Below are 48,371 nucleotides of genomic sequence, written 5' to 3' on the forward strand. Positions count from 1 at the left end.
AAGACCACGTGAAATAGCCTGATCAATCCCTGCACGAACACGATAAAAGCCTTCGGCAGAGCGATCACCGATAATAAAATCTTTATCGTATGAATCACAATCTGACGTCAACAGATCTGCCGCATTAGCATCAGTACGAGCAATAACCAAGGTTGTCGTTCCAGCAACGTCAGCCGCTAAACGTGCCGCCACTAATTTTTGTACCGCTTCTTGAGTGGGAACTAACACCTTGCCGCCCATATGACCACATTTTTTCACTGACGCTAATTGGTCTTCAAAGTGAACCCCAGCAGCCCCCGCTTCAATCATGTTACGCATTAATTCATAAGCATTTAGCACGCCGCCAAATCCAGCCTCTGCATCGGCAACAATCGGCAAGAAATAATCAACACCATCAGCAGGTGAACCACCGTTAGACCATTGAATTTGATCCGCCCGTCGAAAAGAATTATTGATCCGCTTCACCACCGCAGGCACAGAATCTACTGGATATAGTGACTGATCAGGGTACATTGCTGATGCGGTATTATTATCAGCGGCCACTTGCCAACCTGATAAATAAATCGCCTCAATACCGGCTTTTGCCTGTTGTACTGCTTGCCCACCCGTTAAAGCACCTAAACAATTAACATAGCCTTTTTTAGCACTACCATTAACCAATTCCCATAATTTATCAGCACCACGTTGAGCAATAGTATGCTCAGGAATAAATGAACCACGAAGATTAACGACTTCTTCTGCGGTGTAAGTACGCTTAACGTGTTTCCAGCGTGGATTTTCAGCCCAATCTTGTTCTAGGGCAGCAATTTGTTGTTGGCGAGTTAATGTCATAATAATATCCCTCTAGTCAATTGGCGGTAATCCGTTATTACACTAAGTAGTCATAACCTTTTAAGGTTAAAAAGTTGTCTAACTCATCACTGGTTGCTAAGTGCGACATTAAATAAGTGGCTTCATCAAAACGCCCCGCTTCAATGCGCTCTTGGCCTAACTCTTGCTGTAAGACTTGCATTTCTTCAGTCAACATTTGCGCAAATAAGGCTTTAGTCACCACTTGACCATTGGATAAAGTTTTTCCATGTTTTATCCATTGCCAAATTGAGGCACGTGCAATTTCTGCCGTTGCCGCATCTTCCATCAAGCCATAAATAGGCACACAACCATTACCTGAGATCCACGCTTCAATGTATTGCACAGCCACGCGAATATTATGCCGCATCCCCGCTTCGGTTCGTTCGCCATCACAAGGGGCTAATAATTCAGCCGCAGTAATTGGCGCGTCCTCTTCACGGCTGACATTTAATTGATTGATACGCTGATCGAGCACTTCATCAAAAATAGCGCGCGCAGTATCCGCAAGCCCTGGATGAGCAACCCAAGTACCATCGTGGCCATTATTCGCTTCCAGCGCTTTATCCGTTTGAATTTTATTTAATACCCATGCTTGTTGCTTGGGATCTTTCGCTGGAATAAAGGCAGCCATCCCCCCCATCGCTAATGCACCACGACGATGACAAGTACGGACTAATAACCGTGAATATGCGTTAAGAAATGGTTTTTCCATGGTCACCACTTGGCGATCAGGCAAAATACGCTCAGGGAAATTACGTAAGGTTTTTATATAACTAAAGATATAATCCCAACGGCCACAATTAAGACCAACGATATGCTCTTTAAGATTAAATAATATCTCATCCATCTCAAACGCAGCGGGTAAGGTTTCAATCAATACCGTTGCTTTAATGGTGCCGCGTGTTAAACCAAATTCATCTTCAGTGAAACTAAACACATCACTCCACCACGCCGCTTCCCTAAAACTTTGCAGTTTAGGTAAATAGAAATAAGGGCCACTGCCTTTGGCTAATAATGCTTGGTGGTTCAAATAAAAATACAATGCAAAATCAAGTAATGCACCGGGGATTGGCAGTCCATTCCAGAGTATATTTTTTTCTAATAAATGCAGACCACGGACGCGACAAATCAATACCGCCGGATCATCATTAAGTTGATACTGCTTGCCCGTTTGAGGATGGGTATAACTGATGGTGCCATTAACTGCATCACGCAAATTTTGATGCCCATCAAGAATCGCATTCCATGATGGCGAAAAAGAATCTTCAAAATCTGCCATAAATACTTTTACGTTAGCATTTAATGCATTGATAACCATTTTACGATCAACGGGGCCGGTAATTTCGACACGACGATCTTGTAAATCATGGGGAATATTTTGTATTTTCCACTCTGATTCTCTAATAGCGTGAGTCTCAGGTAAAAAATCGGGGAGTTGACCACGATCAATCGCTAATTGCTGCAATTCACGGGCCTCTAACAATAACGGTACTCGCTCAGCAAATCGTTCAACTAACCGTGCAATAAAGGATAATGCATCTGCAGTTAAAATCTGTTGTTGCTGTTCCGTCAGAGGTTGCTGCAGTAATAACTGAGAATGAGCATTGGCTTGAATGGCTGTGTCTGTCATATTGCACCTCCAGCATGTAACTTAATCACTACTTTTATCAATAACAAAAGCAATGACTCCCTGTTGAATTATTCTAAGCACTTATTTACGTTGCCGTAACCTGCGTCAGAATGCAAATAACACTGATTTCACCCAGCCTAAAGCAAAAAATAAAAATAAAAATATTCAATGAGTTACAAATAAAGCATACCTGTGCAATATACTTAATTCATAAAAATCTTAGCAATTAACTCGGAATTTAGGTTTTTGCGTAAACAATACTTTTTTATAGCTAGTTACGTAATTTAATTACAAAGCATGGCGCAATAGCGATTATTTAAAAAAGTGTTTTAAACAAACAGCTGAATTTATATTAAATATAACCGTATGATTAATATAATTATTAGTTTCAATGAAAGCCAAAAATAAAATAAGCGAAAGTCATAAGAACTAAAATAAATATTCGCTTAGTTTGTAGAGAGAAATAAATTTAACCAACAAAACAGTAAGTTATAGATAACTCACTCGATAATATAATATTTTAGTTATTATTAGAAAGTTGCTATTTTCAACTAAAAACAGCCCCAAATAGCTATAGTAGAATGCAACCTCAATAAAAAAGCCTGAACAACGATAATAACGCCAAAAATAATAGTGCGCGTTATTCATCATTACTTCAGGCATTTTATGTCGTTATCATAATAAAAGAAGGCTTACAATAAACTTTTAACAATATCGCCTAACTTATCAAACGTTGCTATACGGCTTGATGTTGGTCGCCATACTAAGCCAATTTCACGGTAAGCATCTTGGCCGGGCGGTTCAATAACCACTAAATTTTGATTTTCTAAAATTCCATGATTTATTGCCATTTGTGGAATAAACGTCGTTCCCAAGCCATTGGCAACCATTTGTACCACAGTATGTAAACTCGTTGCCGTAAAGGGATTAATTTTCTCTTTCGCCGTCAATTGACATGCAGATACAGCATGTTCAGTTAAGCAATGTTCTTTTTCTAATAAGAACACGGATTTATCGGGTAAATCAGCATAATGCAATGGCATCGTCACAGAATCTGCTTGGTGCTTACTGATCACCATCTTAAACGCATCCCGCCCAACCACTTTACTTGCCATTCCATTAATATCGACGGGTAACGCTAAAATTAACACATCCATTTCGCCATGTTGCAGCGCGGCTAATAAATTGGTAGTGGTATCTTCCCGCAATAATAAATTCAATTTAGGGTATAACGCATTCACCTGTTGCACTAAGCCACACAGCAAAAATGGGGCAATAGTAGGAATACAGCCAACCCGTAATGGGCCTTCCATACCATCACCACAACAACGAGAAAGCTCTACCAAGTCGCGACTGCACGCCAATAATTCACGTGCTCTATCAACTACCTGCTCACCCATAGACGTAAAAACCAAGGTTTTCGCTTTGGTATCACGCTCAACAAGATGACAATCGAGTAAGTCTTCAAGATTTTGAATACCAGAACTTAATGTCGACTGGCTCACAAAACACCGTTTAGCTGCTTCGCCAAAATGATATGTTTCCGATAGAGTAACTAAATAATGTAGCTGTTTAAGTGATGGAAATTTATTCATCGTATTTTTCGATTACTTTAATCTGTTTATTCCGCTTTTTTCAATTTAACAGTTTAGCTATAGTTTGTCTCGTCCAAGTATGGAGCCCGCCTAAAAAGGTTGGCAACCCCCAATATTTAAGGAGCACCAAAATGGTACTAGTAGGTCGTCAAGCACCAGATTTTACTGCTGCAGCGGTTCTAGGTAACGGCGAAATCGTTGATACTTTCAACTTTGCAGAATTTACTAAAGGTAAAAAAGCAGTAGTTTTCTTTTACCCACTAGACTTTACTTTCGTATGCCCATCAGAGCTTATTGCTTTTGATAAACGCTTTGAAGATTTCCAAGCGAAAGGCGTAGAAATTATTGGTGTTTCAATTGATTCACAGTTCTCACACAACGCATGGCGTAACACTGCTATTGAAGATGGCGGTATCGGTCAAGTTAAATACCCGCTAGTTGCTGATATTAAGCACGAAATCTGTAAAGCTTACGATGTTGAGCATCCAGAAGCTGGTGTTGCTTTCCGTGGTTCTTTCCTTATCGATGAAGACGGCATGGTTCGTCACCAAGTAATTAACGATCTACCACTAGGTCGTAATATCGACGAAATGCTACGTATGGTTGATGCGTTGAACTTCCACCAGAAGCATGGCGAAGTATGTCCAGCTCAGTGGGAAGAAGGTAAAGCAGGTATGGACGCATCACCAAAAGGTGTAGCGGACTACCTATCTGAGCACACTGCAGATCTAGGTAAGTAATTACCTGCTAACACCACGCTCACGGTGTTATAAATCGCATTAGTGCTACATAGAGCCAAAGTCAGCTCAAATAAAAATAGAATGAGGCCCGGAATATACCGGGCCCTTTTTTTATCTCGTGTTTACCACGTTATTTCATTTTCAACCAACCGCACATAATCAATCACCGCTATTCGCCCCCTCTGCAATAATCTTCTACACTGAATACCCTCTTAAATACCATACTGTTAATAATCAATGACTATTCAACTTGAAGTTTGTATCGATAATCTTGAATCGCTTCATAATGCGCAACAAGCAGGCGCAACCCGTATCGAACTGTGCTCATCGTTAGCATTGGGTGGACTCACACCTAGCGCTGGGTTTATGTCTGCCGCAGCTAAATATGCCACCATTCCTGTTTATGCGATGATTCGCCCGCGCCAAGGTGATTTTTTATTCAGCAGTGAAGATGTTGAAGTCATGCTGGCAGATATTTTTGCGGCTAAACAAGCAGGATTACAAGGTGTGGTTGTCGGTGTATTAACCGCACAGGGCTTAGTGGATAACACTATTCTTACGAGTCTCGTTAAACAAGCTCAGGGAATGGGGATCACCTTTCATCGCGCCATCGATCAATGTGTTGAGCCTATGGCTGCACTTGATACGATTATGGCGGCTGGCTGTGAACGCATTCTCACTTCAGGTTTACAAGCCAATGCTTATGACGGTATTGGTATGATTAACCAAATGCATCAATACTGCGGTAATCGCTTAAAAATTATGGCAGGTGCGGGCGTCAATAGTCATAACGTCCGTGACATCATTGCTCGAACAGGCATCAACGAGATCCACCTTTCGGGTAAAACCACCCGCCCAAGTCATATGATTACAGTAGCGAAACAAGCACATATGGGTAGCGCAGACATTGACGATTTCGCGATTCCAATCACAGGTGTCGAAAATATAGCGGCAGTGGTGGCTCAACTTAAGCTGTGATAATCATTACCACCACCAACAAAAACGGGACGTATCATCTTAATTTAAGATCATCACGTCCCTTTTATTTTTACGATATCGCTTAATTTTAGTGTCGTTACAACATAAGCAATGTTCGTTGCTAAAGCATATTTTTAATATCTTCAGGATTTGTGTGGCGAATATCTTTGCCTTGTACAAAATAGATAATATATTCACAAATATTTTGGCAGCGATCCCCTACCCGCTCAATCGAACGCGCAGCCCACATTACCTTCATCACATTTGGTATTGAATTAGGATCTTCCATCATATAAGTCATTAATTGCCGTATGATCGCTTCATATTCACGATCAATACGATCATCTTCTTGATACACTTCAATCGCCGCTTTTACATCCATTCGTGCAAATGCATCTAAGGTTTCATGCAACATTCGCACCGCGTGCTGACCTAACGATTCCAGTGAAACTAATAAGTTATATTGCTTATTGGTGAAATTTTCTGACGCCACTTTAGCAATACTTTCAGCAACATCACCAATCCGCTCTAAATCAGTAATGGTTTTAATAATCGCAATCACTAACCGTAAATCACTGGCTGTCGGCTGACGTTTAGCAATGATACGCGTGCAAGCTTCATCAATAGCCACTTCCATCGCATTGACTTTATGATCGTCTTTAATCACCCGTTTGGCTAATTCTTCATTTTGTTTATGTAATGCTTTTAAGCTATCTGCTAACTGCTGTTCAACCAAGCCGCCCATGGCTAACACATGGGTGCGAATGCTTTCTAATTCATGGTTAAACTGACCAGAAATATGACGGCCAAGGCTAATTGTATTTAACATGCTGTCGGTCCTTAACCATAACGCCCGGTAATGTAATCCTCAGTGCGTTTTTCTTTGGGAGTGGTAAATATATCATTGGTACTGGTATATTCCACTAGCTCACCCATATGCATAAAAGCAGTTTGATCGGAAACTCGCGCCGCTTGCTGCATATTATGAGTGACGATGATAACGGTATATTTGGCTTTAAGCTCATTAATCAACTCTTCAATGGTCAAGGTTGATATCGGATCCAAGGCTGATGTCGGCTCATCTAATAATAAAATTTCAGGTTCGATGGCTATTGCTCTAGCAATGACTAATCGTTGTTGCTGACCGCCTGACAAACCAAATGCATTCTCATGCAACCGCCCTTTTACTTCATCCCACAATGCCGCTGAGCGCAATGAGCTTTCAACCGCATCATCAAGCACGCGGCGATCGTTGATCCCTTGCAATCGCAGTCCGTAAACAACATTTTCATAAATAGATTTAGGAAAAGGATTAGGCCGTTGAAATACCATTCCGACTTGACGCCGCAGCGCTGCAACATCAACATTTTTATCGTACACATTCTGACCATGAAGCATGACTTTACCATCAATATGACAGCCATCAATCAGATCATTCATTCGATTAATACAGCTTAACAAGGTTGATTTACCACAACCTGAAGGTCCGATAAATGCTGTCACCTGACCTTTAGCAATTCGCATATTGATATCAAACAATGCTTGCGTTTGACCATAGTGCAGATTCAAACCTTCAATGGATAAGGCCGTTTTATCTTCGGCTAATAGCGATAAATCTAATGGCTCAAATAACCCCAGTGGCGGGTGGTCAGTAAAGAGCGAACGATCGTTATACATAGTTGTTCTCATCTTATTGATACTTAGGGTTATTGCTCTAAAGCGCGGAATTTTTCCCGAAGGTGATTACGAATCGCAATAGCCGTTAAGTTTAAACTGATAATAACGGTGACTAATAGAAACGAGGTTGCGTACACTAATGGGCGCGCAGCTTCAACATTAGGGCTTTGAAAAGCAACATCATACACATGATAACCTAAGTGCATGAATTTTCTATCTAAGTGAACATATGGGAAATGCATATCTAGCGGCAATGTCGGTGCCATTTTCACCACCCCCACCAGCATTAATGGTGCAACTTCTCCTGCCGCCCGAGCAACAGCAAGAATCAATCCAGTCATGATTGCAGGGCTCGCCATTGGCAATACAATGCGCCATAAGGTTTCAGCCTGTGTTGCCCCTAGCGCCAATGAGCCATTACGTACCGAGCTAGGAATACGGGCTAACCCTTCTTCAGTTGACACAATCACTACTGGTAAGGTCATGATAGCAAGTGTTAATGCTGACCATAAAATACCCGGCGTGCCAAAAGTTGGAGTCGGCAATTGCGCAGAGAAGAACACATCATCAATAGTGCCGCCAACCATATACACAAAGAAGCCTAATCCAAACACACCATACACAATTGAGGGTACGCCCGCGAGATTGATCACTGCAATGCGAATTAAATTAGTAAACCGATTATTACTGGCATATTCATGTAAATATACCGCCGCAAGCACGCCTAGTGGCGTCACCATGATACTCATTAATAGCACCATAAACACCGTACCAAAAATGGCAGGGAAAACGCCACCTTCAGTATTGGCCTCTCGTGGTGCTTCGGCTAAAAACTTATAAACTTGATGGCCCCAATGCTGTACTTTTTCAAGCCATGACAAATTATTGGGTTGCCACATATCCAGCACTTGCATCATCGGAATAGTGACATTAGCGCCACTTTGATCACGTAACACTAACGCGTCGTGATCTAATTGCCCCTGTAATGCAAATAATCGATTCTCAATATTTTTGTAAATCGTATTGTAATTCGCTTGCTCACGATCAATTCGCTGCCCATCCGCCACCGTGAGTTTACCGCGTAATTCTAAACGGCGTTTTTCAATACGTAACCGTTCTAAATTCCAGTTAATATTGGCAATTTCATTGTTTTGTAATGAGCGTAATTCCGAACGGACTTTATTGGCTTGTGCTAACGCTACCGAAAGTTGAGATAACGGTTGAGGTTCACCGCCTTCAATCACACTGACGGGATAACCATAAAACTTACCATTACTTTCACGATCAACCACCGCAATATTATTGGCGATTTGTTGATGAATGATTTGAGTACTTAATACAGTTAAGAAATCAAGTGCACCCTGACCGCGATTCCTGGTTTTAATTAAATACCGTGGCACACTGTCTTTAGTAAATTGACTAACGTCAACCCCAGCATCGGCAAGTTGATCTACCGGCACCATAGTACGTTGATAAAGTTCACCAATAACGACTTGCGGTTTGCCATTGAGATTAACATCAAACTGATACACAGGGGCCGGCCAAAAATAGCTCAAGCCTTTATAGCCAATCAATAACAATAAACCAAGTACAGCAACCAAGCTCAAGCTGACGGCACCCGCGGTTAACCAAATCCATGGTGAACCAGATTTAAACCATTTAATCATTGCTGTATCACTTATTATAACGAACTGTATTTTGCACGTAGTCGTTGACGAACAACTTCAGCAATCGTATTAAAGACAAAGGTAAATACAAACAGCACAAAGGCGGCAAGGAATAACACTCGATAATGCGAGCTACCCACTTCTGATTCGGGCATTTCAATAGCGATGGTCGCAGCTAAAGTACGTAACCCTTGCAGTAAGTTCCAATCCATAACAGGGGTGTTGCCCGTCGCCATTAATACAATCATGGTTTCACCAACTGCACGTCCAAGTCCCATCATGATCGCAGAAAAAATACCGGGGCTGGCAGTGAGTAACACCACTTTGGTTAAGGTCTGCCATTGGGTTGCCCCTAAAGCTAGTGAGCCTTTAGTTAAATGCGCAGGCACCGAGAAAATAGCATCTTCTGCAATAGTAAAAATCGTCGGAATGACGGCAAATCCCATTGCAATACCGACAATAAGCGCATTACGCTGATCATAACCAATCCCTAAATGGTTGTTTAAATAGCCTTGTAAATCACCATTAAAAAACTGCGTTTCAATCCACGGACTTAAACCAAAACAACCATAAGTTACCGCCACAATAACCGGAATTAACAAAGCGATATGGAAACCATTAGGAATACGTGAGCGCCATTGCCCAGGCAGCATTGACCAACTCCACCCAACCACAATAATGGCTAACGGTAAAAATACGATTCCTAGTGCTATTCCCGCCAGATATTGTTCAACAATAGGCGCTAACCATACCCCTGCTAAAAATCCCAAAATAACAGTAGGTAATGCTTCCATCAATTCAACTGTCGGTTTGATCACTCTTCTGACTTTATTTGACATAAAGTAAGCGGTATAAATCGCGCCAGCTAATGCTAATGGAATCGCAAAAAACATCGAATAAACCGCCGCTTTTAGCGTACCAAACACTATAGGCACTAAGCTTAATTTCGGCTCAAATTCATCACTAGCAGAAGTGGATTGCCATACATAATCAGGCTCAGCATAGCCCTCATACCATACTTTTTGTAATAACGATGATAACCCAATATCAGGATGCGCATTTTTAACTTGGTAGCTCTGCCATTGCCCATTATCGAGTGTTACTAATAAATTCGCTTTGGGAGAAATGGCAATATCTGTTGGAACCTTCGTGAAGACTTTATCTTTGTATATGACTTTGCGTTCAGCAGTGTAATAAGCCGATGTCGTGCCATCTTTCTGAATCGCAAAAAAGCCTTTACGGTAATATTCCGGCACTATTTTAACTAATGGACTGGCAGAGAAATGAAAAGTTCTAACACTGATTAACTGACGCTGCCCTTGCTTCACCACTTCAAACCATTGCGAAATCGTATTATCAGAATTGGTGATCAATAATGAATTTGCGCCAGACAACAGGGTAATCGATACTGGCTTACTGTTACCTGTAACAATATTTTCAATTTTACGCAGAAAAGCCGTGTTAGCGGTTAACTTATATAAATATAAATTTGACCCACTCAGCACATACAATGTTTTACCATCTGGGGTTAATTGAAAATCATCAATTTTAGCGGGAGTATTAGTGATCTCAAACCGCTGCTGTTGCCATCCATTTGCCCGCTGCACCACATTTTCAGGCAGCAATAAACTCAATCCATAAAGGTGGTTGGTCGCCGTTTTTCCGACTACGATAGTACGATCATCACGCCCAGAAATGGCTAATTGAGTAATGGCCTCTCCTGCGGGAGCTAGCGCTAATGGCGTTTGACCAAAAGGATATTCAATGCTGGGTTGTAAGTGCTTATTCGCCGCTGCAAACGTAAGCGAAAATTCAGGTTTAACAATCTTAACCTGCCCTTGTGCCGTACCATAAGCCACCATACCGTCACGAGGCAAACTTAGACCGTATGCAGTTGGATTATTGATAATAGTCTGCTGTTTTAGCACCTGTGCTTGTTGCGTTGATGACTGAAGATCAACAAAAATAACCTTGCCATCGCGACTAAAGCGATAAGCAATGTTATTACTATCATCCACCCCTAACAACGCTGTTTTGCTGGTTACTGGTAATGATAAGTGCTGTTTAGGATTAACAGCAACAGATGAGAAAATAGGCACAATCACATACAACAAATAAAAGAAAATCAGCATCAAGGTGATCAGCACAAAAATACCACCCGCTGTAACGCCAACGCGAGTTAATTTATCTTTACCTCGACGAAAACGATTTTCTTTCCTTAGTAATGTGCTGGCGTTTGCCATTATGACCTCTAACCTATTTATACGCTCAAAAGTGTATTGCTATTTAATGACAGATTTATGACAACGCCCCTGGTAACGATGATTTGAGTTGGCTAAACCTCGTTTTACAGCCATGCTTAAAAAACCACCATCAAATAATCACCACCATCAAATAATCACCACCATCATGTTATAACGACAAGGACTGACGTAATGAAACAACTGATTGTGACCATTATTGGTAAAGATAAGCCCGGACTTGTAGAACAACTCTCTGATACCATTTACTTCAACCATGCGAATTGGTTAAGTAGTTCACTTAGCCAACTTGGCGGGCAGTTTGCGGGAATAGTACAAATAGACGTTGCGGATGAACATCTGTTCTCACTCCGTCAAGCATTAGCCGACATTGAAGCATTACACATTCACATCGTAGAAGATCATACTCAAACCGTGACCACTTATGTTGCCCAGCAACTCACGGTAACGGGCAATGATCGTCGTGGTATCGTCAAACAAGTCACTCGCCATTTAACTCAACTTGGCGTTAATATTGCCAAATTAAAAACCGAGACTCAAAGCGCCCCTAATTGGGGGTATCCTATTTTTATTGCTGAATTTCAATTACAAACACCGCATGAAATTAGTGCGGCCATGATTCAACAGCAACTCGAACAACTCGCCGATGATTTAACTATCGATATTGAAACACTTAGCTAAATCAATCAGATGGCGTACATTAAAGCAATGTAACGCGAATCATGATGTTTTACCATGTCATTTGATATTGTTGGCGCTAAAGTAATAAGGATATTAACCTCAAATGGCCATCAATCAGATTTATCTTGAAAAAGAATGCAGTTGGCTCGCCTTTAATCAGCGAGTCCTTCAAGAAGCGGCGGATAAATCAGTGCCACTACTAGAACGGGTTCGCTTTCTTGGTATCTATACCAATAATCTTGATGAGTTTTACAAAGTCCGTGTAGCTAAAGTTAAACGTCAGTTATTACGTGGAAATAATCAAGATAACGCCGCACATTCATTGCTAAACCAAATCCAGCACCAGACACAACAAGCCCAACAAGCGTTTGAGAAAATCTATGCTGCATTGATTTGTGAGATGGCGCAGTGTGGTATTTATCTTAATAATGAACAGCAACTCACGCCTGAACATCAGCAATGGCTATTGGCTTATTTTCGTCAGCATATTTTGCCACATATCATAGTCACCCCCCTGACAGACACCTTTGAAATCGATCAATATATACACCCTCACGGCTCATACCTAGCGGTAATGGTAAAGCATCATCATGATATCAAATATGCGCTTATTGAAATGCCAACGGCTCAATTACCACACTTTGTACAACTACCATCGCATAATAGTACTCATCATCTTATGGTTATCGAAAATATCATTCGTCACCATATTCGAGACATTTTTAATGATCTTCCCTCAACGGTTCAATTGAGTGTTTATACGATAAAAATAACACGAGATGCTGACTATCAATTGCAGCAAAACAGTGGTGATAATTTATTACAACAACTAGCACAAGGGCTCACCCAACGTTTAACGGCACCCCCACTTCGGTTTACCTATCAACCGACAATGCCAGCAGCAATGCAGCACTTTTTTTATCGCAATCTTAATCTCTCCGACTACGATACAGTGATGGCCGCAGAGTGTTCTCAGCATTTTAACGATTTAAGTGCTTTTCCGATTATTGGTAATAAATACCTTAGCTATGCGCCATTACCCACCATCAATAGTTACCCGTTTCGTCATGCTAAAACTGTTTTCGATGCCATAAAACATCAAGACATTCTGTTGTATTACCCTTATCACAGCTTTGAGCATGTCACTGATTTTGTACAACAAGCCGCATTCGATCCTACCGTTAGCCATATTCGCATCAGTATTTATCGCGTAGCCAAACAATCTATTATTATCGATAGCCTCATTAATGCCGCGAACAATGGTAAACAAGTCACGGTGGTGGTTGAGCTACAGGCCCGTTTTGATGAACAAGCCAATATTCACTGGGCGCAACAGTTAACCGCCGCAGGGATCACGGTCTTATTTGGGGTTGCCAATGTCAAAATTCATTCAAAACTGTGTCTCATTACTCGGCAGGAACAACATCAATCCGTAGATTATGCTCATATTGGTACGGGTAACTTTAACGAAAAAACCGCCACGTGTTATACCGATTTTTCATTGTTTACCGTACATTTAAAAATTACCGCTGAAGTTCGGCAATTATTTGATTACATTGCAAATCCAACCAAGCAAGTTCACTTTAATTACTTGCTCATATCACCAACAGATACACGCACACGGTTATACCAATTAATAACAAATGAGATTGATAACGCTCAACAACACCGTCCTGCTGGCATCACCCTTAAACTGAATAATTTAATCGATAAGGGATTGGTCGATAAACTTTATTACGCCAGTCAACAAGGTGTGAAAATTCGATTAATTATTCGAGGCATGTGTCGCTTGATCGCTGGCATAAAAGGCATCAGTGACAATATTACCGTTATCAGTATTGTTGATCGTTTTCTCGAACATTCACGAGTGTATATCTTTACTAATAATGACGATCCTAAGGTGTTTATTTCTTCTGCTGATTGGATGTACCGTAATATTGATCGCCGCATTGAGGTCGGTTGTCCCGTTCTGGCGCCTGTACTTAAGCAACGTATTATTGATATCACTAATCTACAACTGGCTGATAATGTCAAAGCACGTATCCTTGATCAATCAATGAGCAACCGTTATGTCAGTCGTGGCAAGAAGCAAAAAATACGCGCTCAAACCGCTATTTATCACTATTTAAAACGTAGTGAAGATCAACATCAACAACGCGCACGTAAGGAGCTAAAATACCATGCCAAACCATAATCACCCCCCTGCTCCACAACCACCAATGCCACCGCGACACATAGCGGCACTTGATCTTGGCTCTAACAGTTTTCATCTTGTGATTGCGCGCGTTGTTGGTCACAGCTTACAAATTGTGAGTCGTTATAAACAGCGGGTACATTTAGCATCAGGGCTTGATAATCAATATAACCTCAGCCAAGCCGCCATTGAACGAGGTTTAGCCTGTTTAGCAATGTTTGCTGAACGACTACAAGGGTTTGCACCACAAAATGTTCGAGTTGCAGCGACGTATACGCTACGCCAAGCACGTAACGCTGATATTTTCATTCGTCGAGCTGAAGCGATAATGCCGTTTCCAATTGAAATTATTGCAGGGGCAGAAGAAGCGCGGTTAATTTATTTAGGCGTAACCCATACTCAGCCTGATCATGGTAAAAAATTAGTGATTGATATTGGTGGCGGCAGCACTGAATTCATCATTGGATCAGGATTTGAAACCGATATTGTGCATAGTAAGCACATAGGTTGTGTAAGCTATAATCAAACCTTTTTTGCAAATGGTAAGCTCGATAGCGTTAATTTTGCCCAGGCACAATTAGCTGTTCACCAAAAATTAGAAACAATAATTAATCAATATCAACATATTGGCTGGCAAAAAGTCATCGGAGCATCCGGTACGATTAAAGCGATTCAAGAGGTATTGATAGCGCAAGGCCATCATGACGGAATAATAACCCAACCGCGCTTACACCAACTTATTACAACAATCATCGCCTGTAAGCACCAACACCAATTAGTATTAAGCGGCTTAAATGACGACCGAAAACCTGTTTTTGCTGCTGGCGTAGCGATTGTAAGTGCTATTTTTTCAGCCTTTAATATCGATAAAATGCACTTTTCCGCAGGGGCTTTACGCGAAGGCGTATTGTATGAAATGGAACAACGTTTCCGTCATAGTGACATACGCAGTCGAACCGCAACCGCAATGGCTGAACAATATAATATCGATAAGCCTCAAGCTAAGCGCGTAAAAAATACCGCCCTTGCTCTTTATAACCAACTAACGTTACCACTGACAGATCAACAACCAACCTTAACCACGTTGTTAGCATGGGGGGCATTATTGCATGAAGTAGGTCTCAGTATTAGTTACCCCGGTTTTCATCGTCACTCCGCGTATTTATTACGTTTTAGCACCATGCCTGGATTTAATGTCGATCAACAAACTTTGCTCGCCACCTTAGCCCGCTGCCAACGAAAACGACTTAAACTTGATGAACTGCCACCATTAACAATCTATAAGCGTAAACAGCTATACCCGTTAATTCGTGCCTTACGATTAGCTGTCACCCTAAATGGTCAACGCAGTTCGGTTCCACTGCCACCAATAACCGTTACCGCCAATAACGAACATTGGCAATTAATGTTGCCAAAAGATTGGCTCGCAACCAATACTCTCCTCGCCGCCGATCTGGCAACCGAGCAACAATATTGGCATAAGGCAGGCTGGAAATTGAGTATTGAGGAAAATTAAGTGGCGAGTGGCGAGTGGCGAGTGGCGAGTGGCGAGTGGCGAGTGGCGAGTGGCGAGTGGCGAGTGGCGAGTGGCGACAAATTAAGGCCGGATTTGCTAGCTAAATAATAATTTTCGTGAGTTTGAAATAAAATATGAGTGACTGCTCTATTTTTAAATTTAATAACATAGTTAACAAAATAATCATGTTGTACTTTTACTTGTATTGACAGTTTCAACGTATTAAAACGAGGCTTATCAGCTCAGTTTAATACGAAGAGTAACCGCGTGGTGCGAATTAGATGCATACTGTTAAATAGGGCGTTTTGACAAAAAAAACAACTCAAAAGATAAAGATGAATTAAGGGTCATAAAATACGAGTAATGTATTGGTAGGGGTTATATGTTGACGTAATATATTTATATTTTTGAACAACTCTGATATTTATTATGGTACTTACGAACATTTTTAATTAATCGTTTAGAACGTACTATTTCTAAGGTTAAATAGGTTATTTTTTTGTTCTTTCATGTAAAAGTCAAAATGTATATTAATATGGTGCTAGGGACTTTTGAATAATTTTAATTAGTACAATGAGGTAGTTTTTTGGGTATCAAAAATGTTATTTGGTTTGTAGCAATCAGTTTTTCTATTTTGTCATTGGGGGCGTTACTAGTTGCTATCAATGACCCTATATTTAAACTTAATGAGAATCAGATTCTTTACATTTATTCAACATCAGCACAGGTGTTAGCTGGTATTTATGGTCTTACATTATCCGGTTTTATATTTTTCCGAAATGAACTAAGTCGTGAGCAGTTTGAAGATAGCTCACTTTCAGATGCTATTAAGCGGCTAAAAAAACGATATTTTCACTTATTAGGTGTTGTTACTTTCTGTACGTTCTTGACTTTAGGGTTATCAAATCTAGTAATTGCAATGGAGGGTTATAATAGTAATAACTTTGCTTTTGTTGCTTTACTCAATATTTCTCAGTCAGCGTACTTTACTAGTTTAGGTATCATCGTGTACTTCATTTTTCAGGTTATTGAACCGAGAAAAATTGAGATGATGAGCCAGCAGATTAAGGAAGAGCTTGACTCAACTAAATCTGCTGTAATAGGGAGTTTGGAAGATTTTCTTAGTAGTTTTAATCAAATGGAAGTGATACTTTCTAGTTACTGTGACCGCTATAATTTATATTCTAGGGCTTCTTTAAATACACAAAATCGAATGTCGGTTTCGAGAGCTTTGGATTTTTTATTAAGGGATGCGGTAATTGATAATGACTTGTGTAAAAGAGCGAAAAATTTAACATCATTACGCAATTCATTAGTACATGGAGCTGAGCTTGAAGTTAGTGAAAAAATGGTTAAAGAATCACAAGATGTGCTGAGACAATTAAACATAGCTTTGAAAAAACGTTCCTAACAAATAAGAACAAATGGCTGACCGCATTAGGTACATTAAGTTAATTAGAGGCAATATCGCTAAAGTTTGTCACTAATGCATTTTTTGATGTTACAACGTTTTAATCAAATTAGATGGTTTATTTAAGAGTTCAGTATAAATGAATGATAATCAATTTTACGTAGAAATGGCTGGTAATTTAGCTTGGCCTACAGTAGTTCTTATATGTGTATTTCTTCTCAGGGATAAAATAAAAAATATATTCAGTGGAGGATTAAAGTCAGCAAAGTACAAAGATGCTGAGCTTGTTTTTAGTGAGCAACAAACCGCCAAACCGAACTTACCAGTTCAACAGGATTTGAAACATTTTATTCCGAGTGATCCTTCAGGTTTTCGCGAAGAAGTAGAAAATAGATTACAAGGCTCACTAGCTCAGATTCCAAGTGATCAAGAGAAAATTGATATTCTTGTTAAAAACTTAGCTCAAGAGCAATTAAACGGAGCCTTTGAAAAAATCTATTACAACATATTTGGCACACAAATTAGATTGCTTGAATTTTTATCTTCTCAAGAATCAGGAGCAGCAAAAACCACCGATATTCTTCCTTTCTTTGAGGAGTGTAAAAAAAGTAATCCTCAATCATTTTCTGAGTCCAATCTATCTGATTACCTTAATTTTTTTCATATATGGGAATTGCTTGAATTTGGTGATGATCAGTACATAATAACAAAAAAAGGTAGAGCATTTTTAAGATATATAACGGCAATGCGACTTAATAAAAATAAAGCGTTTTAAACAATTAAATATAGTGCGCATAAATAGATTTGATGTTAAATATCGCCCAAGTTGAGGCGGTATTTTTGATGATTAAGAATAGACAAAATGGTGACATTTAGCTCCATGTCACCATTATAATTTTCCATGATGACATTTAAAAATGAATGAAAGGTACTATTTAGTTAATGAGGGTTTTATATTGAAACGTCAATTTGTTAGTTTTGAACAGTATAAAAAAAAAGCATTACAAGACCCAGAAATCAAAAAAAATTATGACGATCTAGCTGAAGAATTTAAATTGATTAGTGATCAAATAGCATTACAAAAACAAAGCCATAACAACACAGCAAAGAAATAGTTGAAGTAGTGATTTGTGAATTAGGTAACATCACAACGTGGGTTTATCTCTGTTTTCACTTAGAAAAAAACATTAAAACACCAGCTATTCTGTTCGTTCTAAATGAATAGCGATCATGTTGAGTACACATAAATAGATTTGATGTTAAGGCTACCTCAGTAGCCTTAACACCAACCTCATTCTTTCAGCTCCAACTTATACCAGATTTTCATTCACAATCGCGACAGGTAATCGAATTTGGACAATATTCTGCCTATCACTGAATAAAATAAACCGTGAAAATTCTGGCTCCATCGGTACTAAGGCTTTTTTGTTGGGGCCTATTTATGTATAGATACAACCCGCGCGAATAAACATAAGCTCTAATGGCCATACAAGACATCAAAATCAGGAATATTCTGCTCCCAAATAGGCACATCTTCGCCAACAACTGACTTTAGAATCTCGATAAAGAGCTTCGTTTTAATAGGCGCATCTCGATGAGGGTACACCGCATAAACTGTTCCATAATCATCAATATTTAAATGAGTCATGATAGGAACTAGTTTGCCTTCAATGATCTCATCATTAAGCATTTGCGCAGAAACAACCGCCAATGTATTTCCTGCTAATACACTTTTGACCATCATTTCTACATCATTAACTTTATAAATAGCATTAAGCTTAAATTGATGTTCGTTTTTATTTTCATCAAGATAGCTAAATTTATCAATTAATAATCCCGGTGCCGAATAAATGGTTGCGGGTAACGTTTCTAATCTTTTAATTGTCTCTATTTTTCCATGTTGTTTAATAAAATCAGCAGAAGCGACAATTAATAAACGACTTCGAGCAATCTTTCTTGATATCAAGCTGGAGTTTTTAGCCTTACCAATTCGAAACCCAATATCAAAACCTTCTTGCACTATATCAACCATTCTATCTTCTAATCTAAGTTCACACTTCACATCAGGATATTGATGCTGAAAAATAGAAATCGCATCTTGTACATATTGGCGACCAAACATCATAGAACTGGTGATCTTCAATGTTCCTTTGGGTTCTGAACGATAATTTTGAGTTAAGCGATGAGTATTTTCTAATAGTTCTCGCAATTGCCGCGCTTGATTTACCATTTCACTACCAACGGCGGTTAACGATAACGAACGCGTAGTACGATTAAGTAATCGAACTCCCAGCTCCTTTTCTAAACGGCTTATCTGTTTTGATATTACAGAGCGATCTATATTTTTCTGCTCTGCCACATTAGTAAAAGAGCCCTGTTCTGTCACTTCAAGCAATAATAATAAACGTTCAGAAAAATCCATATAAACCTTATGAGAATAAAAAAACAAGCCATTGGTGCAATATTAGCATCAATCTTGTGCTCATAACGGTGTTTTTCTCATCTAATGGATTGCTTATAGTTAACTCAATGACGAAAAGGAAGTCATTTAACGTTACCGTATTTAGCGAGCCTAGTAGGCTATTTAGAGGAAATTATTATGAAAACACTATCAATTACTAGCCAAGGTGGTATCGCAACAGTAACCATCAACAATCCACCAGTGAATGTATTAACTATTGATCTAATTAACGAAATTAATGCGTTTGTACTTTCCTTAAAAGACGACCGAGATACAAAAGTGGTTGTATTTAAATCACTGCACGAAACGTTCTTTTTAGCACACCTTGATCTTAATGTGATTAACGGTACTCAAGGTGGACAAGCAGCTTCTATTGAGTTCAATCACATGATAATGAACATCAAAGCGATGAAACAAGTCTCTGTTGCCGTGGTTGATGGCGTAGCTCGTGGCGGCGGTGACGAATTTGTAATGGCATGTGATCTTGCTTATGCCACTGAAAATGCAGCATTTGCTCAACCAGAAATTCACGTCAATATTCCAACTGGCGGCCAAGGTGCGGTTCAATACGCAAGAAGAATGGGCAAAAACAAAGCATTACAAGCGCTATTATTAGGTAACGACTTCACTGCACAACAAGCTGAGAAACTAAACATCATCACTCAGTTTGTACCTAAAGCAGAAATGGATACCTTTTTAGAAATGACATTGGGCGTAATCAGCGGTTTAGACGTTCGTGATATCGTGATGTACAAAGAAATCATCGCAGCCTCAATTACAGACGAAACCGCTGGCGCAGAGCTAGAGTTACGCTACTTTTTAGAACGTGCAAAAGAAGAAAAAACGGCGACGATTATATCTACATTTCTAAAACATGGCGGACAAACTGAGCGTGAAGCAAAAGATATGCAAGGTATCTTTGTTGATACCGCAGCAGAGCTATCAAAATAGTAGAAAAGAAAAACACCCTGAGTAAATTTCTTTATTCAGGGTGTTTTACGTTACTGCATAAATAGCAACCACAGAGCTTTAGAGCATTTATTGGCGGTCTACACACGTTAATGTAATATTAACGCGCCGCAACAATCTTAACGCTAGCTTCAATCTTTTAGCCCCAACTTCACCATATTTTCATTCACAATCGCAACAGGTAATGGAATATAACCGTCTTTTTGCACTATATTCTGACCGTCACTGGATAAAATAAACCGTAAGAATTCTTGCTCCATCGGTGCTAGAGCTTTGTTGGGATGTTTATTGATATATAAATATAAATAACGTGATAACGGGTAATTACCGTTAATTGAGTTCTCTACTGTTGCCTCAACATAATCAGAGCCTTCACGAGCAACTGGAATAGCGCGAATGCCCGTAGTTTTATAGCCAATGCCTGAATAGCCGATGGCATTAAGCGAGGTTGAAACAGCCTGCACTACCGAAGCTGAGCCCGGTTGTTCATTAACGTTATTACGAAAATCGCCACGACATAAAGCACGCTTTTTAAAGTCACCATAGGTGCCAGATACAGAATTACGACCAAATAATTGAATATCCCGTTGTTGCCAACTATTAGGTAAGCCTAGTTGTCCCCATTGAGTAATAGGTACTAATGCGCCACAACGTAAAGTTCGTGAGTATATTGCATCTAACTGCTCGAAATTAATGCCTTTAAGCGGGTTATCTTCATGCACAAATACTGCTAATGCATCTACTGCTACTTTAATTGCTGTTGGTTTATAACCATATTCTTTTTCAAACGCTTCAATTTCTTTGGTCTTCATTTCACGGCTCATTGGCCCTAACTGTGCCGTTGCTTCCACCAGCGCAGTCGGGGCTGTTGATGAACCTGATGTTTGAATTTGAATATTAACGTTCGGATATTGACGCTTAAAAGCCTCGGTCCAATAGGTCATTAAATTGGCTAACGTATCTGATCCTACCGATGATAAATTACCCGAAATGCCACTGACTTTATGATAAGGCTGTAACTGAGTATCAACCTCAACGGTAGAGGTCGTTGCAGCCATAACGGGGGCTAATGCTACTACGCTCCACAATGTAACGGCGCTGAGTGTGGTCGTAACCATTTTAGTGAGTGGCGACAATAACATTAGGTATCCTTACCCTTTAAGAATGATCATTGGTGATGGCATGTGGCAATCTGGTGTCAGCCACTAATCGACTTGGCAGCGTAAATGAGAAGGTACTGCCCTTATCAACTTCACTTTCAATTTCTAGATGTGCATCATGATGGCTTAATGCGTGCTTAACAATAGCGAGCCCTAAACCACTGCCGCCAGTTTCACGTGAGCGGGCTTTATCAACTCGATAAAAACGTTCAGTTAATCGATGAATATGTTGTGCAGCAATACCCTCACCACTGTCCGTTACTTCTAATCGAGGTCCTGTTGGTGAGCGATACCAACGCACATGAATAGCAGCATCATTCGGAGTATGTTTAACCGCGTTATAAACTAAGTTTGAAATAGCACTGCGGAGTTGATCATTATCGCCAAAGACTTTTAAGCTGTTATCAACCTCAAAGGTAAATGACTGATCTTTATTACTACTGAGTGACATGGCTTCTTTTTCTAAAATATCAAGCATTGCAGGCACATCGACCATTTCTTCTAGTTCAATCGTCGGTGCAGCTTCAATTTTAGATAACGTTAATAACTGCTCAACCAGCGCATTCATACGCGCTAATTGTTCGGTCATCACGCCATGAGCGCGATCCCACATTGGTCCCATTAGCATTTCAGGATCTTGTGCCATTTCAAGATACCCTTGCAAGACAGTCATTGGGGTGCGTAGTTCATGGGACACATTGGCAAAGAAATTACGGCGCATGCCTTCCAGTTGTTTTAACTGTGACACATCGCGCACTGCCATCAGATATTCGCCCTCGGTGTAGCGCATGATCCGTAATTCTAGAGTACGGTCATAGTTCATCGGTGAGGTTATTTCTAATGGGGTATCAAAAGCTTGACGAGAAAGGTAGCGTACAAAATCGGGGCTGCGTAACAAATTACTGATAGGTTGACCGCTATCATCAGGCCAGCGCAAACCTAATAATTGTTGGGCTAATTTGTTGCACCAGACAATATTACCTTCGCTACGAAACACCACCACTGCATCGGGCAATGATTCGGCACCATTACGGAAACGACGAATTAAGGTAGTCAGTTCTTTGCGACGGCGACGGTTACGCTGTTGTAAGCGGTAAATACCGTTAAACAGCGGTTCCCAACTGCCAGAGCCTGAAGGCGGCGTTAAGCTACGATCTTTCCATAACCAATTCGACATTTTAAGTTGGTTATGAAAATGCCATCCAAGTTGGATCCAACTCGCGATCAATAAAAACCACGGTAGATAGCCAAAAATAACACCAAGTATAAGCCAAGGAAGATAAAATAATATCAGCTCCCCAACCAACTTTTTCCATGTCAATCTTTCCACATGTTTACTCCTAGCTGTAACGGAGTAGCACAGTGGTTCCGTTACGCTATTTTTCTATTCGATAAAACCAACACAACCTTCATTGCTATCACAGGCGCATGATAATAATGAAGGTAACGAGTTTGCCACGGCGGGTAAGCACAATGGAATATTTACATGCGTGTCGAAAAACGGTATCCCGCTCCACGTACGGTTTGGATCATTTTATCGTGACCACCATTTTCAAGCGCTTTGCGTAAGCGACGAATATGGACATCAACGGTACGATCTTCAACATAAACATTGGTGCCCCACACATTGTTCAACAACTGCTCGCGGCTATAAACACGTTCTTGGTGAGTCATAAAAAAGTGCAACATCTTAAACTCAGTCGGGCCCATATCTAATGGTTCATCAACAGAGGTTACGCGATGTGAAACAGGATCTAGCTTCAATCCTTGCACATCAATCACATCATCTAAAGCCGTTGGTGAAGCACGACGCATCACGGCTTTCAAACGTGCCATTAACTCTTTAGGTGAAAAAGGTTTGGTAATGTAATCATCCGCACCCACTTCAAGACCACGCACTTTATCTTCTTCTTCACCACGGGCGGTTAACATCACCACTGGAATTTGGCGTGTCAGTTCGTCACGTTTAAAGTGTTTGATCAAGTTAATGCCAGAGCCTCCAGGTAACATCCAATCCATTAAGATTAACTCAGGATACGGCTCACACATTTTTTCTAATGCACTATCGTAATCTTCAGCTTCTATTGCTTGATATCCATTTTGCTCTAGTACAAAACACAACATTTCGCGAATCGGTGCTTCGTCTTCTACTACAAGAATCCGTCTTGCCATAATAAAATATACCTAGTCGTTTGTTTTCTCTGACATGCATCATTATGTGTGTTCATTATGACACTTTTGTGACTTTTTCAGATAAAGCGCGTTTTAATATAATTAATAATAACCGTTTAAAATAGGCTTATTAGTTGATATTGCAAGAAAAAAAGCCATGTAATTAATGGCAATCTTATTACCCTTTAATAACAATTTGACTACGTCCACCACCAATAGCTTCAACGGCTACTTGGATTCCAATCCGCTCTACTAAAGTGCCAACATGCGAAATCACGCCAATCTGACGCCCATCCGCTTGCAGAGCATCTAAGCAGGCTAATGCCATCTCTAAACTATCAGGATCAAGCGTACCAAAACCTTCATCAATAAACAGTGAGCCGAGCTGGCGCGTATCTGCCGCAAGCGATGCTAATGCCAACGCTAACGACAACGACACTAAGAAACTTTCGCCACCAGAAAGCGATTCCACACTGCGGACTTCATCGCCCATATCATGATCGATAACTTGCAATGCTAATGGGCTACCAGGAACGGGTTGCAAAGCATAACGCGGGGCTAAATCTTGCAAATGTTCATTCGCTGCTAACACCAATTGTTGTAGGGTTAACCCTTGTGCTAAGGTTCTAAATTTATTACCTGTTGCTGAGCCGATCAACTCATTCATTTGTAACCACAACTCGGTTTGGGTCTGTTGTGTCGCTAACGCAGAGCGTAAATCCCCTGCCTGTTGTTCCGCTTGCTCGGCATGGACTAATTGCTGACGTAATTGAAAAACTTGATCATCACTGTGCTGTTTTTGAGTCAGCCATTCCGTCATGGTTTGCTGTTGTGAACTCGCATCATTGCTGATGTCATGAGCAGTAAACCAACCTGTCGCTAATTCGACCAACGGCTGATGATCAGCATCTGCTTGCTGACGCTCTTTTAATACCGTTTGGCTAGCAGATAATACTTGTTCGATCTGTTTTAGTTCAGCCCGTTGTTGTTGCAACCATGCATCATCTTTACTCAATAACGCGGTCAATTCAGGTTCAGCCAGGGCTAATTTTTCTAACCAATTACCCCATGTTTGTTGTAACTGTTGCTGAGCTTGATTGGCTTCAACCAATTGCTGTTGAGCATGGTGATGGTGCGCTTCATTTGCCGCCATCGCTTCGGCTAACTGATTAAGCAGAGTTTGTTGTTGTTGTAATTGTTGTTGCTGGTATTCAAGCTCAGCTTTGGCTTTATTTTCAATGACATCTAACGATTGCTCACCAATGAGATCAAGCCGTTGTTGCCAATATAGCGTTTGTTGTTGCGTTAACTGATGATCTTTATTGGTCATCGTCTGTAACTGCTGCTCGTTATGCTCAACGCCACTGATTAACTGAGCCAATACAGGAGCACGTTCAGCTAACTGTTTTTCAAGTTGTTGTTGTTGGTTAACATTGGTTTGATATTGTGCTATTTGTTGCTCAAGTTCGGCAATAAAACTATTTTTACCTTGCTGAGATAATACTGTTAGCCACGTGTCATTTCCGTAAATTGCATTCAATGCCTGTTGTCTTTGTTCGTAGACTTTTTGTTGGCTTTCACATTGTGACACTAACGCTTTTTGCTGTTCTTGCGCTTGCGTTTGTTGTTGCGACAACTGATGGTAAGTTTCTTTGAGCTCAGCTTGTTGATGACCTAATTGCAGCAACTGTTGCTGTTGCTGTTTAACCTCGGTGATCAGTTTTTTACGCTGCTCGCCTTGGGTTTTAATGGTCTGCATTTGTGCTATCGCATCATCCTGCGCTTGTGACCAATTGGCTTGATAATGTGCCAATTGAGCCACATCACTGACGGCGGATAAGCTAATTTCAGCCAACGTTATCGCATCAAGATCAAGCGCCATTAAATCAGACCAATGACATTGTTGCTGACTGACTAATGTTTGAATATTCGCATTAAGTCCATCAATCTCTTTCGCTAATTCGGTTTGGGTGTGTTGATCTTGCGTGATGGTTTGGGTCAGTTGACGCTGCTCGGCATGAACATCTTGCAATTGTTGGGCTAGCTGCTGCAATCGCTGCTGTTGCTGACTAATAATGGTGGCAACTTGCGGATTATGTTGCTGATATGGATGTTCAAGCGCACCACATAACGGACATGCTTCGCCCTCAATCAATTGATCACGATAATCAGTTAAGTTCATCACCGCACGACTTTGAGTCAGTTGATGATCAACTTCTTTATGTTGCGCGTCTAATTGTAATAATTCAGGGGCTAATACGGTTAAACGGTGTTGATTATTGGTGATCGTTACCGCTAATGCTTGCTGTTGTAACTGCAATTTATCACGTTGCTGTAGCTGTCCATGCCACTTATCTAAGCCATATAAACTGTCTTTTAATTGGCTATTACACTGCTGATAAGCACCATAATCCTGACGCTGTTGATCTTGTATTTGTTCTAATTGAGCAAGATCATGCGCTGCAACTTGTACCGTTAACTGTTGCTGTTGTGCCACAAAACCTGATAGCTGTTGTTCTAAGTCAGCTTGTTGTTGAGTGATTGTGGTTAATGTTATTTGACGTTGTTTAATATTCGCTTGCAGTTGAACAATATCGGTTTGTGCTTGCTGAAATTGGTTAACGTTATCTTTGATCGCGTTATGCTGTTCGGCTAACGCTTTCACCGCTTGCGTTGTCTCTAACTCAACCACCAGCTGTTGGTACTGTTGCTGCGAGGCCTGTTGTTGCTGTTGCTGCTTTAATAATTGCTCACGGTTAAGCGCTAATGCGTTGGTTAACTGTGAAACTTGCAGCTGTAACTCCTCGCGTTGCAACTGTAAGCCATGATGTTGTTGTTCAATGGTGGCTGCTTGCTTTAATTTTGGTTCTAGCGCATTAAACACCTGTTGTTTTTGAGTCAGTAACTGTTGGCATTGCTCAGTACTTGCTTGCAATTGCACTTGCTGTTGGTGGTTATCTTTTAAAGTAGCGCTGCTTTGTTGCTCTGTTACCGTCCACTTACTGACTTGCTGTTTAGCTTGTGCTAATAACGTAAAGTCACCACGGGCAGGCAAAGCTTGTTCGTATTGTTGTAACTCAATATAACGTGGTGCTGCTTGTTGTTGAATGTACTCAGCTTGCTGTAACTGTTGCTCACTGTCAGTAATCCGTAACTGTAACTTTGCCGCGGTTAGCATGACATCCTGATGCTGTTTTAATTGCTCAAGCTGTTGTTGCTGAGTATTAACTTGCTGACGTACAACCTCTAACTGGCTATTTAATGCCAATTTTTGCTCATCCGTTAATAAGGCCACATCGCCAAGCTTATCTTGTAACTGAACCAGCTTTTGTTTTTCCTCAGCTGAACGCTTATAAGCCGCCATCGACAACCGACCGTAAATTTCACCGCCCGTCATTCGTTCAAGTAAGGTGGCTCGTTCATCAGCACCCGCTTTTAAAAATGCCGCAAACTCACCTTGAGGTAACATCACGGCACGACGGAACTGATCAAAACTCAACCCAATTAAACGTTCTATTTCAGCTTGTAATTCTTGTTTTTTACCCGCAAAACGTTGCCCAGTTTCAATGTTCTCTAACCATTGTTCAGCGGCTTGCATTTTACCTTCAGCACGACCACGAGCACGACGCACTTGCCAATGGGTACGCCAATGCGAACCATCGTTAGCAATAAAATCTACCTCAGCAAAACCCTCGGCTTTACCGCGCGATAAAATACTGCGCACATCGTTGGCTTTAATGCGGTTATCGTCATCATCACGCCCGATTTCAGCATCATTTTTTTTATTAGATTGCAGGCGAGGAATACGATCGTATAACGCTAAACAAATCGCATCGAGCAAGGTTGATTTACCCGCGCCTGTTTTACCCGTGATAGCAAATAAGCCCGCTTCGCCTAAGCGTCCACCAGCAAAATCAATCTCAAACTTGGTTTGTAAACTTGCTAAATTTTCACCACGCAGTGCAAGTATTTTCATTTTATTATTCTCTCTTATTGTTGTTCTTCAACTTGCACTAATAAACTTTCAAAAGCGGCTGTCATCGCAGCATCAGGTTCACCATCGTATTTTTTATTCCAGCTCAGCGAAAATACTTGTTGTGGTGACACTTCGGATAAACGTTGATGCTGCAAACCTTGTTGCTGTTCAATTTGTTGATAATGCGGGGTAATTTTAGCCAATCGAACCGATTTACCTTCCAATGCTTGTAACACTTTTTCACGTAATAAAGCTTGGGGCTTATCAAGTAACACATGCACTTCTAAAAACGGTTGTTGCTCACGAGGAAGCTCGTCATCTGATAACGCTTTAAGTGCCACTAATACTTCATCTAAGGGCGCAGGTTTGGTTGGTACTTTTAGCATATCAACACTTCGAGGAATGGTGATTGGCTCAATGTTTGTAACGTCAGTGCCGTCTAATTCAACCATCACAATTTGATGGCTATAATTACGCTCAGCCATTGACAATGGAATCGGTGAGCCGCAATAACGCACATGTTCTTGCTTGGCAACTTTCTGAGCCAAGTGCAAATGACCAAGGGCAACATAACTAACATCATCGGCAAAAATAGTCGCTGGCAACGCATGTTGATTACCCCCTAATACCCGTCGCTCTGACATTTCAGATATTTTGCCTGACGCCATATACGCATGACCCATACCGATTAACGCTTGCTGAGGTTGTTTACGCTCACGAGCAGCAGCCGTCATTTCGGCATACAACACTTCAACCCCTTTAATCAGTCGATCATCTGTTTCAGCTAAATTTTCAGTGCGTAAATCCGCACTACGTAAAAATGGCACCGCTAACACCCATGCAGCTTGTTCACCGTTAGCATTAGTTAATGGCACTAACATCCGCTCACAATCTAATTCGCCATTATCTAATCGGTGAATACCACCGACTAAATGCAGATCAAAGGCCTTTAATAACGCTTGTGGTGCATCGAGTTTACTGGGTGAATCATGGTTGCCACCAATCATTACCACATCTAATTTAGGCAATGTTTTAGCTAATCGCGCTAAGAATCGATATAACATTTCCCACGCACTGGCGGCAGGGTTAGCAGTATCAAAAATATCCCCTGCCACTAATAAGGCATCCGCTTGTTGTTGCTCAAGGGTATCAGCAAGCCAATCTAAAAATGCTTGATGTTCGGTTGCGCGGCTATAGCCATGTAATTGATGGCCGAGATGCCAATCAGAGGTATGGATAATTTTCATAATGGGATAACACTACCAGCCAGAAATAATCATCAGATTGTACCGTGTGAGCCATCAACTACACAGGATTTTGATTACTCACTAATAGTCACCATAACCAAACATTATCATTTTAATAAAAATTGATAATTTTATATTATTTAAGACTTAGCCTAGTATTACCAGCAACAGAAAATGACCAATTAATCATCAATATTTGAGGTAAATTATGAAAATGAATCACGTTGGCATCATGGTTGGCGATATGGATACCGCGGTTGAGTTTTATACCAAAGCATTGGGTCTTGATATTGTGATGGGTAATACCAAAGTAACAGAAGAGCGTGAAACAGCCATTGGTCGTATGTGTATTGCTGTTTTTGGTGAAGGTTTTAAAGGGTTTAATATTGCCCATTTATTAACTAAAGATGGCATCGGCTTTGAACTGTTTGAAATGAAAGACCGCCAACAACGTCATGAGGTTGATTTCTCTCGCATTGGTATTTTCCATTTCTGTCTTCAAACCGATGACTTTCATGGCGTTATTGCTCGAACTGAACAATATGGCGGTAAAGTACGTATGGATATCATGCGTTACCACCCAGAGGATGACAGCAACACCTCCCAAATGGTTTATTTAGAAGACCCTTTTGGTAACTTATTTGAGCTGTACTCACATACTTACGAAGAGACTTACTCCACAAAGTATGAATAATATTTTTGAGTTAAAGGATTGGTGATCGCCAATCCTTGCAACAATCACAAACGCTACTTAGTAATTTACAGCGGTTGAGTTAAGATAAGCCCCCAACTGTTTACCCTAGGAAGTGTGACTAGCATGATGTGGTTTAAAAATATACTGACTTACCGTTTTACGCGTGAGATTGACTTAAATGCAGACCAAATAGAAAAACAGCTGGAAGAATTCCGCTTTACACCTTGTGGTAGCCAAGACATTCAAAAATTTGGCTGGGCCCACGCATTAGGTAAACATGGCGATATGTTTACCCATGTTTCTGGTGACAACATTTTAATTTGTGCTCGCAAAGAAGAAAAAATGCTGCCAGCGTCAGTGATCAAAGAATCATTGAACAACAAAATTGAAATGCAGGAAAAAGATCTTGGTCGTAAATTGAAAAAGACTGAGAAAGATACCCTCAAAGACGAAATCGTGATGGATTTATTACCACGCGCATTCAGTCGTCAACATCAAACTTACGCGTTAATCATGCCTAAATTAGGATACATTGTGGTTGATGCGGGTAGCTACAAAAAAGCTGAAGATGTTTTAGCATTATTACGTAAATCAATCGGTAGCTTACCGGTTGTTCCGGTTGTTCCTGAAAAACCATTAGCATTAACCCTGACAGAATGGGTTCGCAGCAACCAATCACCACAAGGTTTTACCATTGGTGAAGAAGCTGAATTTAAAGCTGTTGAAGAAGACGGTGGTGTGATCCGTTGTAAGCAACAAGATTTAAATTGTGATGAGATTCTAGCGCACATTGAAGCGAATAAAGTAGTCACTAAACTGGCACTGAATTGGCAAGACCGCATTGATTTTATTCTAGCGGATGACTTAACCGTTAAACGTCTTAAATTCTCTGATGAATTAAAAGATCAAAACGAAGATATCGACCGTGAAGATATGGCACAGCGCATTGATGCTGACCTGTCATTAATGGGCGGCGAGTTCTCTGCATTTTTGCCCAACCTATTTGATGTTATAGGCGGTTTAGAAAACAAAGGCTAATCCCTGCGTTTTTAAAATTGAGCTTTCAGCTATTATAGGCATTGCTTGAATAACAAAAAGAGCCATCACGTGTTAGCACATGACGGCTCTTTTGCTATTTACTTATAAACTGTTCGTTATAAACGTTTATCCGCGTTACATGCTCATTCCCATGCTTGCATTGGCTTTTTTACCTAAACGGTAATACCAAATAGAAACAGGAATAAAGATAAGGTTCATCACGGTGGTGAAGTTCAAACCAAAGCCTGATTGATTTAATGCACGTACTGTTTGGTCAGCGGTAACCCAACCAAAACCATTAAAGATCGCATCAACACACAAACCAGTAAATAAGATAGACACGAATAACAATCCAACCATCCATTTCGTTGGACGTTTACCGTAGTATTTTTGGTAAACACGAATCATTGGAATAGTTAACACATCCGATAGAATGAAACCAATCACGCCACCAAATGAAATACCACCATGCCACAATGCTGCCGCTAAAATCAGATTACCCACAGAACAAACATAAGCAATCATTGCCACAAAAATACCAATAATCACATCTAAGAAAGAATGTAACCACACAGGTAAACCAGCATCATTACTAATAAACAGATCGCGCCAACCATCTTGAGGCATTAATGCAATTAAAATGGAAGATACCACCACCCCGATCAGGATTTCTTTACCAATCATGGCAATATCCATTTGGAAGAAACCCGCAGACTTGGTAATTTTTTCCATGGTGGCAGATTGAGGCTCAGCAGCCATCTTCATTGCAGAATGATCGCCAGACTTCATGCTTGACATATCCATACCACAGTCACTGTCGTCAGACTTCATCTTAGACATGTCCATGCCACAGTCACTGTCGTCAGACTTCATCTTCGACATATCCATGCCGCAGTCATTATCGTCAGACTTCATGTTTGACATATCCATGCCGCAGTCACTGTCGTCAGACTTCATCTTCGACATATCCATGCCGCAGTCATTGTCGTCAGACTTCATGTTTGACATATCCATGCCGCAGTCACTGTCGTCAGCCTTCATCTTCGACATGTCCATACCGCAATCACTGTCGTCAGCCTTCATCTTCGACATGTCCATGCCGCAGTCACTGTCGCTAGCCTTCATCTTTGACATATCCATGCCGCAGTCACTGTCGCTAGCCTTCATCTTTGACATATCCATGCCGCAGTCACTGTCGCTAGCCTTCATCTTTGACATATCCATGCCGCAATCACTATGATCACCGCTCATTTCAGACATATCCATACCACAGCTTGCTTTTTGGGGTTGCGCATCTAAAAGGTGTTGACGCAATTCTTGTTCAACATCTTTGGGATAAAAACGGCTAAATAAAAACCCAGCAGTTACAATTAAAATCAAACCACCGATTACCTCACCCCAAAAAAATGTCCAGCCCATCAAAGCAACTAAGACAATGAACATTTCTATGATCAAGTTGGTACTTGAAACCAAAAATGCCATTGCGTTAGCAACAGTCGCTTTTTTCGTCAGTAAAGTATGAGACAGTGACGTCGCAGCATATGAACATGATGATGACACCATGCCTAAAAAGGTAGTAAAGCCAAGACTAACTACGGTCGTTTTACCTAAGTGCTTAACCACACTTGAAACGGGTAATAAATTACGTATCCATGACGACAACATTAAACCAAATGCTAATGGCCAAAAAATTTGCCAAACCATATTCCCAAATGTAGAAAACAAGTGGATAACCAATCCACCAATATCTTGCCCGATCATATATACCTTCTTAATACTGCGATTAAACTAGTAGCAACATTGTGCAAACAATCCTCACATATTGCCCTAAAATATATCTAATGTATTTAATGCATACTAAGTATGTATTTTAGTGCATTAACGAACAGATTAAACTTCAACAATTGCTATTGAGAATAGTGCTAAATTTCCGTTAATGGTGCGATTAATTGCCGTAGAGAATCATTATTTTCAAGAAAATTGGCAATGTGGGAATGAAAAAAGTAGAATCTCGCCTCCTCCCTATAGCACTAGGTGTTATAGGCTGATTTGGAATCAGACATCTAAGAGAATTGAGCAATGTTTAAACCAGAATTATTATCTCCAGCCGGTAGCCTTAAAAACATGCGTTATGCCTTTGCCTATGGTGCAGATGCTGTCTATGCAGGTCAACCACGTTACAGCCTTCGCGTTCGTAATAATGAATTCAACCACGATAACCTTAAAATTGGTATCGATGAAGCACACGCACAAGGTAAAAAGCTGTATGTGGTCTGTAATATTCAACCGCATAACTCTAAGCTTAAAACCTTTATTCGTGATTTAAAGCCAATTGTAGATATGGGTCCTGATGCACTTATCATGTCAGATCCAGGTCTAATCATGATGGTACGTGAAGCGTTTCCTGAGGTTGTTATTCACCTGTCAGTACAAGCAAATGCTGTTAACTGGGCAACCGTAAAATTCTGGGCAAGCCAAGGCGTTGAGCGTGTGATTCTTTCACGTGAACTATCATTAGAAGAAATCGAAGAAATTCGTGAGCATTGCCCTGATACTGAACTAGAAATCTTTGTTCATGGCGCACTTTGCATGGCGTATTCTGGTCGTTGTTTATTATCTGGCTACATCAACAAACGCGATCCAAACCAAGGTACATGCACTAACTCATGCCGTTGGGAATACAAAGTAGAAAAAGCCGTTGAGAATGATTCAGGTCAAATTGTTGAAGTTCAAGATGCAATTCAGATTCAAGAAGTTGAAGAGCGTCCAAACAATACATTAGGTCTAGGTAAGCCAATTGATGATGTTGTGCTACTAAGTGAATCTCACCGTCCTGAAGAAAAAATGGCGGCATTTGAAGATGAGCATGGTACTTACATCATGAACTCTAAAGATCTTCGTGCAGTACAACATGTTGAGCGCCTAACTAAAATGGGTGTGCACTCACTAAAAATTGAAGGCCGTACTAAATCGTTCTACTACTGTGCTCGTACTGCGCAAGTTTACCGTAAAGCGATCGATGATGCTGTTGCTGGCAAACCATTTGATGACTCATTACTGGGTACATTAGAAAGCCTAGCGCACCGTGGTTACACTGAAGGTTTCCTTCGTCGCCACACTCATGATGCTTACCAAAATTATGATTACGGTTACTCAATTTCAGAAACTCAACAATTTGTTGGTGAGTTTACAGGTAAACGCCGTGGCGACCTTGCTGAAATTGAAGTAAAGAACAAGTTCATTGTTGGTGACAGCCTTGAAGTAATGACACCGCAAGGTAACGTTGTCTTCAAACTTGAAACCATGGAAAACCGTAAATCAGAAGTAATTGATGATGCCAAAGGTAATGGTCACTTTGTGTTTATTCCAATGCCATCAGATATGGACCTAAGTTTTGGTCTATTAATGCGTAATTTAAGTAACGGTGAAGATACCCGTAACCCACACGCACCTAAAGACGGTAAATAAGCATTATGGCACTGCTCATTACAACTAAATGCATTAACTGTGATATGTGTGATCCTGAATGTCCAAATGAGGCCATTACCATGGGGGATGAATTTTACGAAATTAATCCTGATCGCTGCACTGAATGTAAAGGGCACTATGATAAGCCAACCTGCCAGTCAGTTTGTCCGATCACCAATTGCATTATTACTGATCCTGAACATATCGAATCAGATGACGAACTACTTGAAAAGTTTGTCACCTTACAAGGTCTTGCTTAGTCATCACTAATAAACCGTATCAAAAAAGCGCCGCTCAGTTAACTGGGCGGCGCTTTTTTATGTTATATCATTTACTAGTTCTAGCAAAAACCTAACTTTTTAATACTATCGCACACATAGGTGGTAATACTTTCACAGGTTTGGGCTTAGGTTTAACAGCCTTAGCTGATTCACTCGTCACCGGTGCTTTATAATTAGGTGACCACGAAGCAAGTTCAGTACCACAACCATCACCTGCTGGCGGTGGTGCTTGTGTTTCACAAGTCGTACTTTCTGCTGGGCAATTTAAGCGCACATGGAAATGGTAATAATGACCAAACCAAGGACGTACTTTACTCAGCCAATTACGGTCTTTCCACTTTGCTTTACAGAGTTGTTGTTTGATCACTGGATGGACAAAAATACGTGCAACGCGATCATCACTGGCAGCAAGTTGAATTAATTGTGCTTGCTTTGAACTCCAATTCTTATCAATGATCTTGTAATTTTTCACATCAACCATCGGCAGTGCTGAAATTGTTTTTAATGCCTGTGGTGATAATGGTTGTTCAGGTATACGCAACCAAATATCAGCATCAAGCCCAGTTTGATGGCTGGCATGACCGGAAGAGAATCGACCGCCACGTGGCATCGCAATATCACCCACCAAGACATTTCCAATTTTTAATTGCCGTGATTGCTTCATCAATTGCTGCAAAAAAACAATCATTTCGCTATTACCATAATAACGTCCACGCTCAGAACGTATCACCTGATAGCCATCACCTTGCAACGGTAAACGCTCACCACCAGCAAGACATCCATTAGCATATGAGCCTATCGAACTAGAATCACCTTGACTTGGGTTTTTTACTTTTTCCCATGGTGTTGCCATTACGCTCTGACTTATACAAACCAGCATCAACCCAGAAATTATCATCCTTAACACATTATTCTTCCTTTTTAACCTCAATTTCCTTAATGATAACGCAACCCTCAGACGATGCAAAATTCATCTACTAAACAGTAGTTCGTTGTTTAGTTTTAAAATGTTTTGATAAATAATAGTTATTCAAATAGTAATAGCACAATTATCTTATTATTTTTTCAAATCAAAAATAACAAACCAATACTAATGGCTTTTTTAAATAAAAAAATATCCATTATTTCAGCGATAAATCGTATTTTTTATAAAATAAAACTATATTACTAAATAAACAATCTTAACATTGTTTATTTAGTAACCCTTTATTTTTCCATTAATGACACTTAAGATTGCATTTAATTAGATGTGTTTAGTAACTTATATCTGCTTTTTTATTATCACTATTCATCGCTTCAGTGTTATTTAAGAGTAAGGGATACCTAAATTACCATTAGTAAACAAAACATAACAAATTGATTTATAATTAAAATAATCTTAATGATGAAACACCACTATTACCTTAATATCGCGAAAAGTAAAAAGGTAACAACCTCCAAAATATATATTATCTTTACTGAATTTTACTTTAAAAATGCGTTACTTATTTGTCACACATTATATAAATATATTTACCATTAAAAATGGAACATGACTAAATATAATAATGCAGTCACAGTTGCAAATGACAATGATTATTACTACATCATAAGCAGCAATAATTTTGATTTAAATCACTCTCCTCACATCATTACCTTTCATGAGTTATTAATGATATTTAAATAGTTATTTATATTATGTAATTTATTATTTTGTTTTTTATAACCTTGCCTTTAATAGCAAAATTTGACGACTTTATATTGACCCATATAATAACACCTTAGATTTCACCCTCTTCTTTATTTCTCATAAGGTCTTTTTAGATTGAATATAAGTAGACGTCAATTATTTAAATTGTGCGCGGGGACTGTAGCAACCACAACAATTGCTTCGCTTGCCACAATTCCGCAAAAAGCATGGGCACAGGCCCGTGAATTCAAATTAACCGCAGCCAAAGAAACGCGTAATACGTGTTCTTATTGTTCAGTAGGTTGTGGCACATTACTGTATAGCACAGGTGCTACAGGCGGTAATATTAAACAAAAAGTGTTTCACGTTGAAGGTGATCCCGATCATCCAGTAAGCCGTGGTGCATTATGTCCTAAAGGTGCGGGCCTAGCTGGTTTTGTTAACAGCGAACAACGTTTGAAATTCCCAGAATACCGTGCTCCAGGCTCTGATAAATGGCAACGTCTAACATGGGACGAAGCCTTTAGCCGTATCGCTAAACTTATGAAACAAGACCGTGATGAAAACCTTATTCAGAAAAATGAACAAGGCACTACGGTTAACCGCTGGCTAACAACAGGCATGCTTTGTGCCTCAGCGGAAAGTAATGAAAATGGTTGGTTAACACAGAAATTTGCCCGTGGTTTGGGTATGGTTCCTGTAGACACTCAAGCGCGTATTTGACACGGTCCAACGGTAGCAAGTCTTGCTCCAACATTTGGCCGCGGCGCGATGACCAACAACTGGGTTGATATTAAAAATGCCGACCTTATTCTTGTTATGGGCGGTAACGCAGCAGAAGCACACCCTGTAGGCTTCCGCTGGGCGATTGAAGCTCAAAAGACCAATAACGCTGAAATTATCGTGGTTGATCCACGCTTCACGCGTACAGCAGCAGTGGCTGATCACTATGCACCGATCCGTTCGGGTGCTGATATTGCTTTCCTTTTAGGTGCTATTCGTTACCTAATGGCAAGCAGTCAAGTGAATCATGAGTATGTAAAAGCATACACCAACGCTAGCTTTATTGTGCGTGATGACTATGCATTCCACGATGGTCTATTCTCTGGCTATGATGCTGAGAAACGTCAGTACGATCGTAGCAGCTGGTTCTACCAACTTGACGATCAAGGCTATGCATTAAAGGATGAATCACTACAACATCCTCGTTGTGTATGGAACTTACTTAAAGATCACGTATCTCGCTACACGCCTGATGTTGTTGCTAATATCACCGGTACACCGATTGATATGTTTGATCACGTCTGTAAAGCACTGGGTAGTACTGCGGCGGATAACCGCGTTGCCACTATCTTGTATGCGACAGGCTGGACTCAGCACTCTAAAGGCGCTGAAAACATCCGTTGTATGGCAATGATCCAATTACTATTAGGTAATATGGGCATGGCTGGCGGCGGTGTTAATGCTTTGCGCGGTCACTCTAATATTCAAGGTATTACTGACCTTGGTTTATTAGCACAAAGCCTACCGGGTTACTTAAAACTACCTTCAGACAAAGATGTTGATTTAGCTGCTCACCTTAAGCACCACACCCCAGTGGCACTTGAAGCAGATCAAACCAACTACTGGCAGCATTACCCAGCATTCTTCGTGTCATTACTGAAGTCTTTCTACGGCAAAAATGCAACAGCTGAGAATAACTTTGGCTACGATATGATGCCGAAGTGGGATCAAGGCTACGACATGTTGCGCGTGTTCGAAATGATGAACAAAGGCGAAATGAATGGCTATATCTGTCAAGGTTTCAACCCTGTTGCATCAATGTCTAACAAGCAAAAAACATTGGATGCTTTATCTAAGTTGAAATACTTAGTGGTTGTTGATCCGCTTGCAACTGAAACCTCTACGTTCTGGCAAAATAAACCTAACGTTAATGAAGTTGATACTGCAAGCATTGACACTGAAGTGTTCCGTTTACCTTGTGCATGTTTCGCTGAAGAAGATGGCACTATCGTAAGTTCAGCGCGCTGGTTACAGTGGCACTGGAAAGCTGCTGATATGCCAGGAGAAGCAAAAGGTGATGCTGAGATTCTAGCGGGTATCTTCTTGAAGATGCGCGATATGTATCAACAAGAAGGCGGTACATACCCTGATCCTATCTTATCTCTTGATTGGAATTATGCGATCCCTGCGGCGCCAAATACCAAAGAGCTAGCACAAGAACTTAACGGTAAAGATGCTAACGGTAAGCAACTATCAAGTTTTAGTAAACTAAAAGCGGATGGTTCAACCAATGCGGCTTGTTGGTTATACACCGGTAGTTGGACTGAAGCGGGCAACCAAACTGCACGTCGTGATAACAGCGATCCTTCTGGTTTAGGTATTGCACCAAACTGGGCATGGTCTTGGCCGGCTAACCGTCGTGTATTGTACAACCGTGCATCAACACGTCCTGACGGTACGCCATGGAATAAAGCGCGTATGTTAGTGGAATGGAACGGTAACAAATGGGTTGGCCCAGATGTACCTGACTTTAACGCTAAATTGCCACCATCAAGTAATGCGGGTCCATTTATCATGCAACCTGAAGGCGTAGGCCGTTTGTTTGCACTTGATAAAATGGCTGAAGGTCCGTTCCCTGAGCATTACGAACCATTTGAAACACCGATTGGCACGAACCCATTACATAAAAATGTGGTTTCAAACCCAGCGGCACGTTTATTCAAAGATGATGCAGCGCAATTAGGTACTAAAGCGGATTATCCATTTGTGGGTACCACTTACCGCCTGACTGAACACTTCCATACTTGGACCAGTCACTCTCATTTCAACGCGGTATTACAACCAGAACAATTTGTTGAAATTGGTGAAGGTTTAGCGAAAGAGCGTGGTATTAACAATGCTGATATGGTGCGTGTAACTTCTAAGCGTGGCGCTATTGTCGCTAAAGCTTATGTATCTAAGCGTATTACACCACTGCATGTTAACGGCCAAGCAGTTCACACAGTCGGTATTCCTATTCACTGGGGCTACGAAGGCGATACTAAGCCGGGTTACCTTGCGAATACGTTATCGCCATGTGTGGGTGACGCTAACTCACAAACACCGGAATACAAAGCATTTTTGGTTAACGTAGAGAAGGTGAAGTAAGCCATGGGTATGGAATCACAGAATATCATTCGTAGTTCTGCTACATCGTCGCTTACTCCATCACCTGATGCGCGTGAACGTCAAATTCAAGTAACTAAATTAATTGATGTTACTTGCTGTACGGGCTGTAAAGGCTGTATGGATGCGTGTAGCGAGTGGAATAATTTACGCGGTAAAGTAGGCACCTTTGAAGGTTCTTACCAAAATCCGCCCAATACCACAGCTGAAACGTGGACCACTATTCACTTCAAAGAAATTGAAGAAGATAACAAGTTTAAGTGGTTATTTAGTAAACACAGTTGCATGCACTGTTCTGATCCTGGCTGCTTAAAAGCATGTCCAGAACCCGGTGCTATCGTGCAATATGAAAACGGTGTTGTCGATTTCAACTCGGAAAAATGTGTTGGTTGCGGTTACTGTATCGCTGGCTGCCCATTTGATATTCCGCGAATGAACCCCGTTGATAACCGCGTTTACAAATGTACGTTATGCCTTGATCGCCTTCAGGCAGGTCAAGTGCCATCATGTGCAAAAACCTGTCCAACAGGTGCATTACGTTTTGGTCCTCGTGAAGAAATTCTTGAGTATGCCAATCAACGTGTTGCTGCACTGCAAGCTAAAGGCCATAAAAAAGCCGGCATCTACAACCCACAAGGCGTGGGCGGTACGCATGTAATTTATGTTCTACACGATATCACTGATCCTAAGCGTTATGATCTGCCAAAAGATCCTAAAATCAGCGAAACAGTGAAGTTATGGAAAGATGATCTTAAGCCACTTGCCGCTGCTGGTTTAGTCGGTACTTTGGCTCTTGCTGCTATTCACCGTGTAACAGTGGGTCGTAGTCGTGTGGCTGAAGATGAAGGAGATGAGAAATGAGTTTGAATAAAACAATTTTACGTCATAAACCTTTAGATCGTGTTGTGCACTGGACAGTCGCATTAACAGGTATCTGGACTTTATTGTCTGGCTTATCTTTTATGTTTGCGCCACTGCACTTCCTTAGCTATGTCTATGGTTCACCACAGCTTGCGCGTATTTTGCATCCGTTTGGTGCGATTGTGATGACTGTAGGCTTATGCTTCTTAGTCTGTCGTTATTGGAGTCATAACCACTTTGAAAAAGGTGATCTCCAATGGATGTTAAAAGTTAAAGATGTTTTAACTGAGAACGAAGAAAACGTACCAGAAGCGGGTCAATACAACGCAGGGCAGAAAATGCTCCTACGTCAATTTATTGCCTGTGCCGTATTGTTGCTAGTAACGGGTCTCATTGCATGGCGTGCTTACTTTTCAGCTTACTTCAGCATTGATGTTGTACGTATTGCCTTAATTGTTCACTCACTCGCTGCCCTTGTATTTGCTTTAAGCTTAATTGTCCATGTTTACATGGCGTATTGGGTAAAAGGCTCAATCGATGGCATGTTAGAAGGTAAAGTTTCTCCCGCTTGGGCAAAGAAACATCACCCACGTTGGTTCCGTTCGCTAACTAGCAACAAAAACCAACACTAACAACAAGCTCTAGAACGGATAATCCTTGATGTTTATCCGCTCTTTATTTCTATACCAACCGAGGTTTACCGAGGTTGGTATTCTTATAATTGGATACTTGCATGAGCGTTAAAATTTTAGATAAAAACACCATCGTTAAGCAAAAAAGTGATGGCTTTAATCCGTTAATCATTGGTAACCCTGCAACCATTTTTCATGCCCGCGCCGCACGTTTACGTCAGTTGGCACAAGATTCTTTTATGGCAGATTATCTATTACTAGCGGGTCAAATAGTGCAGCAACAAGTGCATTTAGTTGAAACGTTTAATAGCGCCGTACAACAACAATTACAAACAGAAACGCTAACATGGCCGATTGAAATAGACAGCACTTGGCAAGCAATTTTAGACCCAATGCTAACCCAGTTAACCTCTGCATTACGTTCGATTGCAAGTGATGATATCGTTAAAGTTATCGATAGCATTAGCCAAATAGATCAACAAACATTACAGCATTACTTTCATGCCCTGCAACAAAACCAACCGGAACGTGTTCCTGCTGATATTGCGATTATTCTTTGGGGTTGTATCAATACACTAATGAGCTTAATTGTTACTAATACCCAATTAGAGTGGCAACCAGAAGCCAATGCCAAACAATCACATTGCCCTCTTTGCGGTGGCGCTCCTGCGGCAAGTTTAATTCAAGGCAGTGGTCATCGTTACTTACATTGCAGTCAATGTGAAACAGAGTGGCATCGACTACGTGCTGAATGCACTCAATGTGGTGACGGCGAGAATATTCAACTGCAAAGTGAATCACTAGAAGACAGTGTTCGTGCTGAAACTTGTAGTCATTGCCAAAGTTATTTAAAGATGCTGGTACTTGAGAAGAACCCTCAATTAGATCCCATTGCCGATGATTTAGCAACAATAGTTTTAGATCAAAAACTAAGTCAAATGGAATTCTACCGTAGCGGCTTCAACCCATTTTTACTGCCTCTGGCTCAATAACGCTTTAGAGTAACACTATGATTATTGCTACAGCTGGCCATGTCGATCATGGTAAAACCAAACTGTTACAAGCCCTTACTGGGATCAATGCCGATCGACTGCCAGAAGAGCAACAACGCGGGCTCACGATAGATTTAGGCTACGCATTTATGCCGTATCACTCAACAAAATCTAACCACCAACAACGGTTAGGTTTTATTGATGTGCCAGGCCATGAAAAATTTCTCTCCAATATGCTAGCTGGCGTAGGCACCGCCCATCACGCAATGCTGATTGTTGCGGGTGATGAAGGCATGATGCCGCAAAGCTACGAGCATCTCACTATTTTACGCTTACTCGCGATGGATAGTTTAACGGTGGTGATCACTAAATCTGATCTCACCAGCCTTGAGCAACAACAGCAACTCGAAGCAACATTACACCAATTATTGCTTCAATATGGCTTTACTCAATCAACTATTTTTCATTGTTCGGCGCATACAAATGACGGTATTAATGAACTCAAACAACACCTGATTGATCTTGCGGATAATGAACAGCAATATGATAACACCCTCAATTTTAAGCTTGCTATCGATCGCGCCTTTCACGTTAAAGGTTCAGGATTAGTTGTTACTGGCACCGCATTAAATGGTCATATCAATGTTGGTGATAGCTTGTGTTTAGTGAGCCATAATCAGCTTAAAAAAGGCCATAGCCAACCGCAAATTGTACGAATCAAATCTATTCATGCACAGGGACAGGCAACGGAATCTGCGACGGCAAACCAACGGGTTGCGCTCAATATTAGTGGTGACATTGATAAAGCAAACTTAAACCGTGGCGACTGGTTATTACAGGTAGCACCCAAGCAAATAATTAAACGGATCACGGTAAAATTAACCGCTAACCATCTAATTAAGCATTGGCAAAATAGTCAAATTTTCCATGCTGCCACCCATACCACAGGCCATATTGCATTATTAGAAGATAAGCAATTAGCACCAAATGATAGCGCGGTTGCTGAAATAACCTTTGATACGCCATTGTGTTTAACCGAGCAAGATCGCTTATTACTCCGTGATCCCGCCAAAAAAATAAACCTCGGCAGTGCGGTAGTTATCGATCTATTACCGCCAAATAGAGGCAAACGTGCTCCGCAACGACTTGAATACCTCAATCAACGAGCAGCCTTACATTCACTCCCTGACATCATTGCATTTAAGCTTCAACATGCACCACAGTCACAGCAACAATTGCTTGAACAACATCAGTGCCAAATCAGTGTTCTTAACCAACTCGTGACCGCTGATAGCAGCATAAAACAATACGGTGATTACCTGTGCTTTGACAGCTATCAACAAGCATTACAACAGCATATTATCGCCACACTAGAGCAATATCATCAGCAAGCACAAGACACCCTTGGTATAGGTAAAGATCGGCTATACCGTATGACTGCACTTAATCAACCTCAAGTAATTTTTAATGCAATTATCAACCAATTGCTAAACCAACAGCTGTTAGCAAATACCCGTGGCTGGCTGCATTTAGCGGCGCATCAATTACAATTAACATCGTCTGAACTACAATGCTGGCATCAAATAGAACAATTAATGGCAACCCATCCTCAGCCTTGGTGGATACGCGATCTCGCCTCAGAAATGGGTGAAAATGAAGACAGTTTACGCAAACTCAGTTATAAACTGGCACAATTAAGTTATGTTGCTGCAATAGTGAAAGATCGCTATGTCAGTCATCAATACCTAGTACAAATGGCAACCGCAGTGCGCCAACATACGACTCAACATCAGAAGTTAGAAACGGCTGAATTTAGAGACATTAGTCAGTTAGGGCGTAAGGTTGCAATTCAATTATTAGAGTATTTTGATAAGATTGGATTTACTAAGCGTAAATTTAATTATCGCGAATTAAAAGATCAGGATTTATTACAAGAATAGGAATACAGCGAAGAAAGTGGCGGAAGAACATAGGAGTCGAACCTACCCAGGACTGCTGGCAGCCCTACCCGGATTTGAAATCCGGACGCATCACCGGATACGACGTTCTTCCTTCATTTTGAGAATGTATTTTATTGCTTAAAGGTATAATTCGCAACCGCTATCTACATTCAATGATGATAGCGGTTTCTTTTATAGATCATATGATTAAATAAACATCTATTTCATCTGCTGATCAAGATTAAGAATCGTCAACGCATTACTAACACTGGTTGCAAGTACATCAACTACTCCCGAGCGCAACGCCCCCAATAAAGCCAGTGCCTTACTGTTTTCAGCTGCAGTCACCACCACCGTTGGAATATGACGCAATTCATCCATCGTTAAACCAATCACTCGATCGCTCATCATGGTATCAGCTTGCTGACCTTGGCTATCAAAAAAATCATAGCCTGCAATATCGCCCACGACCCCTTTTCGAATGCGTGCTTCGACTATTTCTTGAGGCGTGAACCAACCTAATTTAACCATGTGGCTATTTTCATTCATATCACCCACGCCAACTAACGCCACATCAGCGCGACGAGCACGATCTAAGGTTTCTTTGACCGTACCATTTTTCATGAAGGCTTCTTTAACAATAATGTCTTCCACATAAGCCGGCGCATAAAGAGTTTCGCTGATACCATCATATTTTTTTGCCAGCTGACGGCAAATATGATCGGCATTAATCGCATTACCAGAACGATGCGTACCACCAATTCCACACACAAAACGACAATTACGGTGTGGCACCACCCCAACATGATTCGCAATTGAAGCAATATTCCGTCCTTGCCCAACCGCCACCACCATATCATCAGATAATGTTGCTGCCAGATAGCCAGAAACCAAGCTCGCGACCTGTTGGCGTTGAGTTTCATCATCAGGTTGATCAAGTGCAATCAACGCTCGCTTCAACTTAAACCGCTCAATCAACTGTTGTTCAAGCTTTTCACTAAAGACAGGGTGATATTTAACCGTAATTTCAACCACACCTTCTTCTCGTGCGCGACGGAGTAAACGGCCAATTTTAGCGCGAGACATGCCAAAACGTTGTGATATCTCTTCTTGCGTGGCGCCTTCTTGATAGTAAGCAATGGCAATTTCAGTCAGCTGATCACTCTCAGCATGATTATTATCGTTATTCAAACTGCTCATCACTATGCCCTTTAGGTACTGATAATTAACTATAAAACACCATTCTAACACTACCGTATAAAATTTCGTAATTACTCACTGAATAACAAACAACAGCACACTTATCAAAAAAATTTTATTTAATTTAATCAAAACGTTATCCAGAAAAATCAATATTTATAACCAAAAATTAACATTTCGTTAATACATCACATGTGATTAGTTTTTTTAATGTAAACTCACCAAATTCATAAACCAAAATGATATATGATAAATATCACTGTATTTAGTGCAACTTATCATAAAAACAAATCAACAATATTAGGATTATAATTTTGTGAGCAAACATTTAAATTGGGTCGATTATGCAAAAGGGCTTGGTATTATATTAGTCGTTTACGGACATATAAGTGAAGGTGTCTTCAATGCTGGTATGACAATGGATAGAAGCTTATATACAACTATAGATACTATGATTTATAGCTTTCATATGCCTCTTTTTTTCTTTTTATCTGGTTTATTTTTTACTTCATCTTTAACTAAAAGAGGCTTTAAAAATAGTATAATAAATAAATTTGATACTATATTTTATCCTTATATTATTTGGTCAATTCTACAAGGTATTATTGAAGCAACATTATCTAAATATACTAATGGTCATGTAACTTATACTGAAGTATTTAGTTTATTATGGGCACCAAGAGCACAGTTTTGGTTCCTTTATGTTCTATTTTTCACCTTTATCATTGCAAGCATTGTATTTGTAAAAAATAGAAACACTAAATTAATGATCTCAATGGTGTGCTTTTTTTCTCTGATTTATATCTTCCAAAGCCATCTACCATCTATACATGTTTTTACTTTATGTTATGTACATATGGTATTTTTCTTTATTGGCATACTTGTTATTCAATTGGATTTAATTAATAAAATCAATAATTTAAAATATTTTCTTTTAATCTCTCTTCTTTTTGTTATCAGCCAATATTGGTTTGTCATCATTGAAGGGTTAGGTCGTTTAGATAGAGGGCTGGATTCTTTTATTGTTGCAATTATTGCAATATCATTTGTTATCGTGTTATCAATGCAATTAGTTAAATTAAATATTCGATTATTAGCTTATATTGGTGAATCATCTCTTTATATTTATTTACTTCATGTTTTAATAGGAAGCGGTATACGGATTATTTTGCAAAAAGCATTTCATATTGAGTCAGCCTCTATTCAAATAATTGTAGGTTGTATCGGTGCAATTTTCTTATCATTAGTTTTTATTGAACTCACTAAAAAGTTTAATTTATCATTTTTATTTAAAGCACCATGGGAAAGTTCTAGACAATAAAAGAAGATCATAACTAACATATAAAAATAAAAAGGGATCAATATTGATTCCTTTTTATTATTGATGATAATCCCCTATCAGTTAATAACAACTTCATTTTTCAATAGTCAAATAACTTACCTACTACTTTGCATCTTTAATATTGTAACCGAGCATCACCCCAGCCCTTTATTATCATCACTAATCAAAACTAACTTAATGACTTAACATTCCCTACAATGAATACCTGCGAGGGTGATAGGGTGTCTACTATCCGCATATTATAGAGTTACACTTTCCGTTGGCGTCTTTGATACTCAAACTAACCCCGCGTCATTCCCTACAGTGAGGTTACGAACGAGATAGGGAATCTATTATCAACACGTTATAGAGTTATTATTTTAGCTGTTTTTTATTGGTCTCTTTAATACTTAAAATAGCTCACCAATAGCTCGTCATTCCCTACAGTGAGGTTACGAACGAGATAGGGAATCTATTATCAACACGTTATAGAGTTATTATTTTAGCTGTTTTTTATTGGTCTCTTTAATACTTAAAATAGCTCACCAATAGCTCGTGCCTCCCTTTCAAGATGACGGATGGTAATCCACGCTATCATTACCATTTTCTACAGACGAAAAAAAACCTGAATCTTTCGATTCAGGTTTCTTAAATGAATGTGAAGTGGACGGGACTTGCCATAGCTAACATTACAACCAGAGCATCAGCGCACCACTTATCTCGATAAAATAATGGCGTGACTGGCCGCTAAGCTTCCTAATCGAAGTTGATTTATGACTTAATCCTCTGCCGTCATTCCCTACAGTGAGGTTACGAACGAGATAGGGAAATTATCAGCACGTTGTAGAGTTATTGTTTTCAATGCTATTTTAGCTAATTTTTTATCGGTATCTTTAATGCTCAAACACGTGATAAGTAGATCGCGGATAGCTCGTACCTCTCTTCCGAGATGACGGATAATAGCCCCGCTATTATCACCATTTTCTATAGACGAAAAAAAACCTGAATCGTTAGATTCAGGTTTCTTTAATAATGTGAAGTGGACGGGACTTGCCATAGCTAACATTACAACCAGAGCATCAGCGCGCCACTTATCTCTATAAAATAATGGCGTGACTGGCCGCTAAGCTTCCTAATCGAAGCTGATTTATGACTTAATCCTCTGCCGTCATTCCCTACAGTGAGGTTACGAACGAGATAGGGAATCTATTATCAGCACGTTGTAGAGTTATTGTTTTCAATGCTATTTTAGCTAATTTTTTATCGGTATCTTTAATGCTCAAACACGTGATGAGTAGATCGCGGATAGCTCGTACCTCTCTTCCGAGATGACGGATAATAGCCCCCGCTATTATCACCATTTTCTATAGACGAAAAAAAACCTGAATCTTTCGATTCAGGTTTCTTCAATAATGGCGGAGTGGACGGGACTCGAACCCGCGACCCCCGGCGTGACAGGCCGGTATTCTAACCAACTGAACTACCACTCCGCAGTGTCTATTCAGCATAAATGCAACTTGTTGTCTCTACCTTTATAAAAAGATAAAAACGAAATTGAAGCCTGGCGATGTCCTACTCTCACATGGGGAGACCCCACACTACCATCGGCGCTATTACGTTTCACTACTGAGTTCGGCATGGGATCAGGTGGGTCCATAACGCTATGGTCGCCAAGCAAATTCTGGTTTATTTATTGTCTTATGACAATAAATAGCAATCTGGGAAAATCTAACTAGTTGTTCTCAACACGCATTCAAGCGTTTGTAGAGTCCGTCTCTTCTCTTATGAGAAGGAAAACCCCTTGGGTGTTGTATGGTTAAGCCTCACGGGCAATTAGTATCAGTTAGCTCAATGCCTCGCAGCACTTACACACCTGACCTATCAACGTTGTAGTCTTCAACAACCCTTTAGAGACCTTAA

At 40.3% G+C, this 48,371-nt stretch carries 35 protein-coding genes, 2 tRNA genes and 2 rRNA genes (1 of these 39 cut by a window edge); 19 read left to right on the forward strand and 20 right to left on the reverse strand.

Annotated features, from left to right (window positions below):
• The 3 genes from aceA to C9I86_RS09590 all read right to left on the reverse strand — a co-directional run.
• A protein-coding gene (gene aceA, locus C9I86_RS09580) for an isocitrate lyase (protein WP_080158926.1) crosses the window boundary here: on the reverse strand, window positions 1-831 show its 5' portion. Its footprint begins 477 nt before the window's first position; the window shows 831 of its 1,308 coding nt (coding positions 1-831); the start codon lies at window positions 829-831; its stop codon lies off the left edge, out of view.
• Between the two features lie 37 nt (window positions 832-868).
• Window positions 869-2,482, reverse strand: a complete 1,614-nt coding sequence (aceB, locus tag C9I86_RS09585; RefSeq protein WP_107276220.1) for a malate synthase A — start codon at window positions 2,480-2,482, stop codon at window positions 869-871.
• A gap of 692 nt (window positions 2,483-3,174) precedes the next feature.
• Entirely contained in the window at window positions 3,175-4,077 is a 903-nt protein-coding gene (locus tag C9I86_RS09590) for a hydrogen peroxide-inducible genes activator (protein ID WP_080158928.1), read from the reverse strand.
• Window positions 4,078-4,208: 131 nt separating this feature from the next.
• Between C9I86_RS09590 and C9I86_RS09595 the strand changes: the two genes are divergently transcribed.
• Together C9I86_RS09595 and C9I86_RS09600 are read left to right on the forward strand one after the other, a co-directional pair.
• Window positions 4,209-4,817 (forward strand): peroxiredoxin C, encoded by a 609-nt coding sequence (locus tag C9I86_RS09595; RefSeq protein ID WP_080158929.1) that lies wholly within the window; start codon window positions 4,209-4,211, stop codon window positions 4,815-4,817.
• 237 nt (window positions 4,818-5,054) lie between these two features.
• Window positions 5,055-5,795 carry a copper homeostasis protein CutC gene (locus tag C9I86_RS09600; protein ID WP_080158930.1) on the forward strand — a complete coding sequence of 247 codons (741 nt, stop codon included), beginning with the start codon at window positions 5,055-5,057 and terminating at the stop codon, window positions 5,793-5,795.
• Between the two features lie 121 nt (window positions 5,796-5,916).
• Here C9I86_RS09600 and phoU read toward each other — a convergent pair whose 3' ends face one another.
• The 4 genes from phoU to C9I86_RS09620 are packed head-to-tail and all read right to left on the reverse strand — an operon-like array spanning window position 5,917 to window position 11,382.
• A complete protein-coding gene (gene phoU / locus C9I86_RS09605; protein ID WP_036795870.1) occupies window positions 5,917-6,624 on the reverse strand; it encodes a phosphate signaling complex protein PhoU in 708 nt (235 codons plus the stop codon).
• A gap of 11 nt (window positions 6,625-6,635) precedes the next feature.
• Entirely contained in the window at window positions 6,636-7,472 is an 837-nt protein-coding gene (gene pstB / locus C9I86_RS09610) for a phosphate ABC transporter ATP-binding protein PstB (protein ID WP_080158931.1), read from the reverse strand.
• A gap of 29 nt (window positions 7,473-7,501) precedes the next feature.
• Window positions 7,502-9,139 (reverse strand): phosphate ABC transporter permease PstA, encoded by a 1,638-nt coding sequence (pstA, locus tag C9I86_RS09615; RefSeq protein WP_107276221.1) that lies wholly within the window; start codon window positions 9,137-9,139, stop codon window positions 7,502-7,504.
• 14 nt (window positions 9,140-9,153) lie between these two features.
• On the reverse strand, window positions 9,154-11,382 hold the full coding sequence (locus C9I86_RS09620) for an ABC transporter permease subunit (RefSeq protein ID WP_107276222.1): 2,229 nt from the start codon (window positions 11,380-11,382) through the stop codon (window positions 9,154-9,156).
• Window positions 11,383-11,574: 192 nt separating this feature from the next.
• On the opposite strand from C9I86_RS09620, the gene C9I86_RS09625 reads away from it, so the two are divergent.
• The 6 genes from C9I86_RS09625 (at window position 11,575) to C9I86_RS20055 (ending at window position 18,317) form a co-directional block, all read left to right on the forward strand.
• On the forward strand, window positions 11,575-12,081 hold the full coding sequence (locus C9I86_RS09625) for a glycine cleavage system protein R (RefSeq protein WP_080158934.1): 507 nt from the start codon (window positions 11,575-11,577) through the stop codon (window positions 12,079-12,081).
• A 103-nt stretch (window positions 12,082-12,184) separates the two neighbouring features.
• Window positions 12,185-14,275, forward strand: a complete 2,091-nt coding sequence (gene ppk1, locus C9I86_RS09630) for a polyphosphate kinase 1 (protein ID WP_107276223.1) — start codon at window positions 12,185-12,187, stop codon at window positions 14,273-14,275.
• On the forward strand, window positions 14,262-15,791 hold the full coding sequence (gene ppx / locus C9I86_RS09635; protein ID WP_241956875.1) for an exopolyphosphatase: 1,530 nt from the start codon (window positions 14,262-14,264) through the stop codon (window positions 15,789-15,791). The genes ppk1 and ppx overlap by 14 nt, the downstream gene beginning before the upstream one ends.
• A 586-nt stretch (window positions 15,792-16,377) precedes the next feature.
• On the forward strand, window positions 16,378-17,202 hold the full coding sequence (locus C9I86_RS09640) for a hypothetical protein (protein WP_107276224.1): 825 nt from the start codon (window positions 16,378-16,380) through the stop codon (window positions 17,200-17,202).
• Window positions 17,203-17,341: 139 nt separating this feature from the next.
• Window positions 17,342-17,977 (forward strand): hypothetical protein, encoded by a 636-nt coding sequence (locus tag C9I86_RS09645; RefSeq protein WP_107276225.1) that lies wholly within the window; start codon window positions 17,342-17,344, stop codon window positions 17,975-17,977.
• Window positions 17,978-18,158: 181 nt separating this feature from the next.
• The gene (locus tag C9I86_RS20055) at window positions 18,159-18,317 is read left to right on the forward strand and encodes a hypothetical protein (RefSeq protein WP_158258934.1); all 159 of its coding nucleotides are present in this window, start codon (window positions 18,159-18,161) and stop codon (window positions 18,315-18,317) included.
• 362 nt (window positions 18,318-18,679) lie between these two features.
• Here the strand turns inward: C9I86_RS20055 and C9I86_RS09650 are convergent, their stop codons facing one another.
• Window positions 18,680-19,624 carry a LysR family transcriptional regulator gene (locus C9I86_RS09650; RefSeq protein ID WP_107276226.1) on the reverse strand — a complete coding sequence of 315 codons (945 nt, stop codon included), beginning with the start codon at window positions 19,622-19,624 and terminating at the stop codon, window positions 18,680-18,682.
• A gap of 177 nt (window positions 19,625-19,801) precedes the next feature.
• On the opposite strand from C9I86_RS09650, the gene C9I86_RS09655 reads away from it, so the two are divergent.
• Entirely contained in the window at window positions 19,802-20,614 is an 813-nt protein-coding gene (locus tag C9I86_RS09655; RefSeq protein WP_080158941.1) for an enoyl-CoA hydratase/isomerase family protein, read from the forward strand.
• A 149-nt stretch (window positions 20,615-20,763) separates the two neighbouring features.
• On the opposite strand, the gene C9I86_RS09660 is transcribed toward C9I86_RS09655, so the two are convergent.
• The 5 genes from C9I86_RS09660 to C9I86_RS09680 form a co-directional block, all read right to left on the reverse strand.
• Entirely contained in the window at window positions 20,764-21,750 is a 987-nt protein-coding gene (locus C9I86_RS09660) for a PstS family phosphate ABC transporter substrate-binding protein (protein WP_107276243.1), read from the reverse strand.
• Between the two features lie 40 nt (window positions 21,751-21,790).
• Window positions 21,791-23,122, reverse strand: coding sequence for a phosphate regulon sensor histidine kinase PhoR (gene phoR / locus C9I86_RS09665; protein ID WP_080158943.1), 1,332 nt, complete (start codon window positions 23,120-23,122; stop codon window positions 21,791-21,793).
• Window positions 23,123-23,274: 152 nt separating this feature from the next.
• A complete protein-coding gene (phoB, locus tag C9I86_RS09670) occupies window positions 23,275-23,964 on the reverse strand; it encodes a phosphate regulon transcriptional regulator PhoB (RefSeq protein ID WP_065192588.1) in 690 nt (229 codons plus the stop codon).
• A 178-nt stretch (window positions 23,965-24,142) separates the two neighbouring features.
• Window positions 24,143-27,940 (reverse strand): AAA family ATPase, encoded by a 3,798-nt coding sequence (locus tag C9I86_RS09675; RefSeq protein ID WP_107276227.1) that lies wholly within the window; start codon window positions 27,938-27,940, stop codon window positions 24,143-24,145.
• A gap of 14 nt (window positions 27,941-27,954) precedes the next feature.
• Window positions 27,955-29,187 (reverse strand): exonuclease SbcCD subunit D C-terminal domain-containing protein, encoded by a 1,233-nt coding sequence (locus tag C9I86_RS09680; protein WP_107276228.1) that lies wholly within the window; start codon window positions 29,185-29,187, stop codon window positions 27,955-27,957.
• A gap of 208 nt (window positions 29,188-29,395) precedes the next feature.
• Here C9I86_RS09680 and C9I86_RS09685 point away from each other — a divergent pair, with 208 nt between their 5' ends.
• Both C9I86_RS09685 and rdgC read left to right on the forward strand, forming a co-directional pair.
• The gene (locus C9I86_RS09685) at window positions 29,396-29,881 is read left to right on the forward strand and encodes a VOC family protein (RefSeq protein ID WP_080158946.1); all 486 of its coding nucleotides are present in this window, start codon (window positions 29,396-29,398) and stop codon (window positions 29,879-29,881) included.
• A gap of 126 nt (window positions 29,882-30,007) precedes the next feature.
• Entirely contained in the window at window positions 30,008-30,919 is a 912-nt protein-coding gene (gene rdgC, locus C9I86_RS09690) for a recombination-associated protein RdgC (protein WP_199190773.1), read from the forward strand.
• Window positions 30,920-31,054: 135 nt separating this feature from the next.
• Here rdgC and C9I86_RS09695 read toward each other — a convergent pair whose 3' ends face one another.
• Complete coding sequence (locus C9I86_RS09695; protein WP_107276230.1) at window positions 31,055-32,680, reverse strand: permease; 1,626 nt, start codon at window positions 32,678-32,680, stop codon at window positions 31,055-31,057.
• Between the two features lie 318 nt (window positions 32,681-32,998).
• Between C9I86_RS09695 and yegQ the strand changes: the two genes are divergently transcribed.
• Together yegQ and C9I86_RS09705 are read left to right on the forward strand one after the other, a co-directional pair.
• A complete protein-coding gene (gene yegQ, locus C9I86_RS09700) occupies window positions 32,999-34,387 on the forward strand; it encodes a tRNA 5-hydroxyuridine modification protein YegQ (RefSeq protein WP_107276231.1) in 1,389 nt (462 codons plus the stop codon).
• Between the two features lie 5 nt (window positions 34,388-34,392).
• Window positions 34,393-34,647, forward strand: coding sequence for a YfhL family 4Fe-4S dicluster ferredoxin (locus C9I86_RS09705; protein ID WP_045043384.1), 255 nt, complete (start codon window positions 34,393-34,395; stop codon window positions 34,645-34,647).
• A 91-nt stretch (window positions 34,648-34,738) separates the two neighbouring features.
• On the opposite strand, the gene mepA is transcribed toward C9I86_RS09705, so the two are convergent.
• Window positions 34,739-35,521: a penicillin-insensitive murein endopeptidase gene (gene mepA / locus C9I86_RS09710; protein WP_241956876.1), complete on the reverse strand. Its 783-nt coding sequence runs from the start codon at window positions 35,519-35,521 to the stop codon at window positions 34,739-34,741.
• 951 nt (window positions 35,522-36,472) lie between these two features.
• Here mepA and fdnG point away from each other — a divergent pair.
• The 5 genes from fdnG (at window position 36,473) to selB (ending at window position 43,930) form a co-directional block, all read left to right on the forward strand.
• Window positions 36,473-39,487, forward strand: a complete 3,015-nt coding sequence (fdnG, locus tag C9I86_RS09720) for a formate dehydrogenase-N subunit alpha (protein WP_146142628.1) — start codon at window positions 36,473-36,475, stop codon at window positions 39,485-39,487.
• Window positions 39,488-39,490: 3 nt separating this feature from the next.
• Window positions 39,491-40,366 (forward strand): formate dehydrogenase subunit beta, encoded by an 876-nt coding sequence (fdxH, locus tag C9I86_RS09725; RefSeq protein ID WP_107276235.1) that lies wholly within the window; start codon window positions 39,491-39,493, stop codon window positions 40,364-40,366.
• A complete protein-coding gene (locus tag C9I86_RS09730; RefSeq protein ID WP_080158954.1) occupies window positions 40,363-40,998 on the forward strand; it encodes a formate dehydrogenase subunit gamma in 636 nt (211 codons plus the stop codon). The genes fdxH and C9I86_RS09730 overlap by 4 nt, the downstream gene beginning before the upstream one ends.
• A 101-nt stretch (window positions 40,999-41,099) precedes the next feature.
• Window positions 41,100-41,990 carry a formate dehydrogenase accessory protein FdhE gene (fdhE, locus tag C9I86_RS09735; protein ID WP_107276236.1) on the forward strand — a complete coding sequence of 297 codons (891 nt, stop codon included), beginning with the start codon at window positions 41,100-41,102 and terminating at the stop codon, window positions 41,988-41,990.
• 17 nt (window positions 41,991-42,007) lie between these two features.
• Complete coding sequence (gene selB / locus C9I86_RS09740) at window positions 42,008-43,930, forward strand: selenocysteine-specific translation elongation factor (protein ID WP_107276237.1); 1,923 nt, start codon at window positions 42,008-42,010, stop codon at window positions 43,928-43,930.
• A gap of 17 nt (window positions 43,931-43,947) precedes the next feature.
• Here selB and C9I86_RS20060 read toward each other — a convergent pair.
• Both C9I86_RS20060 and C9I86_RS09745 read right to left on the reverse strand, forming a co-directional pair.
• Window positions 43,948-44,042 (reverse strand) — tRNA-Sec (locus tag C9I86_RS20060).
• A 107-nt stretch (window positions 44,043-44,149) separates the two neighbouring features.
• A complete protein-coding gene (locus C9I86_RS09745; protein ID WP_080158957.1) occupies window positions 44,150-45,130 on the reverse strand; it encodes a sugar-binding transcriptional regulator in 981 nt (326 codons plus the stop codon).
• 316 nt (window positions 45,131-45,446) lie between these two features.
• Between C9I86_RS09745 and C9I86_RS09750 the strand changes: the two genes are divergently transcribed.
• On the forward strand, window positions 45,447-46,451 hold the full coding sequence (locus tag C9I86_RS09750; protein ID WP_080158958.1) for an acyltransferase family protein: 1,005 nt from the start codon (window positions 45,447-45,449) through the stop codon (window positions 46,449-46,451).
• A gap of 1,413 nt (window positions 46,452-47,864) precedes the next feature.
• On the opposite strand, the gene C9I86_RS09760 is transcribed toward C9I86_RS09750, so the two are convergent.
• The 3 genes from C9I86_RS09760 to C9I86_RS09770 form a co-directional block, all read right to left on the reverse strand.
• Window positions 47,865-47,941, reverse strand: a tRNA-Asp gene (locus tag C9I86_RS09760).
• 69 nt (window positions 47,942-48,010) lie between these two features.
• Window positions 48,011-48,126, reverse strand: a 5S ribosomal RNA gene (gene rrf / locus C9I86_RS09765).
• 137 nt (window positions 48,127-48,263) lie between these two features.
• Window positions 48,264-48,371, reverse strand: a 23S ribosomal RNA gene (locus tag C9I86_RS09770); the annotation flags it as partial.

Source organism: Photobacterium sp. NCIMB 13483, from assembly GCF_003025475.1.
Classification (GTDB): Bacteria; Pseudomonadota; Gammaproteobacteria; order Enterobacterales; family Vibrionaceae; genus Photobacterium; species Photobacterium piscicola.

Coding starts and splice junctions, on each gene's coding strand:
- C9I86_RS09600 (WP_080158930.1), top strand. CDS start 5,055: ATGACTATTCAACTTGAAGTTTGTATCGATAATCTTGAATCGCTTCAT.
- selB (WP_107276237.1), top strand. CDS start 42,008: ATGATTATTGCTACAGCTGGCCATGTCGATCATGGTAAAACCAAACTG.
- phoU (WP_036795870.1), bottom strand. CDS start 6,624: ATGTTAAATACAATTAGCCTTGGCCGTCATATTTCTGGTCAGTTTAAC.
- C9I86_RS09705 (WP_045043384.1), top strand. CDS start 34,393: ATGGCACTGCTCATTACAACTAAATGCATTAACTGTGATATGTGTGAT.
- mepA (WP_241956876.1), bottom strand. CDS start 35,521: ATGGCAACACCATGGGAAAAAGTAAAAAACCCAAGTCAAGGTGATTCT.
- fdhE (WP_107276236.1), top strand. CDS start 41,100: ATGAGCGTTAAAATTTTAGATAAAAACACCATCGTTAAGCAAAAAAGT.
- C9I86_RS09675 (WP_107276227.1), bottom strand. CDS start 27,940: ATGAAAATACTTGCACTGCGTGGTGAAAATTTAGCAAGTTTACAAACC.
- C9I86_RS09620 (WP_107276222.1), bottom strand. CDS start 11,382: ATGGCAAACGCCAGCACATTACTAAGGAAAGAAAATCGTTTTCGTCGA.
- C9I86_RS09660 (WP_107276243.1), bottom strand. CDS start 21,750: ATGGTTACGACCACACTCAGCGCCGTTACATTGTGGAGCGTAGTAGCA.
- C9I86_RS09680 (WP_107276228.1), bottom strand. CDS start 29,187: ATGAAAATTATCCATACCTCTGATTGGCATCTCGGCCATCAATTACAT.
- C9I86_RS09625 (WP_080158934.1), top strand. CDS start 11,575: ATGAAACAACTGATTGTGACCATTATTGGTAAAGATAAGCCCGGACTT.
- ppx (WP_241956875.1), top strand. CDS start 14,262: ATGCCAAACCATAATCACCCCCCTGCTCCACAACCACCAATGCCACCG.
- ppk1 (WP_107276223.1), top strand. CDS start 12,185: ATGGCCATCAATCAGATTTATCTTGAAAAAGAATGCAGTTGGCTCGCC.
- C9I86_RS09595 (WP_080158929.1), top strand. CDS start 4,209: ATGGTACTAGTAGGTCGTCAAGCACCAGATTTTACTGCTGCAGCGGTT.
- aceB (WP_107276220.1), bottom strand. CDS start 2,482: ATGACAGACACAGCCATTCAAGCCAATGCTCATTCTCAGTTATTACTG.
- C9I86_RS09645 (WP_107276225.1), top strand. CDS start 17,342: ATGAATGATAATCAATTTTACGTAGAAATGGCTGGTAATTTAGCTTGG.
- phoB (WP_065192588.1), bottom strand. CDS start 23,964: ATGGCAAGACGGATTCTTGTAGTAGAAGACGAAGCACCGATTCGCGAA.
- C9I86_RS09650 (WP_107276226.1), bottom strand. CDS start 19,624: ATGGATTTTTCTGAACGTTTATTATTATTGCTTGAAGTGACAGAACAG.
- C9I86_RS09655 (WP_080158941.1), top strand. CDS start 19,802: ATGAAAACACTATCAATTACTAGCCAAGGTGGTATCGCAACAGTAACC.
- pstA (WP_107276221.1), bottom strand. CDS start 9,139: ATGATTAAATGGTTTAAATCTGGTTCACCATGGATTTGGTTAACCGCG.
- fdxH (WP_107276235.1), top strand. CDS start 39,491: ATGGGTATGGAATCACAGAATATCATTCGTAGTTCTGCTACATCGTCG.
- C9I86_RS09695 (WP_107276230.1), bottom strand. CDS start 32,680: ATGATCGGGCAAGATATTGGTGGATTGGTTATCCACTTGTTTTCTACA.
- C9I86_RS09745 (WP_080158957.1), bottom strand. CDS start 45,130: ATGAGCAGTTTGAATAACGATAATAATCATGCTGAGAGTGATCAGCTG.
- yegQ (WP_107276231.1), top strand. CDS start 32,999: ATGTTTAAACCAGAATTATTATCTCCAGCCGGTAGCCTTAAAAACATG.
- C9I86_RS09685 (WP_080158946.1), top strand. CDS start 29,396: ATGAAAATGAATCACGTTGGCATCATGGTTGGCGATATGGATACCGCG.
- rdgC (WP_199190773.1), top strand. CDS start 30,008: ATGTGGTTTAAAAATATACTGACTTACCGTTTTACGCGTGAGATTGAC.
- C9I86_RS09590 (WP_080158928.1), bottom strand. CDS start 4,077: ATGAATAAATTTCCATCACTTAAACAGCTACATTATTTAGTTACTCTA.
- C9I86_RS09730 (WP_080158954.1), top strand. CDS start 40,363: ATGAGTTTGAATAAAACAATTTTACGTCATAAACCTTTAGATCGTGTT.
- pstB (WP_080158931.1), bottom strand. CDS start 7,472: ATGTATAACGATCGTTCGCTCTTTACTGACCACCCGCCACTGGGGTTA.